This is a genomic window from Brevibacillus brevis (assembly GCF_022026395.1).
Classification (GTDB): Bacteria; Bacillota; Bacilli; order Brevibacillales; family Brevibacillaceae; genus Brevibacillus.
Map to the genome: position 1 here is coordinate 1,127,501 of NZ_CP041767.1, position 55,115 is coordinate 1,182,615.

General features: G+C 47.0%; 57 protein-coding genes, 13 tRNA genes, 1 rRNA gene, 2 riboswitches and 1 other annotated feature (2 of these 74 running past the window's edge). Of the genes, 46 read left to right on the top strand and 25 right to left on the bottom strand.

Annotated features, from left to right (window positions below):
* The 15 genes from FO446_RS05735 to FO446_RS05805 form a co-directional block, all read left to right on the top strand.
* A 23S ribosomal RNA gene (locus tag FO446_RS05735) occupies positions 1-98 on the top strand (it extends 2,831 nt beyond the left edge of the window).
* A 53-nt stretch (positions 99-151) separates the two neighbouring features.
* Positions 152-227 (top strand) — tRNA-Asn (locus FO446_RS05740).
* A 3-nt stretch (positions 228-230) separates the two neighbouring features.
* A tRNA-Ser gene (locus FO446_RS05745) sits at positions 231-323 on the top strand.
* Positions 324-327: 4 nt separating this feature from the next.
* Positions 328-401: transfer RNA gene (locus tag FO446_RS05750), tRNA-Glu, on the top strand.
* Between the two features lie 34 nt (positions 402-435).
* Positions 436-511, top strand: a tRNA-Val gene (locus tag FO446_RS05755).
* A 78-nt stretch (positions 512-589) separates the two neighbouring features.
* Positions 590-666: transfer RNA gene (locus FO446_RS05760), tRNA-Met, on the top strand.
* A gap of 76 nt (positions 667-742) precedes the next feature.
* A tRNA-Asp gene (locus FO446_RS05765) sits at positions 743-819 on the top strand.
* 41 nt (positions 820-860) lie between these two features.
* Positions 861-933, top strand: a tRNA-Phe gene (locus tag FO446_RS05770).
* 7 nt (positions 934-940) lie between these two features.
* Positions 941-1,014 (top strand) — tRNA-Trp (locus FO446_RS05775).
* Positions 1,015-1,041: 27 nt separating this feature from the next.
* Positions 1,042-1,117 (top strand) — tRNA-His (locus tag FO446_RS05780).
* A gap of 26 nt (positions 1,118-1,143) precedes the next feature.
* A tRNA-Gln gene (locus FO446_RS05785) sits at positions 1,144-1,218 on the top strand.
* Positions 1,219-1,225: 7 nt separating this feature from the next.
* Positions 1,226-1,301 (top strand) — tRNA-Gly (locus FO446_RS05790).
* Positions 1,302-1,329: 28 nt separating this feature from the next.
* A tRNA-Cys gene (locus FO446_RS05795) sits at positions 1,330-1,403 on the top strand.
* Between the two features lie 8 nt (positions 1,404-1,411).
* A tRNA-Leu gene (locus FO446_RS05800) sits at positions 1,412-1,493 on the top strand.
* A gap of 126 nt (positions 1,494-1,619) precedes the next feature.
* A complete protein-coding gene (locus FO446_RS05805; RefSeq protein ID WP_237900078.1) occupies positions 1,620-2,951 on the top strand; it encodes a purine/pyrimidine permease in 1,332 nt (443 codons plus the stop codon).
* A 17-nt stretch (positions 2,952-2,968) separates the two neighbouring features.
* Here the strand turns inward: FO446_RS05805 and FO446_RS05810 are convergent, their stop codons facing one another.
* Positions 2,969-3,640 carry a B3/B4 domain-containing protein gene (locus FO446_RS05810; RefSeq protein WP_173609113.1) on the bottom strand — a complete coding sequence of 224 codons (672 nt, stop codon included), beginning with the start codon at positions 3,638-3,640 and terminating at the stop codon, positions 2,969-2,971.
* 115 nt (positions 3,641-3,755) lie between these two features.
* Here FO446_RS05810 and rnhA point away from each other — a divergent pair, with 115 nt between their 5' ends.
* From rnhA to FO446_RS05830, 4 genes are all read left to right on the top strand, one after another.
* A complete protein-coding gene (rnhA, locus tag FO446_RS05815; protein WP_173609152.1) occupies positions 3,756-4,190 on the top strand; it encodes a ribonuclease HI in 435 nt (144 codons plus the stop codon).
* Complete coding sequence (gene queG, locus FO446_RS05820) at positions 4,187-5,338, top strand: tRNA epoxyqueuosine(34) reductase QueG (protein ID WP_173609112.1); 1,152 nt, start codon at positions 4,187-4,189, stop codon at positions 5,336-5,338. The genes rnhA and queG overlap by 4 nt, the downstream gene beginning before the upstream one ends.
* A 26-nt stretch (positions 5,339-5,364) precedes the next feature.
* Positions 5,365-5,898, top strand: coding sequence for a methylated-DNA--[protein]-cysteine S-methyltransferase (locus FO446_RS05825; RefSeq protein WP_237900079.1), 534 nt, complete (start codon positions 5,365-5,367; stop codon positions 5,896-5,898).
* A gap of 127 nt (positions 5,899-6,025) precedes the next feature.
* Positions 6,026-6,994 (top strand): amidase domain-containing protein, encoded by a 969-nt coding sequence (locus tag FO446_RS05830; RefSeq protein ID WP_237900080.1) that lies wholly within the window; start codon positions 6,026-6,028, stop codon positions 6,992-6,994.
* Here the strand turns inward: FO446_RS05830 and FO446_RS05835 are convergent, their stop codons facing one another.
* Entirely contained in the window at positions 6,995-7,702 is a 708-nt protein-coding gene (locus tag FO446_RS05835; RefSeq protein ID WP_173609109.1) for a ferric reductase-like transmembrane domain-containing protein, read from the bottom strand. It lies immediately after the preceding gene.
* A 138-nt stretch (positions 7,703-7,840) separates the two neighbouring features.
* On the opposite strand from FO446_RS05835, the gene trmL reads away from it, so the two are divergent.
* The 3 genes from trmL to FO446_RS05850 all read left to right on the top strand — a co-directional run bounded on the left by trmL (position 7,841) and on the right by FO446_RS05850 (position 9,780).
* Complete coding sequence (gene trmL / locus FO446_RS05840) at positions 7,841-8,311, top strand: tRNA (uridine(34)/cytosine(34)/5-carboxymethylaminomethyluridine(34)-2'-O)-methyltransferase TrmL (protein WP_173609108.1); 471 nt, start codon at positions 7,841-7,843, stop codon at positions 8,309-8,311.
* Between the two features lie 25 nt (positions 8,312-8,336).
* On the top strand, positions 8,337-9,062 hold the full coding sequence (locus FO446_RS05845) for an HAD family hydrolase (protein WP_173609107.1): 726 nt from the start codon (positions 8,337-8,339) through the stop codon (positions 9,060-9,062).
* A 145-nt stretch (positions 9,063-9,207) separates the two neighbouring features.
* Positions 9,208-9,780 carry a hypothetical protein gene (locus tag FO446_RS05850; protein WP_221867438.1) on the top strand — a complete coding sequence of 191 codons (573 nt, stop codon included), beginning with the start codon at positions 9,208-9,210 and terminating at the stop codon, positions 9,778-9,780.
* Positions 9,781-10,018: 238 nt separating this feature from the next.
* Here the strand turns inward: FO446_RS05850 and FO446_RS05855 are convergent, their stop codons facing one another.
* Entirely contained in the window at positions 10,019-10,219 is a 201-nt protein-coding gene (locus tag FO446_RS05855; RefSeq protein WP_173609105.1) for a hypothetical protein, read from the bottom strand.
* A 360-nt stretch (positions 10,220-10,579) separates the two neighbouring features.
* On the opposite strand from FO446_RS05855, the gene FO446_RS05860 reads away from it, so the two are divergent.
* The 3 genes from FO446_RS05860 to FO446_RS05870 all read left to right on the top strand — a co-directional run bounded on the left by FO446_RS05860 (position 10,580) and on the right by FO446_RS05870 (position 14,087).
* Positions 10,580-12,478 (top strand): PrkA family serine protein kinase, encoded by a 1,899-nt coding sequence (locus FO446_RS05860; RefSeq protein ID WP_173609104.1) that lies wholly within the window; start codon positions 10,580-10,582, stop codon positions 12,476-12,478.
* Between the two features lie 70 nt (positions 12,479-12,548).
* The gene (gene yhbH / locus FO446_RS05865) at positions 12,549-13,706 is read left to right on the top strand and encodes a sporulation protein YhbH (protein ID WP_017251936.1); all 1,158 of its coding nucleotides are present in this window, start codon (positions 12,549-12,551) and stop codon (positions 13,704-13,706) included.
* A gap of 93 nt (positions 13,707-13,799) precedes the next feature.
* A complete protein-coding gene (locus FO446_RS05870; protein ID WP_173609103.1) occupies positions 13,800-14,087 on the top strand; it encodes a YiaA/YiaB family inner membrane protein in 288 nt (95 codons plus the stop codon).
* A 171-nt stretch (positions 14,088-14,258) separates the two neighbouring features.
* Here FO446_RS05870 and FO446_RS05875 read toward each other — a convergent pair whose 3' ends face one another.
* From FO446_RS05875 to FO446_RS05905, 7 genes are all read right to left on the bottom strand, one after another.
* Positions 14,259-15,983: a GMC family oxidoreductase gene (locus FO446_RS05875; protein ID WP_237900082.1), complete on the bottom strand. Its 1,725-nt coding sequence runs from the start codon at positions 15,981-15,983 to the stop codon at positions 14,259-14,261.
* A gap of 293 nt (positions 15,984-16,276) precedes the next feature.
* Positions 16,277-17,326, bottom strand: a complete 1,050-nt coding sequence (locus FO446_RS05880) for an alpha/beta hydrolase (RefSeq protein ID WP_237900084.1) — start codon at positions 17,324-17,326, stop codon at positions 16,277-16,279.
* Positions 17,327-17,439: 113 nt separating this feature from the next.
* Entirely contained in the window at positions 17,440-18,930 is a 1,491-nt protein-coding gene (locus FO446_RS05885) for a methyl-accepting chemotaxis protein (protein ID WP_173609100.1), read from the bottom strand.
* Complete coding sequence (locus tag FO446_RS05890; protein ID WP_173609099.1) at positions 18,923-19,477, bottom strand: GNAT family N-acetyltransferase; 555 nt, start codon at positions 19,475-19,477, stop codon at positions 18,923-18,925. The genes FO446_RS05885 and FO446_RS05890 overlap by 8 nt, the downstream gene beginning before the upstream one ends.
* Before the next feature lie 189 nt (positions 19,478-19,666).
* Positions 19,667-19,750: riboswitch (cyclic di-GMP riboswitch) on the bottom strand.
* A 182-nt stretch (positions 19,751-19,932) separates the two neighbouring features.
* Complete coding sequence (locus FO446_RS05895) at positions 19,933-20,595, bottom strand: peroxiredoxin-like family protein (protein WP_237900086.1); 663 nt, start codon at positions 20,593-20,595, stop codon at positions 19,933-19,935.
* A gap of 84 nt (positions 20,596-20,679) precedes the next feature.
* Positions 20,680-21,357 (bottom strand): Crp/Fnr family transcriptional regulator, encoded by a 678-nt coding sequence (locus FO446_RS05900; RefSeq protein WP_237901046.1) that lies wholly within the window; start codon positions 21,355-21,357, stop codon positions 20,680-20,682.
* Positions 21,357-22,196 carry a DNA alkylation repair protein gene (locus FO446_RS05905; RefSeq protein WP_237900088.1) on the bottom strand — a complete coding sequence of 280 codons (840 nt, stop codon included), beginning with the start codon at positions 22,194-22,196 and terminating at the stop codon, positions 21,357-21,359. The genes FO446_RS05900 and FO446_RS05905 overlap by 1 nt, the downstream gene beginning before the upstream one ends.
* Positions 22,197-22,301: 105 nt before the next feature.
* On the opposite strand from FO446_RS05905, the gene FO446_RS05910 reads away from it, so the two are divergent.
* The 5 genes from FO446_RS05910 (at position 22,302) to FO446_RS05930 (ending at position 25,748) form a co-directional block, all read left to right on the top strand.
* Positions 22,302-22,487 (top strand): hypothetical protein, encoded by a 186-nt coding sequence (locus FO446_RS05910; RefSeq protein ID WP_173609096.1) that lies wholly within the window; start codon positions 22,302-22,304, stop codon positions 22,485-22,487.
* Positions 22,488-22,609: 122 nt separating this feature from the next.
* Entirely contained in the window at positions 22,610-23,317 is a 708-nt protein-coding gene (locus tag FO446_RS05915; RefSeq protein ID WP_237900090.1) for a DNA alkylation repair protein, read from the top strand.
* Between the two features lie 160 nt (positions 23,318-23,477).
* Positions 23,478-24,254 (top strand): amino acid ABC transporter substrate-binding protein, encoded by a 777-nt coding sequence (locus FO446_RS05920; protein WP_173609094.1) that lies wholly within the window; start codon positions 23,478-23,480, stop codon positions 24,252-24,254.
* Positions 24,255-24,327: 73 nt separating this feature from the next.
* A complete protein-coding gene (locus FO446_RS05925) occupies positions 24,328-24,987 on the top strand; it encodes an amino acid ABC transporter permease (RefSeq protein WP_173609093.1) in 660 nt (219 codons plus the stop codon).
* 14 nt (positions 24,988-25,001) lie between these two features.
* Positions 25,002-25,748: an amino acid ABC transporter ATP-binding protein gene (locus FO446_RS05930; protein ID WP_217366951.1), complete on the top strand. Its 747-nt coding sequence runs from the start codon at positions 25,002-25,004 to the stop codon at positions 25,746-25,748.
* 64 nt (positions 25,749-25,812) lie between these two features.
* Here FO446_RS05930 and FO446_RS05935 read toward each other — a convergent pair whose 3' ends face one another.
* Positions 25,813-26,076 carry a KTSC domain-containing protein gene (locus FO446_RS05935; RefSeq protein ID WP_173609092.1) on the bottom strand — a complete coding sequence of 88 codons (264 nt, stop codon included), beginning with the start codon at positions 26,074-26,076 and terminating at the stop codon, positions 25,813-25,815.
* 465 nt (positions 26,077-26,541) lie between these two features.
* Between FO446_RS05935 and FO446_RS05940 the strand changes: the two genes are divergently transcribed.
* From FO446_RS05940 to FO446_RS05950, 3 genes are all read left to right on the top strand, one after another.
* Positions 26,542-26,868 (top strand): PadR family transcriptional regulator, encoded by a 327-nt coding sequence (locus FO446_RS05940; RefSeq protein WP_088906130.1) that lies wholly within the window; start codon positions 26,542-26,544, stop codon positions 26,866-26,868.
* Between the two features lie 4 nt (positions 26,869-26,872).
* Positions 26,873-27,625: a VanZ family protein gene (locus FO446_RS05945; protein ID WP_237900092.1), complete on the top strand. Its 753-nt coding sequence runs from the start codon at positions 26,873-26,875 to the stop codon at positions 27,623-27,625.
* Between the two features lie 139 nt (positions 27,626-27,764).
* Positions 27,765-30,059 (top strand): glycoside hydrolase, encoded by a 2,295-nt coding sequence (locus FO446_RS05950; protein WP_237900093.1) that lies wholly within the window; start codon positions 27,765-27,767, stop codon positions 30,057-30,059.
* A 52-nt stretch (positions 30,060-30,111) separates the two neighbouring features.
* On the opposite strand, the gene FO446_RS05955 is transcribed toward FO446_RS05950, so the two are convergent.
* Positions 30,112-31,038, bottom strand: coding sequence for a LysR family transcriptional regulator (locus FO446_RS05955; RefSeq protein WP_237900094.1), 927 nt, complete (start codon positions 31,036-31,038; stop codon positions 30,112-30,114).
* 136 nt (positions 31,039-31,174) lie between these two features.
* Here FO446_RS05955 and FO446_RS05960 point away from each other — a divergent pair, with 136 nt between their 5' ends.
* The 6 genes from FO446_RS05960 to FO446_RS05985 all read left to right on the top strand — a co-directional run bounded on the left by FO446_RS05960 (position 31,175) and on the right by FO446_RS05985 (position 37,765).
* Entirely contained in the window at positions 31,175-31,930 is a 756-nt protein-coding gene (locus FO446_RS05960) for an SDR family NAD(P)-dependent oxidoreductase (protein WP_237900095.1), read from the top strand.
* 41 nt (positions 31,931-31,971) lie between these two features.
* Positions 31,972-32,715 (top strand): SDR family NAD(P)-dependent oxidoreductase, encoded by a 744-nt coding sequence (locus tag FO446_RS05965; protein ID WP_221867447.1) that lies wholly within the window; start codon positions 31,972-31,974, stop codon positions 32,713-32,715.
* 152 nt (positions 32,716-32,867) lie between these two features.
* Positions 32,868-33,137 carry a spore germination protein gene (locus FO446_RS05970; protein ID WP_232773575.1) on the top strand — a complete coding sequence of 90 codons (270 nt, stop codon included), beginning with the start codon at positions 32,868-32,870 and terminating at the stop codon, positions 33,135-33,137.
* Positions 33,138-33,262: 125 nt separating this feature from the next.
* On the top strand, positions 33,263-34,408 hold the full coding sequence (locus FO446_RS05975) for an alpha-hydroxy-acid oxidizing protein (protein ID WP_237900096.1): 1,146 nt from the start codon (positions 33,263-33,265) through the stop codon (positions 34,406-34,408).
* A 212-nt stretch (positions 34,409-34,620) separates the two neighbouring features.
* Complete coding sequence (locus tag FO446_RS05980; RefSeq protein WP_173609084.1) at positions 34,621-36,747, top strand: bifunctional diguanylate cyclase/phosphodiesterase; 2,127 nt, start codon at positions 34,621-34,623, stop codon at positions 36,745-36,747.
* A gap of 112 nt (positions 36,748-36,859) precedes the next feature.
* A complete protein-coding gene (locus FO446_RS05985; protein WP_173609083.1) occupies positions 36,860-37,765 on the top strand; it encodes a DMT family transporter in 906 nt (301 codons plus the stop codon).
* A 59-nt stretch (positions 37,766-37,824) separates the two neighbouring features.
* On the opposite strand, the gene nadD is transcribed toward FO446_RS05985, so the two are convergent.
* The 4 genes from nadD to FO446_RS06005 form a co-directional block, all read right to left on the bottom strand.
* On the bottom strand, positions 37,825-38,463 hold the full coding sequence (gene nadD, locus FO446_RS05990) for a nicotinate-nucleotide adenylyltransferase (protein WP_173609082.1): 639 nt from the start codon (positions 38,461-38,463) through the stop codon (positions 37,825-37,827).
* Positions 38,464-38,492: 29 nt separating this feature from the next.
* Positions 38,493-39,038, bottom strand: a complete 546-nt coding sequence (locus FO446_RS05995; protein WP_173609081.1) for a cysteine hydrolase family protein — start codon at positions 39,036-39,038, stop codon at positions 38,493-38,495.
* Positions 39,039-39,066: 28 nt separating this feature from the next.
* Complete coding sequence (locus tag FO446_RS06000) at positions 39,067-39,855, bottom strand: NUDIX hydrolase (RefSeq protein WP_173609080.1); 789 nt, start codon at positions 39,853-39,855, stop codon at positions 39,067-39,069.
* A 149-nt stretch (positions 39,856-40,004) separates the two neighbouring features.
* Entirely contained in the window at positions 40,005-40,691 is a 687-nt protein-coding gene (locus FO446_RS06005) for a YceI family protein (protein ID WP_221867449.1), read from the bottom strand.
* Between the two features lie 278 nt (positions 40,692-40,969).
* Here FO446_RS06005 and FO446_RS06010 point away from each other — a divergent pair, with 278 nt between their 5' ends.
* From FO446_RS06010 to FO446_RS06030, 5 genes are all read left to right on the top strand, one after another.
* On the top strand, positions 40,970-41,653 hold the full coding sequence (locus FO446_RS06010; protein WP_221867450.1) for a response regulator transcription factor: 684 nt from the start codon (positions 40,970-40,972) through the stop codon (positions 41,651-41,653).
* Positions 41,650-43,146, top strand: coding sequence for a sensor histidine kinase (locus FO446_RS06015; protein WP_237900097.1), 1,497 nt, complete (start codon positions 41,650-41,652; stop codon positions 43,144-43,146). The genes FO446_RS06010 and FO446_RS06015 overlap by 4 nt, the downstream gene beginning before the upstream one ends.
* Before the next feature lie 49 nt (positions 43,147-43,195).
* Positions 43,196-43,437, top strand: a binding site (T-box leader).
* 125 nt (positions 43,438-43,562) lie between these two features.
* A complete protein-coding gene (locus FO446_RS06020; RefSeq protein ID WP_237900098.1) occupies positions 43,563-44,063 on the top strand; it encodes an Lrp/AsnC family transcriptional regulator in 501 nt (166 codons plus the stop codon).
* The gene (locus tag FO446_RS06025) at positions 44,060-45,238 is read left to right on the top strand and encodes an aminotransferase (RefSeq protein ID WP_173609075.1); all 1,179 of its coding nucleotides are present in this window, start codon (positions 44,060-44,062) and stop codon (positions 45,236-45,238) included. Before FO446_RS06020 ends, FO446_RS06025 begins: the two co-directional genes overlap by 4 nt.
* A 348-nt stretch (positions 45,239-45,586) precedes the next feature.
* Positions 45,587-46,498, top strand: coding sequence for an aminoglycoside phosphotransferase family protein (locus FO446_RS06030; protein WP_237900099.1), 912 nt, complete (start codon positions 45,587-45,589; stop codon positions 46,496-46,498).
* 71 nt (positions 46,499-46,569) lie between these two features.
* Here the strand turns inward: FO446_RS06030 and FO446_RS06035 are convergent, their stop codons facing one another.
* The 6 genes from FO446_RS06035 to FO446_RS06060 all read right to left on the bottom strand — a co-directional run bounded on the left by FO446_RS06035 (position 46,570) and on the right by FO446_RS06060 (position 51,724).
* The gene (locus tag FO446_RS06035; RefSeq protein WP_237900100.1) at positions 46,570-47,625 is read right to left on the bottom strand and encodes a TolC family protein; all 1,056 of its coding nucleotides are present in this window, start codon (positions 47,623-47,625) and stop codon (positions 46,570-46,572) included.
* A 213-nt stretch (positions 47,626-47,838) separates the two neighbouring features.
* Positions 47,839-47,985 carry a hypothetical protein gene (locus FO446_RS06040; RefSeq protein WP_173609072.1) on the bottom strand — a complete coding sequence of 49 codons (147 nt, stop codon included), beginning with the start codon at positions 47,983-47,985 and terminating at the stop codon, positions 47,839-47,841.
* The gene (locus FO446_RS06045) at positions 47,978-48,169 is read right to left on the bottom strand and encodes a hypothetical protein (protein WP_173609071.1); all 192 of its coding nucleotides are present in this window, start codon (positions 48,167-48,169) and stop codon (positions 47,978-47,980) included. The genes FO446_RS06040 and FO446_RS06045 overlap by 8 nt, the downstream gene beginning before the upstream one ends.
* Before the next feature lie 138 nt (positions 48,170-48,307).
* Positions 48,308-49,180 carry a hypothetical protein gene (locus FO446_RS06050; RefSeq protein ID WP_237900101.1) on the bottom strand — a complete coding sequence of 291 codons (873 nt, stop codon included), beginning with the start codon at positions 49,178-49,180 and terminating at the stop codon, positions 48,308-48,310.
* Positions 49,181-49,398: 218 nt separating this feature from the next.
* Entirely contained in the window at positions 49,399-50,847 is a 1,449-nt protein-coding gene (locus FO446_RS06055; protein WP_237900102.1) for an amino acid permease, read from the bottom strand.
* 112 nt (positions 50,848-50,959) lie between these two features.
* A riboswitch (Lysine riboswitch) is annotated at positions 50,960-51,145 on the bottom strand.
* Positions 51,146-51,229: 84 nt separating this feature from the next.
* A complete protein-coding gene (locus FO446_RS06060; RefSeq protein WP_237900103.1) occupies positions 51,230-51,724 on the bottom strand; it encodes a DinB family protein in 495 nt (164 codons plus the stop codon).
* A 168-nt stretch (positions 51,725-51,892) separates the two neighbouring features.
* Here FO446_RS06060 and FO446_RS06065 point away from each other — a divergent pair, with 168 nt between their 5' ends.
* The gene (locus FO446_RS06065) at positions 51,893-52,450 is read left to right on the top strand and encodes a CGNR zinc finger domain-containing protein (protein ID WP_173609067.1); all 558 of its coding nucleotides are present in this window, start codon (positions 51,893-51,895) and stop codon (positions 52,448-52,450) included.
* A 32-nt stretch (positions 52,451-52,482) separates the two neighbouring features.
* On the opposite strand, the gene FO446_RS06070 is transcribed toward FO446_RS06065, so the two are convergent.
* Complete coding sequence (locus FO446_RS06070) at positions 52,483-53,283, bottom strand: inositol monophosphatase family protein (RefSeq protein ID WP_237900105.1); 801 nt, start codon at positions 53,281-53,283, stop codon at positions 52,483-52,485.
* Between the two features lie 264 nt (positions 53,284-53,547).
* Between FO446_RS06070 and FO446_RS06075 the strand changes: the two genes are divergently transcribed.
* Positions 53,548-54,300 (top strand): alpha/beta fold hydrolase, encoded by a 753-nt coding sequence (locus FO446_RS06075; RefSeq protein ID WP_173609065.1) that lies wholly within the window; start codon positions 53,548-53,550, stop codon positions 54,298-54,300.
* Here the strand turns inward: FO446_RS06075 and FO446_RS06080 are convergent.
* Positions 54,278-54,676, bottom strand: coding sequence for a hypothetical protein (locus tag FO446_RS06080; RefSeq protein ID WP_106841359.1), 399 nt, complete (start codon positions 54,674-54,676; stop codon positions 54,278-54,280). The genes FO446_RS06075 and FO446_RS06080 overlap by 23 nt on opposite strands.
* A gap of 34 nt (positions 54,677-54,710) precedes the next feature.
* Positions 54,711-55,115, bottom strand: the 3' portion of a protein-coding gene (locus FO446_RS06085; RefSeq protein ID WP_173609064.1) for an ImmA/IrrE family metallo-endopeptidase. 120 nt of this gene lie beyond the right edge of the window; 405 of the gene's 525 nt are visible here — the last part of the coding sequence; the start codon falls outside the window, past its right edge — the gene reads right to left on this strand; it ends in the stop codon at positions 54,711-54,713.

Genomic DNA, 55,115 nt, shown 5'->3' on the forward strand with positions numbered 1-55,115 from the left:
GGTAAGACCCCTCATAGACGATGAGGTTGATAGGTTCGGTGTGGAAGCGCGGTAACGCGTGGAGCTAACGAATACTAATCGGTCGAGGACTTATCCACACACTCTTAGCAATCATGCGTATTCAGTTTTGAAGGAATAAATCCTTCAACGTTCCTCGGTAGCTCAGTTGGTAGAGCAATCGGCTGTTAACCGATCGGTCGGCGGTTCGAGTCCGTCCCGAGGAGCCATATGGATGGATGTCCGAGCGGCCGAAGGAGCACGATTGGAAATCGTGTAGGCGGTGTCGAACCGTCTCGTGGGTTCAAATCCCACTCCATCCGCCATCTTGGCCCGTTGGTGAAGCGGTTTAACACAGCAGCCTTTCACGCTGTCATACAGGGGTTCGAATCCCCTACGGGTCACCTAGAAAAATCCCTACATACTTGTAGGTGATTTGGAGGCTTAGCTCAGCTGGGAGAGCATCTGCCTTACAAGCAGAGGGTCGGCGGTTCGATCCCGTCAGCCTCCACCACTAATATCAAAGGGCAAGGAAGGTCAGCTAAAAGTGCCATGTCCTGTGGTAACACTGACACTCAGTCGTCCTGACTATCGCGGGATGGAGCAGCTCGGTAGCTCGTCGGGCTCATAACCCGAAGGTCGCAGGTTCAAATCCTGCTCCCGCAACCAAATTTTCTACTTGCTCACGTCGAGTAATTTTCTTGATCAAGTAGGATCGGAGTACCCAGTGGGTGCAACCAAATATGGAGCTGTGGTGAAGTTGGAGTTCACGCCGGTCTGTCACACCGGAGGTCGCGGGTTCGAGTCCCGTCAGCTCCGCCATTTCTAATCAAATGAAATTGGCGCGTAAAGCATGGATATAAGGCTCGGTAGCTCAGTCGGTAGAGCAGAGGACTGAAAATCCTCGTGTCGGCGGTTCGATTCCGTCCCGAGCCACCTTTATAGGGGCATAGTTTAACGGTAGAACGAAGGTCTCCAAAACCTTTGGTGTGGGTTCGATTCCTACTGCCCCTGCCATTTTTCAAGAAAATAGTAGTAATCATGGCGGTCGTGGCGAAGGGGTTAACGCACCGGATTGTGGCTCCGGCACTCGTGGGTTCAAGTCCCATCGATCGCCCCATAAATTCATAGTTGGGGATTACTTATTGGGGTATAGCCAAGCGGTAAGGCAACGGACTTTGACTCCGTCATTCCTAGGTTCAAATCCTAGTACCCCAGCCATTAAAATGCGGACGTAGCTCAATTGGTAGAGCGTCGCCTTGCCAAGGCGAAGGTCGAGGGTTCGAGACCCTTCGTCCGCTCCATTTCTCAAATTGTTTTACCTTATATCATGGAGGCATAGCCAAGTGGTAAGGCACGGGTCTGCAAAACCCTCACCCCCGGTTCAAATCCGGGTGCCTCCTCCAAAATATTTGCCGGTGTGGCGGAATGGCAGACGCGCGCGACTCAAAATCGTGAGGGAAACCGTGGGGGTTCAAGTCCCTTCACCGGCACCATACATTTACAAGCTAACCCTGAATGTCAAGATTTCTTGATGATTGGGGTTTTTTTCTGCTTTGATATGAGCATAGTTTAGAGGGGAAATAGACAACTTGTGTAAGTAACAGGTCGAGGTGGTTGAGGTGTTTTATAAGCTACAAGACAAGCCGCCAATGGGGATTACGACGTTATCCGTATTACAATGGATGATCGTAACTGTTTCCAGCAGTGTGGCGGTACCATTAATGATTGGAGATATGTACGGCTTGCAGGCTGATGAAATTGGAAAGCTGATGCAGCAGACCATGTTTTACATCGGACTCGCGTCACTACTGCAAGTATGGATTGGACACCGCTATCCGATGATTGAAGGTCCGGCTGGACTATGGTGGGGGATCTTTATCATTTTGGCTCAGCTCGGAACGAGCATGGGTCTTCATCCACAAGAAATTGGTCAATCCTTTCAAGTAGGTATGATATTAGCTGGTCTACTCTTTTTCATTTTTGGCTTATTAGGCTGGATTGGCAAATTACAGAAGTGGTTTACGCCGTTGGTTTCAGGTACGTATATGATTTTGCTTGCTGTTTCTTTGTGTAGTAACATTCTCACGGGCATGCTTGGTATTGGTTTTCAGCATTCAAAAGAGGTACAGCCGGGAGTAGCACTTGTGTCCATAGGGATTGTAGCCCTTGTTGTCTTCATTATGCGGACGAAGCGATTCTCCAGTTTTGCCGTTTTGTTTGGCATGGTTGGAGGCTGGATCGTGTACGCGCTTCTTGGATGGACAGAACCAGTTCGACCTACTGAACAATTGCTTTCATGGCCTTCTATTTTCTTTTGGGGACCTCCACGTTGGGATTGGGGCGTTGTATTAACGAGTATGCTGACAGGATTCGTTCTGTTGACAAACCTCATGACGAGTTTGTCGGTCATGGGAAAAGCGACAGATACAGTGCCTACTGAAAAGCAGTACAATCGCGGTGGTATTTTTACAGGGGTATCCCATTTTCTGTCAGGCTTGAGCGGTGTGGTAGGTATGATTCCACTTTCCTTGGCCGCAGCGGTTATTCAAACCACAAAAATGGCTTCGCGCCTGCCATTTGTGATAGCAATGCTAGGGATGATGCTGATTGGGCTGATTCCCACTGTTGCCCATTTTTTGGCGGCTTTGCCTACTCCAGTGGCATATGCGGCGATGTTCATTTCCTATACGCAACTGCTGGGCTTCGGGTTGAAGGATTACGTGAATGTGAAGATGGACGAACGTACGATTATTATTGGGGGTAGCTCGCTATTGGTTGGGATCGGAGTTATGTTCGTACCGGCTGTAGCTTGGCAGAAACTTCCTGCATTAGCAAGCTTCTTATTCGGCAATGGCTTATTGCTCGGAGTTATTGTGTGTCTGGTCCTGGAACATATCGTTTTTAGAAAAAAGGAAGAAGATAGCGTAAAAAAAGACGGCCAGGCTGCATGACGGGCCGTCTTTTTTTCTTAGGCAGTAACAATAGAGGAGTGAGTCAGCTCGCCGCCGTTGATTTCCGTAAACATGCGACCAACTGAACCTACAATTTCTTCTTTTTTAGATTGTTCCATTTTTTCATGGAAAAAGATGACTTGGAGGAGCGTGCTGCTTTGTTCCGTTACACATGAGCGCTTGGAGTCGACAATGGGACTCCCAAATGCGCCGTTACCATCAGCGAGCAGCAATTTCCCTTCCATGTTGACTTCTCGTCCATTTAATCCTTCATAGACATCATCGGCGTGGCCAAGACGACAAGTGATATCACCCGTTAGATGATTAACGTCATAAATCCCAAAAGGAAGTGCGTGCAAAACAGAGAAAAAATTATTAACATCAACAGCGCTATTAATCCAGAAAAAAGGATTTCCCTGCAGCAGTCGACGCAGCAATGCTTCGGAGGAAGGGCGGTACCTAGACGGATCAATGCCAACTTGCTTAAAGCAAGCTCTCCACTCGCGGACGCCTTCGATTTCTGTCAGCTTTGCGGTGTCATGATCGAGCCGCAAGCTCTCCACATAATAATTGATACGTCCCTGCAGCATTTTGGGGGAGTCACTGACGGAAGCATTGCTGTATTGTAAAATGCCGAGAGAAAATTGCGGCAAACGCTCGGACACGGAAGAATCTAGCTGAACTTTCATCAATAGACACTCCTTATTAATTCTATTTTTGGTAGTATAACAAAAAAATTTTGTGGAAGCGACTAAGCTTCGATACAATAGAAGAGAACAGAGGAGGGAACCCCTGACGATGACAATGCGTGAGGTTGATATTTATACAGACGGAGCATGTTCCGGCAATCCAGGACCAGGTGGTTGGGGAGCTGTACTGATGTATGGCCAACACATCAAGGAAATGTCCGGTGCCGAACCACATACAACGAATAACAGAATGGAGCTGTTGGCGGCCATCAAGGCGCTCTCTACATTGAAGGAGCCTTGTAAGGTGACGCTGTACAGTGATAGTGCATACTTGGTCAACTGTTTCAAGCAAGGCTGGTATAAAGGCTGGCTGAAAAACGGCTGGAAAAACAGCAAAGGCCAGCAGGTGGAAAATCAGGACTTATGGAAAGAACTGTTGCAATTGATGGACACCCACAAGGTAGAGTATGTAAAAGTCAAAGGACACGCCGACAACAAATGGAACAACCGCTGCGACGAATTGGCGACAGGAGCGATTAGACAACTGTGAACGACTTGCTGTACTGGGAGCAGACAAAGCAGTCCATCATTGACTATGCCAAGGAAATCGGAATCGATAAGATCGGGTTTGCCAGTGCCGATCCATTCACGACCTTAAAGGAACGACTACTTGTACATCGGGAAAAGGGCTACGAATCTGGATTTGAAGAGCCAGATTTAGAAAAGAGGACGAACCCGGAACTGTTGTTGGACGGGGCACGCTCGCTGATTTCGATAGCATTGGCTTATCCATCCAAGCTCAAAAATCCACCAAAGTCAGAGCCTGGTGCGTATCGGGGAATCTTATGCCGTGCAGCATGGGGAACCGATTATCATCACGTTCTGCGCGACAAGCTGGACAAGCTGACGCGATTCATTATGGAGCTCGAGCCAGGGGCTCGGATCGAATCCATGGTAGACACGGGAGCATTGTCCGATCGTGCGGTAGCGGAGCGGGCCGGGATTGGGTTTGTAGGTAAAAACTGCGCCATCATAACGCCGGAGTTCGGATCATGGGTGTACTTGGGGGAGCTGGTAACGAATCTTCCGTTGCCAAGCGACCAACCAATCGAAGAAGGCTGTGGCGACTGCAATATATGTGTAGACGCTTGTCCGACCGGAGCCTTGATTCAGGGGGGGCAGCTTGACGCACAGCGATGTGTAGCTTATTTGACACAGGTGAAAGACTTTATTCCAGATGAATTCCGCGGAAAAATCGGGAATCGGCTGTACGGTTGCGACACTTGTCAGACGGTATGTCCTAAGAATCGGCGCATTGACAACGACCATCATGCTGAATTTCAGCCTGATCCGGAGATTGCCAAGCCTTTGTTGATTCCTCTGCTTCAGATGAGCAATAAGGAGTTCAAGGAGAAGTTTGGGCTATCCTCTTCATCTTGGAGAGGCAAAAAACCAATTCAACGTAATGCAATACTAGCGCTTGCACATTTCAAGGATCGGACAGCTATTCCTCATTTGGAGCGTCTATTGTTCGAAGACCCTCGTCCAGTCATCCGGGGAACTGCTGCATGGGCGCTTGGAAAAATCGGGGGAGAGCAGGCACAAGAAGCACTCATTACCGCAAAAGCAAAAGAGGCGTCACCAGAAGTGGTGGAAGAGATAGAAAAAGGCATAAGCATGCTTCGTGCACAGGGTTAGTTTGAACAAGAGAGGGAGGACGTTAAATGGCAAAGGAATTAGGCTATACCATGATGGATTCACCGATTGGACCATTGCTCTTGGCTTCAACAGAAGAAGGGCTGTGCTACATTCAGTTTGCCAATGAACAAGACGGATTGGCGCCGCTTGTGCGCTGGTGCAAAAAAACGTTCTTAGGGACTACCCCAACGCGTAACGATTCGATCAATGAGTCTGCAAAAATTCAGCTAGAAGAGTATTTTGCAGGCAAGCGCAAGTCGTTTGATGTTCCAACCGTATTGTACGGAACTCCCTTTCAAAAGGCTGTATGGAATGAGCTATCGAACATTCCCTATGGAGAAACTCGTTCTTACAAAGATATTGCCTTGGCAATTGGAGCGGCGAAAGCTGTTCGGGCCATTGGCGGTGCGAACAATCGCAATCCGATTCCTGTCATTATACCGTGCCATCGTGTCATTGGCTCGAATGGTGCCTTGGTCGGGTACGGCGGTGGCTTATCCATTAAAGAATATTTGCTGTCACTAGAAGAAGGACCACTTTTTGCTCACGCTTCTTCCTAATAAGCTGTCTGCTTGCTCGGACAGCTTTTCTTTTTCTTCTGAATGCTCCACGAGCGACATATTCTTCATTGAGATGAACAGTTCATGGGCTTTGTCGCAGTCTGGAGGCGGAAAGGAGGAGGGGAAAGTGGAGTGGCGTGAATTTCTTCAGCAATACTTTCAAGCAGTTCACCAGTCATCTATGGACGGAAAGTATGAGCGGCTGCTGTGTTTTTATTGCGCAGGAGAGGCAGGTGTGCAGGAAGAATGGGATCGACTGAAACGGGAGAAGCGGAGAGCTGAGGAGCGGGGAGCCAAATTATTGGCTGTCCAGGGACAAGTAATGCCCTTGTGTTGGATAGATACCGATGCCACCATGGAAATAACGGTTCAATGGCAAGAAAATAAAACGCTGGGGATCAAGCAAACCAAGTATACAGAGGTAAGCAAAAGGCTGTTCCAGCTCCAGTTGCTCAAAACGAATGAAAAGTGGTCGATCATCGGGGCAAGGGAGTCGAACGGTGATCAAAAATTGGTGGTCGAAGAAGAGGAGGAGCCTGTCATCGTTGTGTCAGGCGTCGAGGATGCCATTGACCAACTTATGCTGGTTGTGCATGGAGCGGGAGGCTACAAAGCTGCAAATGCAGTCGCGTATGCGGAACGTTACTGGAATACGACCAATCCGATATATCCTCGTTTTACGGATGACTGCACGAATTTTATCTCGCAATGTTTACATGCTGGCGGAATCCCTATGCTGATGTCGAAAGAGATGGGCAAGGGCTGGTGGATTCGCACGGGAAAAGGCGCCTCTTGGAGCTATAGCTGGACGGTGGCCCATAGCTTGTATTTACTCTTGAAATCGGGTGGACCACCTATGCGGGCGGTTACGAAAAGCTCCGCGGCGGAATTGGTACCAGGTGATATCATTTGTTATGATTTTAACGGGGATGGGCGTTTTCAGCACAATACGATTGTGGTCGCAAAAGACGCGAATCAAATGCCGCTAGTGAATGCCCATACGACAGATAGCAGCATGCGTTATTGGGCATATGAGGATTCCACAGCCTATACGCCCAAAATGCGCTATGCCTTCTTTCATATAAGAGGAGTCTAATTACCGCTTGCGATAAAGAGCTCTTCGCATAAAAGAGATGCTGCGAATCACCCAAATCATTGCTGCGAAAACGAGCATGTCTGAAAAGGTATGCGGTTCTCCTTTGATGGATTGGGTGTAAATCAAGCCATGGAACAAGACGATGACAAAAAGCCATGGATTGGCGAGATGAAGCCTTTTCCAACTGGAGCCACCCAGCCATTTTTCTGCGCGTGCAGAAGATGTCAGCAACAGGGCTAGTAGAATGAAAAAGGCAAGCAACCCAAGGTAGTTCGCAACGCCTGTAAGGGTCCAGTTGGGAGATGGCCACATGGTTGGATCAGAAGAAGCGAAAAAGAACAGACCCAGCCAGCCATCAGCCTTTTCGGAACGGTTTTCTTGAATGATCATTAGGCGAGGCTCATTTTCAAAAAGGACGAGCACAAGAATGACGTGCAGAAGTCCAGTTAGCCCAGCCCATATCCCGATATCTCGACGGATGGACGAGCTGATAGTCAACCAGCCAGCAGGGAGCAAGGACTGGAGTGAGCCAATCAATAAGGTGCAGCCAATCAAAATAAATGAGAGATAGCCGAGAAGCATGCTCCATGTTTCTAGGACGGGAAACGAAGAAAAATCAACCCACATCCAACTGGCACCTAACAGGATCAAACTCAGGATGCTCACATGTGCGATAAGGCGTCGCCAAAATGAAATGGGTGTCCCCATCTAATCATCACTCCTTTGATAGCTAAAGTTTTCTGATTAGATGCAGCAGGCACTCCATTTGTTACAGAAGCTGGGCACGGTGGTATAATAGGTCGTGTACAGGTACCAAGTTCGCAAATTACAAGGAGATTTTCAGATATGCCGTTACATATTGTTTTGCATGAGCCGCTCATCCCTGCTAATACGGGAAATATCGCCCGATCATGTGCAGCGACAGGAGCGCATCTGCATTTGATTCACCCACTCGGATTTTCAACGGACGATCGTTACCTGAAGCGGGCTGGTCTCGATTATTGGCATGCGGTTAACGTTCACCATCATGAGAGCTTTGAGCACTTTGCTGCGGCTCAAGGAGAAGGTGCGGGCACTTTTTACTTTGTGGAGACCTGGGGGGAAAAGCTGTATACGGACGTTTCTTTCCGGGATGGCGACTACATTATCTTGGGCAAGGAGACGACGGGTTTACCGGAAGAGCTGACAGAAAAATATCGGGAGCAGACTATTCGTATCCCGATGAGTGGTGCGACCCGTTCTGTGAACCTGTCCAATTGTGCAGCTATTGTCTTGTTTGAGGGACTTCGCCAGTTAGGTTTTCCAGCGTTATCGTAAGGCATTTGGGAGGGAGAGATCCATTATGACTGTGAATACCATCCTGTTTGATTTGGACGGTACATTATTAGAGATGCAGACAGAACCCTTTGTCAAAAGTTACTTGGTTGAAGTAGGTCGTCATGTCGGAGATAAGTACGATACCGAAAAGCTGTTGGCGCTGGTTTGGGATGCGACCAAAGCAATGATCATGAACCAAGAGCCTGACAAGACGAATGAGCAAGTTTTTATCGAACATTTTACGGAACATAGTGAGTGGGATCGGGAGGAAATATGGCCACTGTTTGATTCGTTTTATCGGGATGTGTTTCCGACACTTTCTCACCTGACGTATCCTTCGCCATGGGCAAAGCAGATTGTTGCTGCCGCCAAAGAGCAAGGGTTTCGGGTTGCAGTAGCGACGAATCCGGTTTTCCCGCGGGATGCCATTCACCATCGCCTCGCTTGGATCGGGATGTCCCCGGATGATTTCGAGCTGGTCACTGTCTACGAGGAATCGCATTTCACGAAGCCGAATCCTGGTTATTACAAGGAGATTTGCCAAAAGCTTGGGGTTGAGCCGACAGACTGTATCATGGTCGGGAATCACATGCAGGAGGACATGGTCGCATCCAAGTTGGGAATGAAAACGTTTCTGGTAACCAATTGGATGGAAGACCGTGGTGAGCCTCAGTATCAGGTCGATCAGCGGGGATCATTAGAAGAGCTGTTTACGGCGATTTCTGAAAAAAGCGGTGTGTTTGCAGGTTAAGAAATGACTATGAAAGTATAAGCGAGAAGCAGGTTGTCCGTCTGAAAAAATGGCCAAGCCTGCTTTTTCACATACTTATCCCAAAATCATCAGGTAGGCTAGGTGTGTACGACTACGGTTTACATCATAAAGGAGGAAATCTTGCATGAAAAAACTTGTTTCGTCTCTGGTAATGGCTACCTTGCTGTTTAGTGGTATCTCTGTTGTGGCTGCTGCGGATACAGCAGCGGATTCTACAGTTACGCACTCGAAAGCGGAGAAAAAGGAAGAAAACAGAGCAAAGCTGAACGCGAAGGCTGCCAAGTGGGGCGTCGAAACCACGGATCAAACAAATAAGGAAGTAAAAGCAGCGATTCAAGAAGCAAAAGCAGCAAAGAAGGCAGAAAACGCTGAGAAAAAAGCAGCAAAAAAAGCGGCAAAAGAAGCGAAGAAGCAAGAACGACTCGCCAAGCTAAACGATAAGGCTGTAAAGCTGGGCGTTGACACAGCAGGTAAAACAGCGAAAGAAGTAAAAGCGGCTATAAAAGAAGCAAAAGTAGCAAAAAAAGCAGAAAACGCTGAGAAAAAGGCAGCAAAACAAGTGAAGAAGCAAGAACAGCTCGCGAACCTGAAAGAAAAGGCTGCCAAGTGGGGCGTCGACACAGCAGGCAAGAGTGCAAAAGAAATCAAGGCAGAAATCGAAGCGAAGAAAGCAGAAAAGAAAGAGAATAAAAAATAACAAGAAAACAAAAAAAGCAGGTTGCCACAGTAGGCGGCCTGCTTTTTTCCCTGGATGATTCTTACATGTTCCAGGTTTTGTCCTCGTTGTAGCCAGCTGTCAGAATGAAAAACAGAAAAGCTCCGAAGACCAATGCCACGATAAATGTACCCACGTTTGACAGCTCCTTTCGTAAACAAACTACTCCCATTATAGCGTAGCCTGCCCACTTTGCAAACGAATTAAAGCTGTTGCGCCCTTACGTAAGTGACAATTTTCGATGATCATTCACGAGTTTCAAGAAGGCACTAATCGCAATGGGCACACTCAGTATTTCTCCTGTATCAAGTTCCATTCCTGTCACTGCTTGGTAAATAAATACCGAAAGAATCACCAAGGTTGCGATGCCGGTCAAATAAAGTCCTTTTTTCACTTGAATGCGTTCTGTTTGGATGTCCATATTCGTTCCTCCCGCTATTTTTAAGCCAATCCGTATTGGCTTTCCGTGTATGTTGCTTATGATTGTATTTTACAGGGGAGTAGGGATTACAAACCATCGAATCAGCTTACAGCTACGCTCGTTAAACCTTACAATTCCGTAATCTTCCAAGCCATAAAAAAGCAGTCTGCCTTAATTTTTATGGGAAGATTGCTGAAACTTGTGCTGATGTCGCGCATACACATATGTAAAGGCTGTAAGAGCCTGTTGGCAACCGGAGAAAACGGCTTGCACGTGAATGCGTGACCGCAGGCGGACATATACATGAGAGTACATTGTCGTTGGGAAGAGAGAGGGGCTTAAGAGGGAGGAGTGTCGAACATGGACATTTTAAAACGGATCGCTGAGCACCGGGCCCGCGAAGAAAACTTGATGTGGAGAGGAACATTCGCCGAATATTTGGAATTGGTACGTAAAAATCCGCAAATTGCCCAGACTGCGCACTCACGCGTCTACAACATGATTAAAAGTGCGGGGGTTGAAGAGAACGAGGACGGTTCACGTTCGTATCAATTTTTTAGTCGCGAAATTTTCGGATTGGACCGTTCAGTAGAGCGCCTAGTGGAGGAATATTTCCACTCGGCTGCACGGCGTCTGGATGTCCGCAAGCGCATCTTGCTCTTGATGGGACCTGTCAGTGGCGGTAAGTCTACGCTCGTGACGATGCTCAAGCGAGGACTGGAAGAGTATTCACGGACGGAAGCCGGAGCGATCTATGCACTTGATGGTTGCCCCATGCACGAAGAACCACTTCATCTCATCCCGCACGAGCTGCGTCCAGAGGTAGAAGAAGAGCTGGGAATCAAGATTGAAGGAGAACTGACGCCCTATAACCGGATGAGGTTGGAGACCGAATATGGAGGGTGCATTGAGGATTTCCCTGTTCGTCGGATTTTGTTTTCCGAAGCCAATCGGGTGGGGATCGGTACATTTAGCCCTTCCGATCCAAAGTCACAGGATATTGCTGATTTGACGGGGAGCATCGACTTCTCGACGATTACGAAGTACGGCTCTGAGTCCGATCCCCGTGCTTATCGATTTGATGGTGAGCTGAACAAAGCCAATCGTGGATTGATGGAGTTTCAGGAAATGTTGAAATGCGACGAGAAATTTTTGTGGCATCTCCTGTCGCTGACACAGGAAGGAAACTTCAAGGCAGGTCGTTTTGCCCTCATTTCTGCAGATGAGCTGATTGTTGCGCATACGAACGAATCGGAGTACAAGGCTTTTATTTCAAATAAGAAAAATGAGGCACTGCAATCTCGGATTATCGTCATGCCGATGCCGTATAATCTGCGTGTCAGTGACGAAGAAAAAATATACGCGAAATTAATCAAGCAATCCGACTTGGGGCATGTGCATATTTCACCGCATGCGCTCCGGTCAGCAGCAGTCTTTTCCATTATGACCCGCCTGAAGGAATCGAAAAAGCAAGGGGCCGATCTGCTGAAAAAGATGCGGTTATATGATGGTGAATCGGTGGAAGGCTTCAAGGGAGCCGATCTGGAAGAGCTGCGTAACGAGCATGCCGATGAAGGAATGTCCGGTATTGATCCGCGGTATGTCATCAACCGTATCTCCAGTGCACTGATCCGACGCGACACGGAGTGCATCAATGCGCTTGATATTCTTCGGGCGCTAAAAGAAGGCTTTGACCAGCATCCGTCCATCACCAAGGAGCAGCGGGAGAGGTATATGAACTTTATCTCTATCGCGCGTAAGGAATACGACGAGCTGGCGAAAAAAGAGGTGCAGAAGGCGTTTGTCTACAGCTACGAAGAGTCGGCAAAAACGCTCATGGATAACTATTTGGACAATGTGGAAGCTTATTGCAACATGAACAAAATCCGTGACCCCGTTACAGGTGAGGAGATGGATCCAGATGAGCGCCTGATGCGTTCCATCGAGGAGCAAATCGGCATCTCGGAAAATGCCAAGCGGGCCTTCCGTGAAGAAATTCTCATCCGTATCTCGGCCTACGCGCGTAAAGGGAAGCGTTTTGACTACAGCACGCATGACCGTCTGCGGGAAGCTATCGAGAAGAAGCTGTTTGCTGATCTGAAGGATGTCGTCAAGATTACGACCTCGAATAAAACACCGGATGAGCATCAGCTCAAGAAAATTAATGAGGTTACCAAGCGTCTTATCGAAGAGCATCAATATTGCCCGGTTTGCGCAAATGAGCTGCTGCGCTACGTGGGAAGCCTGTTGAACAGATGACAGAACGTTGGCGACATAAGGGGCACGTCATATTCGGCGCAGATTGCGCCAGTTGCTAGGAGGAGACGGCATGAAAGATGAATCATCGTTCATTGTCTCCCGGGAAGACTGGTCGCTGCACCGCAAAGGGTACCAGGACCAAAATCGACACCAGGAAAAAGTGAAAGAAGCGATCAAAAAAAATCTGCCCGATCTCGTCAGCGAAGAAAACATCATCATGTCGAATGGTCGGGAAGTCATTAAGATCCCTATTCGCTCCCTGGATGAATACCGATTGCGTTTTAACTTCCAAAAGGGAAAACATGGCGGTCAAGGTAAAGGAAACAGTAAAGTAGGCGATGTCGTAGCCCGTGACGGCGATCCGGCGCAAGGGCCAGGAAAAGGTCAGGGAGCGGGTGATCAGCCAGGTGTAGACTACTACGAGGCTGAAATCAGCGTAGAAGAATTGCAGGAGATGCTTTTCGCCGAGCTGGAGCTGCCGAACCTTCAACAAAAAGACGAGGAACAAATCGTCGTGGAAGAGACGCGGTTCAATGATGTCAGGAAAAAAGGCTTGATGGGCAACATTGACAAAAAACGCACGCTGATCGCGGCCATCCGCCGAAATGCGCTGGCAGGCTACAGTGATATGGAGCTGGGGATCACCGATGATGACCTGCGCTTCAAGACGTGGGAAGAGATCATCAAGCCTCATTCCAATGCTGTCATTATTGCGATGATGGATACATCTGGATCGATGGGTGTGTTTGAAAAGTATATCGCCCGCAGCTTTTTCTTCTGGATGGTACGTTTTCTGCGTACCAAGTACGAAAAAGTCGAGATCGTCTTCATTGCCCATCATACGGATGCGAAGGAGGTAACGGAGGACACCTTTTTCTCGAAAGGGGAAAGCGGGGGGACGATCTGCTCCTCTGCTTACAAAAAAGCGTTGGAGATCATCGATAGCCGTTACCCAACTTCGCAGTACAATATTTACCCGTTCCATTTTTCCGATGGCGACAATCTCACATCTGACAATGAGCGTTGCGTAAAGCTGGTGAAAGAGCTCATGGAGAGATGCAATATGTTTGGCTATGGTGAGGTCAATCAGTATAATAGGCACAGCACCCTTATGTCAGCGTATCGCCACATCAAAGAGCCGAAATTCATGCATTGTGTCATTCGGGAAAAGGGCGAGGTATACAAGGCGTTGCGTACTTTCTTTGGCAAGAAAGAGGCTGTGAAGTAATCTTTAAAAGCAACCGGGCGAGAAATCGTCCGGTTGACTTATATTTGTTAGTGTTTGCATGAGCCACATGAACATAATGTGAGGGGTGTTACTATGTATCCACAAAAGCATCGGATGCGCAACACGGGAGCCTTCACTTTCTTGGCGTACTTTACATTGGGCGCAGGTGTGCTGCTATTTTCCATCGGTTTATACAATGCATCAGGTCTTCAGCTGCACGAAAAGGGGTATTATATCGCGTGCATGCTTCTGGTAGCAGTTGGATCGATTTTGACGCAAAAAGTAGTGAGAGATAATGCAGAGGATCGAGCGATTATTGAGGAGCAGGAAAGAGAATTTAACTTGAAGGTATCAAAAGCGGAGAAAGACACGCCGAAATAGCCTGGTTACATATGGACGAATGGTAGATAAAGGAAACCCATGATTGATTCTTTGTCAAATGAATTCACAACGGTTCATTGAGCAAGGGATCAATCATGGGTTATTTGTAAGGAAGCGGTAGAACCTCGGGAATTGTAACGGTCAGACTACTACAACATAGGATGGAGTAAATTAATCATCATCGTCGTCACAATCATCGCCTCGATGTTTTTCCGCTTCTTCGCGAATAATCCGGGCCGCATTCAAACCGATCATCTGTGCCGCCGTGGAAGTGTTGCCGTCAGGTAAAATAGGGGAGATGGATAGATCAGCGACTTTGAGATTTTTCGTGTCAAATACATTCAGGTACCCATCCACAACACCTTCGGAAATGCTTTTCCCCATTTTACATTGCCCACCATAGTGAGCGAAAATGCTGCAAGATGCTCTCACATAATCAGCGAGCAAGCTTCGTTTTTCTGCTTCATCCGGTACTTGGAATAGGGGCTCGGGAGGATATACTACTTTGTAAATGCCCTCTGGATCGAGTTCACGAGCCTTCGTAATCACTTTGAACATTTCGATATATTGGTCTACCAAAAAGTTTAGGTCATCAGGATTTTCAAAGACATTGAATCTAATCGATGGATAGGCTTCCGGATCACTATGTGCAACCGTAATCGAACCTTTACTTTTGGGGTTCAAGTCTGCTAGGCCAATACTCATGATATTGCTTTCCTTTGTGGGAACAAATTGCCAACCATTGATAAGGACGTCTTGAACAGGGATAAAGAACGGTACGGGAAGACCTAATATTTGCAGGCGGCGACTCGGTCCGTTTTCTTTTTTAAATGCACCAAGTGCCACAGGCTGATCAGGGTCAGCAGCAAATACTGGAAGGAGTCGGTCTGTTTTTACCTCGATGCCCATGCCAATACTGTATTGCGACTGAAGATTGTGACCGACATTTGGACTCTCTACCAATGTTGCTATCCCTGCTTGAGCTAAATCCGTCGTTCTGCCAATCCCTGATCGTTGCAGGATAACCGAGGAGTAGGTACCGGCAGAGACAATAATTCCTTTTTTCGCATAAGCGATTTGTGTCACGCCGTTTCGAACGAATTCGACCCCAACGGCAGTCTGCACGTTCTTTTTTGATGCAAAGAGAATTTTATTTACGGTTGTTTTTCCGAAAATGACTAACTTTCTGCCTCCAATCCCGAACTCATCTGGCTGGAATTCATTGCCCTGTGTCACGATTTGGTTATTTAAATACCCGGCTCTCGTGGAGGAACGAATAAACTTCCCATCTACTTCTTGTTGAATATACTGTGATTGATAGAAGGTACAGTCTCGGATACCTGTATTGTAATCTTCCACGATGGGGATACCCAAAACCTGAGAGGTTGCTTCAGCCAAAGTTTGGATAAGCCCACTATTCGGAATCAGTTGCTGCCTGACAAAAATAGGGCCTTTTTTACCGCGTTCTTTTGGGCTTTGTGTATCTCCCGTATAGGTTTCGTTTTTTTTGAATAGGGAGCGGAGATGATCGTAGCCCCACTGATCTCCGACGAGTTTTGCCCACTGATCATATAGCTGGCGGCTTCCGCGGACAGCATACATAAAATTATGTTCGGAGCTTCCACCAATTACTCTCCCACTCCATAGCGGAAGCTGGCGTCCAATTGCTTGTTCGATTTTCGAGACAGCAATGAAGGATAGTTTGTTATCATCTGCCATATTCACTGCTGCCTCTAGAGAAGCGCTTGGGTTCGGCATATTTGTACCTGCTTCCAGAACAAGTACAGAAGTCTTCTTGTCATCTGTCAATTCCTTGGCGATTACTCCTCCGGCAGTTCCGGCGCCAATCACGATATAATCGTACTTTTCACTTGCTGGGCTTGAACTTTGTCCCAATTGTTGCACTTCCTTTTTTCATAATTTCCTAGCATTTTCAATCTATTCATGCCGGAATGCGGGGGTTCCAGCAGCAAATCAGGCAAAATCATTATTTGCAATCTTTTGTGTGAATGGCATAGGAAGATAGGAAGTAGAATGGGGTTAGCCGATTTGCATAATATTCACGTTTGCGGCGACAAACTTGATCTCTTTCAAAATTCTCACTTTCACTCCGCTAAAATTCGCCCCAGATGCGCCTAAAGGAGGTAAGGCTGGGGAAACCAATGTATCATAAAATAAAACCGTCACGGTCATGCCCTGACGGTTTTTCGAATGAGCTCGATAAACTCCTCTGCTTTCTCGATGTGTGGAGCGTGCCCCACATTTTCCATGACAATCTCCTGATAAGAACCACCAGCGCTCTGATATTGTTCAAGCACGTCACGAATTTGGGAGACCATCGGCTGCGGGGGATATTCGTCTTCCCCCGGCCATCCGGGGACATAGCCAAGCTTGCCCAGCGTACCGAAATCAGCCAGCGACTGATCCGAGACAATGGCATCATCCGCACCGCGAATCCATAAAATCGGACACTTCGGCTCCATCTGGACAATACCGGACAAATTTACGTATTTGGGAGAAATCGCATTCGTAATCCCTGTCGTTCCGGGAGCAACACCGGGCCAATCGTTTACGTATTCAAAGGCACCGGGGTAAAAGTCCTCTCCTATTCTCGTAGAGAGTATTGAGTTCACATAACGGTCTTCCTGCTCTGGGCCAACTTGGAATGGGGGCTTGAAATAAAGCTGATTCATGACATTGCGAGGACTGGAGGGAGATTCATTGCCTATATCTTTGGCTGCAATCCTTTTGACCAGCTCAGAGTTGGCGGCTCCCCCACCCGAGCCTGAGAAACTGCTGTAGCAAGGGGTACCAGCTATATCTTTGGTTCCACCAAAGCCGTAAGGGGACATGGGGGCGATGAGAATCAGAGAGCGGACTTCCTGCGGGTGATCGATGGCAAACTGCATCGCGATCCCGCCACCCAACGACCAGCCGGCAAGATGGATGGGCGTTGGCAAGTCCAATGCCCGAATAAACGAATGAAGGTCATCCGACCAGTCTCGCAAACCGCGTGTCGCATCAATGGGCAATGCTTCACTTGCTCCATAGCCACGCATATCAGGTGCATACAGACGGTACTCGTCACATAGAGCCGCGATGGTATCATCCCAGAACAGGTTGGCTGATGCATTGCCGTGAATGAGGAGAAGCGGTTCTCCTTCCGGTACGCCTGCTGTCAGGTAGGAAACGAGCAATCGATCGGTCTGAATCGTTTTGGTTTCGATTCTTGCATCCATCAATGATGTGCCTCCTTTCAAAGTAAAAATATCAGAATATTTCTATTATATGCCTGTTCGGTTACAAAATGAGAAAAGAAAACAACCGCCAGTGAAAGGCGGTTGCAGGAAGATTACATATGGAGACCACGCATCTGCTGTTCAATTTTCTCAAAGCCGCCAGAAACCTTAACGACTTCGTCTTTTTGCTCAGAAACGAGCACAAGCACTTCTTCCAGGCTCTCTTTGTTCTTGTCGGTAATATCTGCGTTGACTTCTACTTTTGCGCCGACTTCCTGAATCATGCTGTGAACATGGACGATGAACTCTTGCAGGTTTTTCGTTTTATCTGCGAAGTTTTGCATGTAGTTGTCTACATTGGTGAACATTTCTTGTACTTCGAGAATGCCCTCGCTATTTTTCTCAAAAGAAGTTTGCGACTCGGAAATCATATCCGATACAAGCTTCATTTTTTCGCGGATGGTCATGAGCAGGCTCGAGATCGACTCGGACGATAGCTTGGAGGATTCCGCCAGCTTGCGTACTTCATCTGCGACGACAGCAAATCCTCGGCCGTGTTCGCCTGCGCGAGACGCTTCAATCGTGGCATTGAGTGCCAACAGATTGGTTTGTGCAGAAATCTCGGAAATGGTTTGGATGATTTTTCCAATCGATTCGGTTTCTTTATTGAGCTCTTGGATTAGCTGGTTCGTACCTTGGATGTCCTTGATGAATCGTTCAAAGTCATTACCGATGTTGCCAATGCGTTTTCCACTCTCGCTAGTGGCTTCCTTGGTCGATTCTACGTACTCATGCATCTCTGTAACAGAGCGGGTCATGTCCTCAACTTGCAAATTCGTCGAGCTCATTTCCCGACGCAGCTCGTCTGTATTGCTGGTCTGGACAGTAAAGGACTCCATGATGTCTTGCAGGGAAGCGACGGTTTCGACAGCGCGAACATTGACACCGTCCGTTACCTTGTTCAAATTCTCTTGATAGTCTTGCATAGAGGTGAGTGATTCATTGATCTTATCCAGAACACGTTGCAACGATTCCTTCGAGGCAATCGCTTCTTGCTTCTGTTGCTCACTTTCCTCTTGCAACTTGTTATTGAATACAGCATGCATCATGCTCGTGATAGAGACAAAGCAGAAGGTGAGCAGGAAGTACATCAGATCGAGATTGCTTGTCGAATGGAAAATCGTTTCTCTTTGTGTCAGGAAGTAGTAAGAGACAATGCCCAATGTCGATACAATCGTCAAAATATTGATGAGTCGGTCTTGATAAATCCCCATAACTGCTACGAAGAACATAATGGTCATGATATTGATCATATGCGGGTCCAGTCCGACTACGATGAACATGAAGATCCCGATTACGGCGAAGTTAAAGAACTTCATGAAGGGCGCTGCTTTTTCACGGAAGCTCGGGCGATTAGAGATGTAAGCAAAAGGTGCCAGTACGCCATACAAAATACCCAGAATTGTGAAAACGAATGTGTACGAAACGCCTAGAAAGAGGTTTAAGACCTGAACAACCGTAATAATACTTGCGAATACGATTACGACCCAATTGTTTCTTCTTCTCAATAAATCAATTTTATCCATGTTATCCATGTTACCCACCTACCTCGACTTTTACTTGGTTGGATGACGACGTATTGTACCAGGAATATTTCGGATCGTGCTTATTGTCATAGACATCTTTTAGATGGAAAAGGGTCGGAATCGCATCGGCCCCTTTGTAAAAGACGATATCTTTGGTCTGAGTTGCTTTTACTTGATACTTCGTGTTAATAAATTTAAAAAAGGTCGGATCTGCTACCCCGATTGCGTGGGTATAACCATGCTTTTCAGCGTAATCTATCATCAGGCAAATTCCTTTTTGCCCCAGTTGTCCGCGGTATTTCGGCAGAACAGCGAGACTGTCTACCTCCATTACTTTCATATCTTCTGTAACAACATCCTGAAAAAGTGATTTCATATAAGCACTTGATTTGGAAAAGGGCGTCATTTCAAATGTTCCACCTGCTTCACCATCTTCGGCGATTAAGAGGAACTGAGCCGAGCCTTCTTTCGCGTACTCCATCTCGAAGCCCATGCTTGTCCATACTGTTTCTTTGATTTCATGAAATTTGGCTAACTCTTGTACGGTTTCTACTTGTTTGTACATAACTTCTCCACTCCATCATTTTCTGATTACCGTGTTGTGTATGTTTGACGTCTCAAAAGTTATGTTTTTCCATCTGTTACAAAAATGAAAGTGCTTTCATCCTCCTTTCAAAAAACGAAACACAAAAAAAGGCCGTTCCATCGAAATGGAACAACCGAAGCTACCAACATCGAAAAATAGTCTCAAGATGATGGCAACCCGGCTATCATGGTCAAAGACTGTAGACCCGTGGTTTTGCGTCGCCACCTTTCGATGACTTTGCCTTTTTCATTTTTTAGCAAAAATTGTAAAACTGTGTCGAATTTTGCTAGACATAATCATGCAAAATATAAGCCATTTGTATTAGCTTTGTCAAGTTTTGGTAGGAAGAAGTAACTAATTGTTCATAATATATGAACGTACGAAAAAACCAGTTGCCGTATCAACTGGTTCTTCATTAAATAGGGAGTAGGGCGTTAGGTTAGGGTGCGCAGAATGTCTATAACTTCAGTAGGCTCCATTCGCTTTTTGTAGTCAGGATCTAAGAATACTGACCGGATTACGCCCTGTTCATCGAGGATATAAGTAGCCGGTATGGGGAGTGTCCAGGAATCGTCGCTATTAAAATGATTGAGATCGATATCCAATGATCGGTAGGTATCATGTAAATACTCAGGCAGTCTGAATATGAGTCTATATTTTTCTGCTACCTGATTATTGGTATCGCATAACACGGGGAAGCTCAGACGATTGTTCTCTTGCATAGTAAGAGAGTGTGCAGGAGATTGTGGACTAATGGCAAACAATTGAGCACCCAGAGAGGTTATCGTATCGAGCTGTTTTTGGTACGCTTGCATCTCCAAATTGCAGTAGGGGCACCATGATCCACGGAAAAATGTGAGGACGACAGGACCTTTTATGATTTCTTCCGACAAGGTAATGCTCTTGCCAGTGTGATCGTTCAACGTGAAATCAGGCGCAATCGAACCAATCGGCAAGCCCTTTGCCAGTTCAGAGGTCCGCAGCTCCTCAATTGATCTTGTAAATGCATCTGTTACTTCACGGGTGAGGAAGTCTGCTATTTGAATGGTTGTAAAATCTAGCTCTTCGCGCAGGCTCTGAAAATGTGGTTTATCCATATGTCGTTCCCCTCTTTTTCGAAAGAATAGTAGAAGCCATGGCTTTACGATATCTTTCTTTTTGAGCGAAAGATGTAAACTGGATTACATTTTCTTCAAAATCCTGTCCCGCTGAATAGAAATAGATTTAAAGCCTGTTTGAATCAGTTCTTCTCTTGCTAAAGCACGTAATGCTACCGTCACAGCTTCCCTGGATGCCCCAACAAAATTGGCGATTTCTTGATGGGAAAGAGGTAAGTCAATTTGTTGAAACGCCGAACTGTTAGGATTGCCAAATTGATCGGCAAGCTTTACCAACGTGGAAATAATGCGATCTTGTAAAGGGAGAAGGGCAAGATTTTCGGCTGCTTGGCTGATCGAAATCATTCTATCGCTAATGACTTTCATGATCTTCATCATCAGTTGCGGATGTTCGATGATGTAGCTTTCAAATTTTGCTTTGCTCATTTTACAAATGAGGCAGTCTTCGATGGCTTCTATATACATCTCCCTTGTACCTAATGAGAGGAGATCCACTTCTCCAAACACATTGCCTTCCCCGAGGATATCGAATGTGAACTGCCGACCATCCCGATTTACTTTATATAAACCTACCTTTCCCTGTTTGATGAAGTAGAAGCCTTCTGAAAAAGTTTCTGGTGTTTGAATGCACGTATTTTTGGGGAAAGGGGTTAGAGAGGTTAATTGATCAATTAAGCGCAAACTTTCCTCGGATAATGAATTCAACAAATAAAATTGGGATAAATGTGTGATTCGGTTCATCATTTCTGTTCAGTGTGACTTTTCAGGATCGTTCTTTTCGCTTTGGTGATAATTCTTTTTGTTTCCTTTGTATCAGAGGTTTTTAGCCACTCGTCACAAAGCTGTGTCACCCAGTCTGGTTGTGATTTACTCGCATCGTTCAACCAATTCCCTACAGAATCTTGAACATATTTGGCTGGATCTGACTTCACTGGTGTGAGCAAAGGCAGGCAGCGAGCGGGCTCATTTTTCAATGCGTCAATATGCTTACACCAGACACCACGCGGGCGTGTGGCTTCTACCGCAAAACGGCGAATATTTTGGTCGGTATCAAGTACCCATTCACTCAGGAGTTGAATGGAATGGTTCAGATCATGCAAGAGAGAATCTCGAATCGCCATCCATGCGATCTCTCTCACCCCAAAATGATGATCAGCCGCGAATTTTCTTATTTGGGCTAGTTTTTCTTCTAAAGATAAGGTGTTGTCCAGGCCGATAATATAGGCACTCCAGCAACGGACACTGTCTGACTTGTGGTTGGCCAACGATAGGAAAACAGAAGACGTAGCTGTGGGTTCACCCGATTTGTGTAAGATCGCAAGCAGTTCTTGTCCAATCAGACGGATAGCTTTCATTCCGCTCGTTGATCCGGTCTCTTCTAATTGACCAACAAGTTGAGGGACATACGCACCTAACGTAACATGAGGCAGAACGATTCGTAACAAATGCATATGATCAACAGCCTGCCATTCAGTCAAATTGACGCTTTCTAATTCTCCAGCATGAAGGAGTGCTAATACATTGTCAGGGATGAGTGAGGCTTTACTTGCTCCTTTTCTCGTGTGTACCGAATCTGGCATTTCAACAAACTCCTTTTCGCAGTAATGGTAAAAGTATACATAAAAATCACCCATAACAAAAATTTTCCAACCATCCGATAACTAGAAGGAATAGGAGGGGATTTTATGAAGGAAGTAAAGGTGATTCAATTTTACTTTTCCGGAGGCGGTGAAACGATTAGCATCGAATCGACGGAACCGGAAGAGATCATTCAAATGGTCGCTAATCAAAACAACGGATGGCTCCAGTATGATGATGTTGTCATCAACGTAAGAAATGTTTCGTATATCAAAGTTCGCAATCAGGCGTAGGATAAGAAAAGAGCGTCAAGCTCCAACACGAAAAAGCTCTCCTTTGAATGAGGAGGGCTTTTTCGTGTTGGGGGTAGGGCTGCTGGTTATCCTATTAATAGAAGAAAAGGGAGGGCGGCAAGATGACGCTGGAAGAAGTCATGCAGAAGCTCGAAGCGATGGGGACAGAACAGACGAAAAAAACGTTATTGCGGCATGGGGCAAAAGAGCCTTTATTTGGCGTGCGAGTCGGCGATATGAAAAAGCTGGTCAAGGAGGTAAAGCATGATCAGCAGCTCGTCCAGGCGCTGTACGATACGGGAAACTACGACGCCATGTACTTGGCCGGATTGACAGTTGACCCAAAGAGCATAACAAAAGAGCGGCTGCAGGCTTGGATTCAGGAAGCGTCTTGGTACGCGCCCGCCGAATATACGGTTGCGAGTGTAGCCGCTGAGAGCCATTTTGCCATGGAGTTGGCTCGAGAATGGATCGAGTCAAAAGAAGAAATGGTAGCCACATGTGGGTGGAACACGTATTCGAACTATTTGTCGATTACTCCTGATGAACAACTAGATAAGGAAGAAATCAAACGGCTCCTCATGAGAGTGAAGGAGACAATTCATCAGGAACAGAACCGCGTACGGTACACCATGAATCAATTCGTTATTTCAGTAGGCGCATATGTACGGGAACTTCATCAGGAAGCGCTGGAAGTGGCAGCAGCGATTGGCAAAGTACATGTGGACGTCGGACAGACAGCGTGCAAGGTTCCGTTGGCTACGGAGTATATCAAAAAGATAGAGGAACGAGGGAGTGTCGGAAAAAAGAAAAAGACGTGCATTTGCTAGTCGGGCATTTTTCTCAATCATTTGGCGTATATTTCTAGGGTGCTTTTGTTTACTAAAGTATCGACTATTCTTTGCTAATGTGCTATCATGATACCTTGTTAACGTATTACCACTTTATCAGAGTAAAACATAGAGTAGGGAAACGAGGGGGATCATCACGATGAAGAAAATAGCATGGATGTCATTGTTGTTGAGTGCGATGGTTTCATTGGTAGTGGGCTGTTCCAGCGCAAACACTGGCGCTGACGCGAACAAGCTGATTATCGGAATTGATGATAAGTTCGCACCAATGGGATTCCGGGATGAGAAAAATGAACTTGTTGGTTTTGATATTGATTATGCGCGTGCAGCCGGCGAAAAAATGGGAAAACAAGTCGAGTTTCAACCAATCGATTGGAGTGCAAAAGAGTCTGAACTAAACAGCGGTCGTATTGATTTAATCTGGAATGGATATACGATTACAGATGAGCGAAAAGGGAAGGTTCTCTTTACCAAGCCTTATCTGAAAAACGCACAAGTAGTGGTCACCATGGCAAATAGCAACTTGACCAAGCTGTCAGACTTGGCCGGTAAAGCAATTGGTTTGCAAAAGCTGTCTTCCGCAGCTGACGCGATTAATGCGAGTGATATCAAAAATCAGGTCACATCGATTACCGAGTTCCCTGATAACGTGCTGGCACTGAGTGATTTGAAAATTGGTCGTGTAGAAGCAGTCGTCATCGACCAGGTTGTGGCCGATTACTATATGACAAAAGAGCCGGGAACATTTAAAGAGTTGGAAGAATCGCTGTCCCCTGAGGAATATGGAATAGGCGTCAAAAAAGGCAACGAGGCATTGCTGAATGAGCTGCAAAAGGCACTGGATGCGTTGAATCAGGATGGTACAGCTGCAAAAATATCGGAAAAATGGTTTGGCGAAAATCGTGTATTGAAATAAGAAGAACAGCGATGGCTTCGCCGCTTGATTGGCGAAGCCACGCTTTTATTTTCAGGATTAGGAGCATACCAAGATGAGCGTAGACTACATTCTCTCCATTACGAAGCCCATGCTAGAAGGGGCACAGATGACGGTGCTGTTGTTTATCATCGCCATTCTGCTTTCCATTCCATTAGGTTTTTTGATCACTTTACTGGCAAAGAGCAGTAATAAGGCGCTGTCCTGGTGCGCGCATACGTATGTGTATGTGATGCGTGGGACGCCTCTTCTATTGCAGCTGTTGTTTATTTGCTTCGGGCTGCCTCTCTTGCCCGTAGTGGGAGAGTATTTGGTGATGGATCGGTTCGTCGCTGCATGTGTCGGTTTCGTGCTGAACTACGCAGCGTATTTCGCGGAGATTTTCCGTGGAGGACTGCTGTCAATCGACAAAGGACAGTACGAGGCGGCGCAGGTCCTCGGCTTTAGCAAATGGCAGACAACCAGCAAGATTATTTTGCCGCAAATGTTTCGCGTGGCTTTGCCTGCCGTCGCAAATGAATCAATCACCCTTGTAAAAGACACAGCGCTGCTCTATGCGGTTGCTGTCCCAGAATTGCTTCACTTTGCACAGACGGCCGTGAATCGCGACTTTACCATCGTTCCGTTTTTTATTGCCGGAATCATTTATTTGTTAATGACGCTATTGTTGACATTGTTCTTTAAGTGGCTGGAAAAAAGATTTAAATTCGAATAAAGGGCTGGCGCATTATGGATATCATTCAAGTATCGAATCTAAAGAAATCGTTTGGCAATCAAGAAGTTTTGCGAGATGTCTCGTTTTCGGTGAAAAAGAACGAAGTCGTGGCAGTAATCGGGCCTTCTGGCTCCGGCAAAAGCACGATGCTACGCAGCTTGGTCAATCTGGAGCAGGTGAATGGTGGCAGCATTCGTGTGCAGGATGATTATTTGGTGAAGGACGGCGTTTATGCCAGCAACCAGGAAATCAAGCAGATCACAGCGAGAATGGGCATGGTCTTTCAGCATTTTAATCTGTTCCCTCATCTAACGGTGAAGGAAAATCTGGAGATCGCGCCACGCGTAGTCAAAGGTGAGGCGGCACAGGACATCCAAAGAAAGAGTGCAGAGCTCTTGGAAAAGGTCGGCCTGTCTGATAAGGCTGACGCGTATCCGGCGAAGCTCTCAGGCGGACAGAAGCAGCGTGTGGCGATCGCCAGAGCACTGATGATGAACCCGCAAATTTTGTTGTTTGACGAGCCTACGTCTGCTCTCGACCCCGAACTGACGGGTGAGGTCCTGCAAGTCATCAAGCAGCTTGCCCAGGAGCATATGACGATGATGGTTGTGACGCATGAGATGGGATTCGCACGCGAGGTGGCAAACCAAATCATGTTTATGGACAAAGGGGAATTCGTAGAGTCGGGGACACCTGAGCAATTGTTTACAAACGCTAAATTTGAGCGGACCAAATCCTTTTTGCATCGCGCATTAAAATAGTATGATCAACAATAAATGCCCTCAGTGTCGAGAAGACAGACTGAGGGCATTTTGTATAGACAGGCTACATCACCTGGTAGTTCAAGTACCGTTGGCTGATGAACGAATGAAAATGATCGCTGAACGAGTCAGCATTTAAAAACGCATTGTAGGCGTAAGGAGTGACCCGACAGTAAACGAGCTCGCGTCCATCGTGAAAACGGATGTAGAGGTGGCTTGCAGCCAGATCGTACCGAGCAGCTTTGATCAATTTCGAATCCAGTTCCTTGTAGGTAATTTCTTGGGGGTGATTCTGACGTGGCAGAAATTGGCGGAAAAAAGATCTCAATGTATCTGCAAACTCCTTTATCTAAAAATCGGCTTATCTATTTCTACGAGTCTTCATTTTACGCAAAAATTTGGATTCGGAATACAAAAATAGCACACCGATTGCAAAATAGGCTAAGAGAACCGTATTCAGAACGATCATCGAAAAGTCGGCAAGCATGTAAGTGCCTCCTGTTAGAGAGAATGAAGTCACGAATTGAAAGTAACCCGCTCCAAAAAAGTGAAAATCTTCTTTTTGCTTCGTTCTATGGGCCTATCATCTGGATGCGTATAGAAAAAACGATCATCCGAAAGTATGTAATTTCATGAAAAATGTTGTCGAATATAGTCTATATTACCTATTTTATTATTGTCAATAATTACATAGAACCAAAATGACATTCCGCGAATTTCTTTTTTAAATTACCTTGTATCACGAGGTATAGTGTGATAATCTCTAGGCATGTCACGGGAAGGAGATGCTTTTATGAACAAGGAGTTGTTGAAAGGAAGCATTGATCTATTGCTTCTTTCGCTGATCGCACAGAAAGATCAGTACGGCTATGAGTTGGCCAAGAAGATTCGCGATAAAAGCGATGAGCTGTATGAAATCGGTGAAGGCACACTATACCCTGCCCTAAAGCGACTGGAGACGCAAAAGGCAGTGGAGTCTTACTGGGGGGAAGCCAATGAAGGCGGACGCCGCAAATATTATCGGATTACCAAGACCGGCCAGGGCCTTCTTCAAGACAAGATGAAGGATTGGCAGAGCTTAAGCCGACTCATTATGCTGTGTAATAAGGGAAGTGAGTAAACGAATGAAGCTCGAAGAATATGCAGAGCAGGTTGTCAGTCGCTTGCCGTGCTCGAAATGGGAAAAGCGGGATGTCAAAGATGAGCTGATGGATCATTTGAACAGCATGAAAAGTGAGCTCGTTGAAGAAGGCTATGAAGAAAAGGAAGCAGTATCTTTGACCCTTCAACGATTCGGGCCTATGGGAGCAATCAGTCGGCAACTGTCTGAATCCATGCCGCTCATTGATAAATATTTCCGCAAATGGGTCATGAGCTTATTCTGTATGTATGTAGCCGTCCTCAGCTATTACTTGTTGTTGTCGCCTGAGCGATGGGAAAGCAGAGCTTTTATGGTTGAATGGAAGGAAAGGATGCTTGCATATGGCGCTCCGCAGTACAGTCAGCCGTTTCTAAACACGAACCTATTTCATACATTGGTGGATTACGTATACCGTTATGACAAATACAACGTTGATATATTGGTGTTCAATCTGGCTGGAAATGTCATCTTGTTCGTGCCGCTTGGGTTGCTGGTACCACTGCTTTTCCTTAGATTCCAAAACATTCATCGCGTATTTTTTCTCACGCTCTTTGTCAGTCTCATCATTGAAACTCTGCAACTATTGTTATCGTTAGGCAGTTTTGATGTCGATGATCTGCTGCTAAACGTACTCGGGGGACTCATTGGCTACGGAATGTTCCGATTAGGAGCGGCTCTCATCTACAGGCGACGGAAAAGCATCTCATACGATGATGATTTGTCTGCAACGTCGTAACAACAGAATCAGAGTCGAAAAAGCCTTCTGATTTAGCGAGGTCGCACAGATGTGAGGCGGCCTTGGCAAAGGCTTTGGCTTTTTTTACACAAGAACATCGTGATACGATATACATAGTGATTCGATTTAGGGGGATTTCATGAAACAAACAGGGATTTTACTACTGGTATTTGTACTGATGCTCCAAGTAGTCGTTGGTTGTGAGAACAACCTTGCTATCGAGCAGGTGCAGCCAAAGCAGCATGCAGATTTTACTTTTGATGTGAAGCTGGAGACCTTCGAAGTATTTGTCGAGAGAGACGGTGTGAAGGAAAGTGCTTCGGAGCCGATGCCTGCGCGCAAGGTAATGAATGTACGGAAAGGTGAACAAGAGATTGCCTGGAGCTATCCGGACGATCAGCTGGATGTCTCGATCACAAAGAAAGAGGATCATTTGCAAATCACCCTGACTTCCACAGGAACAGAGAGCTTTTCCTGGCCGACAGTAAAAGGAGCAAGCTACATGGTGCCCTTGGGAGAAGGAAAATGGATTCCTGCGGATGACAGCAAGTGGCAGTCCTTTTTAAAAGAAGAGAGTCTTAGCTTTGCGGAGTCTTTTTCCATGCGTTTTTTTGCTGTGAACAAGAGCAAGTATGCGCTGATGTACGTGGTGGACAATTTGTTTAACAACACTGTCGATTTTGCCGTTGATCCAACGATTACGTTTACGTTTTCGCACGAGTTCCCGACGATTAATCCGGACAAGACCTACGGGTTCCGCTTGTACGTCACAGACAACGATCCGGTTAGCGTAGCAGATGTTTACAAGCAATATGTCAAGGAGCAGGGAGAACTGCTAACCCTGGCTGAAAAAGCCAAAGCCAATCCGAATATCGAAAAGCTTTACGGTGCTCCTCATTTTTACTTGTGGAATAAGAGCTTCTTATCGGTCAACGATGTGAAATGGAATGCGCTGAAAACGAAACTGAACGAGAACTTCATCGGGGCACTTGAGAAAATCTTGGCTTCCAATGGAGTGGACGGAAAAGAGAGCATCCAGCAATTCCGCGAGATTCAGAAGCAGGATTACGTCGCAGATTATCAAAAGAAAGCGATACTCAGCGGGTTGAATGACGCTTTGCGTTCCCGTGAGTTTTACAATCCGCAGCGATTTCCACATGTCGATGAAGAGGTAAAAAAATCGTTTGGAAAAGGGATCGACTCGTTGACGGAATCACAGCTGTACGACTTGAATAAAAAGCTGCTGAAAAGTGTGCTGCAGGATGTTGTTCCACCTGTGGAACAATGGGGGAATGTCGACTCTACTGATCTCTTGAAAGAAATGAAAGCGGCTGGGATTGATCAGGCATGGATCGGTTTGCCGGATTGGACGGCTGCCTACATGAAGCCAGCATTCATTCAAGAGGCGAATGAGACAGGCTATTTGATCGCCAGCTACGATTCCTACCACTCGATTCATCAGGAGGAAAATCCGGATTGGAATACGGCTATTTTCAAGGATAAGGGCTTGTATGAGAACGCGACGATCTCGAAGAAAAATGGAGAGAAAAAAGCTGGTTTTCTCCAGCAGGGGAGATTGCTGAATCCAACGCTATCACTGCCAAGTGTCAAACAGCGCATGGATGACATTATGAGTAACGATGTCGCTTTTAATTCGTGGTTTATTGACGTGGATGCAGCAGGGGATTTCAGCGATGATTATTCGCCGAAGCACACGACGACTGAGGCAGAGGATATGAAGGCGAAGCTTGCGCGTATGGACTACATTCGCGATGAAAAGAAATTGGTCATCGGGTCTGAGACTGGAAATGACTTTGCCAGCCGAAGTATCGCCTTTGCCCATGGCATTGAAACGCCTGTCATCAAGTGGGCAGATTCGGACATGCGAAAAAACAAGCAAAGCCCGTATTATGTAGGAGGCTACTGGTCCCCGGCGGGAGAGATCCCAGAACGATATGCCAAACAGGTTCCGATCAAGGAAGAGTATCGTCATGTATACATTGATCCTGCCTATTCGTTGCCACTGTACAAGCTGGTGTACAATAACGCGGTAATCACGAGCCATCATTGGGAGTGGAGCAGCCTGAAGATCAAGGGGGAAGTCGGCACTCGTATGCTCAAGGAGCTGCTTTACAATGTACCGCCGCTCTATCATTTGGATAAAAAGATGTGGGATGCAAACCAATCATTGATCACGAACTATTTGAAGGTATGGTCTCCTTTCCATAAAAAAGCTGTGGAACAGGAAATGACCGATTATCGCGTGTTGTCCGAAGACAGGCTCGTGCAGAAGTCGGTTTACGGGGATGATCTGCAAGTGATCGTCAATTTCTCTGAGCAAGATTTCACGTACGAGGGGCAAGTGGTGAAGGCCAGATCAGCGCTGATTAAGAACGGGAACGATAAACAAACCTTCTTTGCTCCAGCGCAGTAAGAACGATTTGAAAAAGGCTGTCCGCGAAAATGAAGCGGCAGCCTTTTTTCTGCTAAGGAGTGAGTGGGTATTTCTTGCTTTTCAAATCGTATTGAAGTCGATTGATGAAATTCATGGAAATACGGGAATAATGCCGTTCCTCCGCGCGAACCCACCCATAATAGACGGGTTGTTGATAAGGAATATCCAAATCAAGCGTAATTGAATCGGAGTCCTGCAAATGAGGTTCATGAACAAAAGAGTAGTCCAGTCCGATGGTTACCGCGAGATTTTGCCGGATTGCATTGCGGAGCGCTTCTGTGTTGTTCGACGTAAACAAAATGTCGACGGGACCATAAGTCGCGGCAAAATCCTCTACGAACCATTTGACGTAGTCGTCGTTGTACAGGACGAAGGATTGCTTGCGAAGCTCTTCAGGTGTGACGGAATCCTGATAGGCAAGTGGCGAGTTTTTGCCTACACCTACAACCATTTTTCCCTCTAGTAACGGTTCGAACACTAATCCGAGGCCTTCGCTCTTTTTGAGCAGATTCTCATGGATAATGACCAGACCAATGTCCAGCTTGTCCTGAAGAATGTCCTCTAATATTTCCTGTGTGCCTTTTTCTGCAATTTCGGTACGGATGTAAGGATAATCTTTTTTAAAGCTCGCGACGGCATCGACCAGAAGATTCATGGGACCGGGAATGGTCGCCAGTCGCAGCTCTCCACTCAACGTGTTCGTATAGTTTTGTGCTTCCTCCCAAATTTCCTGGATCTTTCCCAAGGCTTCAAACGCTTTTTTGATGATAATGCGCCCTTCAGGGGTCGGTACTGCACCAAGACGCGAACGTGTAAACAGAGTAACGCCCAGCTCTGCTTCCAGACTCGAGAGCGACTGGCTGATCGCGGAGAGTGTGACATGCTTGTTCTGAGCGGCTTTGGTCAAGGAGCCTGCCTTTGCTATTTCTACGATATATTCCAGTTGTTCCAGATGCATTTGGTAACAGCACATCCTTTAGTCGTGCTTAAGGAAGGGTAAGTATGTTTACATATTTTTAAATATAAAAGAGTCCTATAATGAAAGCAAGGCAAGAGATCAGGTACAAGAGACATCATCAATGGAGGCGTTTACCGTGGCGAGACTCGAAGGGAAAGTAGCGATCATTTCCGGTGGCGGAACAGGAATCGGGAAAACAACGGCGATTCGTTTCGCCAAGGAAGGTGCCAAGGTAGTCGTTACGGATATCAATCTGGAAAGTGCCTCCCAGACGGTAGCCGAAATCAAGGATGCCGGTGGAGAAGCCATCGCGATTGCGCATGATGTAAGCCGTGAAGAGCAATGGCAGCAAGTAGTGACAACCACCGTAGAACAATACGAGAAAGTAGATATCCTGTTCAACAACGCAGGCATTTATATCATTAAACCGTTGGCGGAGATTACCATTGAAGAATGGAATCGTCTCATGGCGATTAACGTAACGGGTGTCTTTTTGGGAATGAAGCATGTAATGCCACTCATGGCAAAACAACAAGGTGGTTCTGTTATCAATGCTTCTTCCATCGCCGGGCTTTTTGGTGCGCCGGGTCACGTCTTGTACGGAGCGAGCAAGGGAGCGGTTCGCATCATGACCAAGGATGCAGCTATGGAGTACGCGGCACAAGGTGTGCGCGTGAACTCGATTCACCCTGGCTATATCGATACAAACATGGTGTCCTATGCTTCGGAAACGACAAAGCATTCTAAAGCAGAGTTGGCACAGGCGACTCCAACAGGTCGACTTGGAACTGTCGAGGATGTAGCCAATATGGTGCTGTTCCTTGCTTCTGACGAATCTTCCCATGTCACAGGGGCGGAATTCGTCATCGATGGCGGCGCAACAGCGCGATAAAACGGTACAAATACCATTTTCGAAAACAGGAGGAGTTATCCATGAGATTGGAAAATAAAGTAGCGATCGTAACAGGTGGAGCAAGCGGAATCGGTGAAACGACTGTCCGTCTCTTCGCAAAAGAAGGGGCGAAAGTCGTGATTGCTGACTTCTCCCCACGTGGAAATGAATTGGCGGAAGAGCTGAATCAAGCGGGCTTCGACGCGTTGTTCGTGAAAACGGACGTAACGAAAGAAGACGAAGTGAAAAACATGGTGAGCACCACTGTAGAAAAGTATGGAAAGGTAGACATTCTGTTTGCCAATGCAGGTATTGCGAAAGACGCACCTGGTCATCTGTTGAGCGTGGATGACTGGCAAAGAACGATTGATATCAATCTGACCGGAGTGTTCTTGTGTGATAAATACGTCATCGAGCAAATGCTGGCACAAGGGACTGGCGGCGCGATTGTCAACTGCGGCTCGATTCATAGCCATGCTGGAAAAGCGGGCGTGACGGCATACTCTTCCGCCAAAGGTGGCGTGAAGCTCCTGACCCAGACACTGGGACTGACGTATGCCAAGCAAGGGATACGTGTCAATGCGGTCTGCCCGGGCTACATCGATACACCCTTGATTGCTGGGCGCAATGAAGCTTTGAATGAGCACCTGATTGGGTTGCATCCAATGGGACGCTTGGGTAAACCAGAAGAAGTCGCCAAGGCTGTTCTGTTCCTTGCCAGCGACGATGCTTCCTTCGTCACAGGGACAAGCTTGCTGGTCGATGGCGGTTATACCGCGCAATAAAATGTCTTTCTCCTCGCGTAGATTTGTCTACACGGGGAGATTTTTTTTGGCAAGACCACATCGGACAAATGCCCTACACCATCGTCCAAGCGGGCGCAAAACCGTTCGAATAGGATGGGAATAAGTGACTACGCAACGGGGAGGGAGGAGTTTTGCCGACTTTTGTGGGCAAGGTGACCATTACCAATAATGTCGGGAATATCAACTTTGGCGATACGGCAAACAACTCTCCGAAAAGCGTAACCAAAGCGTTTTCCGGTTCGGGTGGAAACAATAGCGGCAACGTAGTGAAGGTCATCAATGAAAATAGCCAAACCAATACATGGGTGGGTTCAGGAGCCGCTGGAATGAAGACGATGAAGACAGTAAAGGCAAAGAAACGGGTCCGTCGTGCAGCCCGAAAAGGCAAAAAGAAAAAGTAGCCTTGAAAAAGGCCATGTGTGAAAGTGGACAAGCTCGATAATAGAGTTGAGATTAAGACTATTGCGAATTTATGTGAATTGAGATAAAAAAGATGAAAGACGTTCGCAGAAAGGAAGCAAACCAAATGACGAAAACTAATCAGGAATCACTCTTATTTACTCGTGTGAACAAGGATACGCAGGCACTGCCGATTTCCATTGAAGACTGGGAGAAAAAGGCGCGAGAGGTTTTGCCTGATGGGCCATTTGATTACGTTGCCGGGGGATCAGGGGCAGAGGAAACGCTCGTAGAAAACCGGACAGCTTTTTCCCGTTGGGCAATCATTCCGCGGATGATGCGGGATGTGACGAATCGCACGCTCGGTATTTCGATGTACAATCAAACGTTGCGCACACCGATTTTCTTGGCTCCTGTAGGCATGCAGACGATTTCACATCCCGATGGAGAGCTGGCGTCTGCCAAGGCGGCAGCAGCAGCCGGAGTGCCTTTCGTAGCCAGTACGGTATCTGCTCATTCACTCGAACAGATTGCCGAAGTGATGGGCGATGCCTATCGCTGGTTCCAGCTCTATTGGTCGAATGATCGAGAGGTTTCTGCGAGCATGGTCAGACGAGCGGAAAAGTCTGGTTATTCTGCCATTGTCCTCACGGTAGATACCGTCATGCTAGGGTGGAAGCGCAGAGACTTTCGCAACGGGTATTCGCCACTGCGCGAAGGAAGAGGACTGGCGAATTACTTGACAGACCCTGTTTTTTGTTCGCGACTCCCTGAGGTAACGCCGGAGAATGCAGTGGAGGAAGTGTTGAAAAACATTTATCATCCAGCGCTGAATTGGAACGACATCGCCTATTTGCGTGAGCATACTCGTCTGCCGATTTTAGTAAAAGGCATTTTGCATCCGGATGATGCGCGCCTTGCTTTAGAGCATGGTGTAGATGGAATCATCGTCTCCAATCACGGTGGGCGGCAGATGGATGGCGCTATTTCTACGCTGGATGCATTGCCGGCGATTGCCGAGGTAGTAGCTGGCAAAATACCTGTATTGCTCGATAGCGGCGTGCGTACAGGAGCAGATGTCGTTAAAGCGATTGCTTTAGGGGCCAATGCCATTTTGATTGGTCGCCCATTTCTGTATGGACTGGCTGTTGCCGGAGAGCAAGGCGTAGCGAGTGTGTTAGATACACTCATCCATGAATTTGACGTCGCTATGGCGCTGTCTGGCAGCAATTCTGTCGCAGACCTCAATCGCAGCATTCTTGCCCGGTTGTAAGCAAAGCAGCCCGTTCATACCCATTGTTGAAAAAAGTGAGCCAGGCTACATGCACTGGTTCATTTTTTTCGCAAAAATGTTGTATCTATCGCAGTTGTTCTCGTTGATCTTTCGGTAAAACATGGTAAAATGGAACGAACTTGTATTCAGAACGTTACGATCCTTCTGTAAGGATCATTTTTTTTGACTGTATTCAAAGCAGGTGATGGAAAATGAAAAACCAAATGATATCTTCACTGACACCCCAAGATTGGGCTGGTCTACTACGCGAAAAAGATGGTGAGCTGAACATGGTTGTGAATGAGCTGGCAGATGTCAAATACGCTTTGGACCAATCCACGATCTTGGCAATTACGGACCATAAGGGGATTATTTTGCGGGCAAATGAACAATTTTGCCGCATATCGAAATACGAACGAAGCGAATTGATTGGAAAGGACCATCGTATTCTTAATTCGGGTTACCATCCGAAAGGCTTTTTTAAAGAAATGTGGTCCTGTATTCGATCTGGCCAGGTCTGGCGGGGGGAAATTCGCAATCGCGCAAAAGATGGCAGCTATTATTGGGTTGATACGACCATTGTGCCATTTAAGAACCAAGCGGGCGAAATCTATCAATACCTTTCCATTCGCAGTGATATCACAGCTCGCAAGCAGATGGAAGATGAGCTAAAGCGGAGTGAAGAAAAGTATCGTATCATCGCGGAAAACACGTCGGATATCATCAGCATCATCAACCTGGATGGGGAATTTCTTTACTTGTCTCCGTCTCACAAGCGTGTATGGGAGCATACCGTTCCGGATGAGGAAATCCATAACCTGTTCGAGTGGATTGTGGAGGATGACCGGGATATTTTTGCTTATGCGATTCAGCATGCCTTCTCTACGCGCAAAGAGTACATGGTAGAATGCCGGATTAATACCCAAAGAAACGATGTGATCTGGACTGAGAGCAAAATCAATCCGATTGTGGATGAAGAAGGAAATGTGACCAAGCTCCTCCTCGTTACCCGTGACGTCACAGACCGGAAACAGTCCGAAGAGACGATTCACCATTTGGCTTATCACGATGCGTTGACAGATCTGCCGAACCGACGGATGTATGTCCAACAGCTCAGCAAGGAAATGATGCAGGCCAAGCGTTTCCAATCGAATCTGGCAGTGCTGTTTTTGGATTTGGATCGTTTTAAGGATGTGAACGATTCGTTCGGTCATGATGTAGGGGATATGTTGCTGATCGAAGCAGCAAAGCGTCTACAGGCATGCCTGAAGCCAGGAGATGTCGTGGCCAGGTTGGGTGGAGACGAATTTACAATTATGCAGAACCAGCTGCAAGATCGCAATGAAGCAACTGCGCTGGCAGAGCAGATCATGTATCAGCTGCAGCGGCCGTTTGAATTGGATGGACATGTGTTCAACGTGTCGTGCAGCATCGGCATCGCCTTGTATCCACAGGATGGGGACAATCCAGAAGATTTGTTGAAACGGGCCGATACAGCGTTGTATACCGTGAAATCACGCGGGAAGAATGGCTATGACTTTTTCGATCCTACGATGGAGGCGAAGTCGCTGGAGCGTATCTTGATGGAAAATGAGATGCGGAAAGCCATTGAACAAGAGCAGTTCCAAATTTACTACCAGCCCAAAATTGATATCGCGACAAGCGAGATGACAGGCATGGAGGCGCTCGTCAGATGGGTGCATCCAGAACTGGGTATCATTCCGCCGAATCGCTTTATTCCAATCGCAGAAGAGACAGGGATGATCCTGGCGCTTGGGGAATGGATTTTGAAACAGGCGTGCAAACAAAATAAAATCTGGCACGATGAAGGATATACGCTGAAGGTCTCTGTGAATTTGTCAGCGAGACAGATCTATCAAAAAGATCTGGTCGAGATGATCAAGGATATTCTTCAGGAAACAAAGCTATCTCCTAATTGGCTGGAGCTCGAGATTACGGAGAGCATATTTGTCAAAATGGAAGAGGCGACGGCAGTCCTGCAACAGATTCGGGAAATCGGCATCCAAATTTCGATTGATGATTTTGGGACAGGCTATAGCTCGTTTAGTTATATTAAAAGCTTGCCAGTCGATACAATCAAAATTGACGCCTCATTTATTCGCGACATTCATCACAATCAGGAGAGTCAAGCGATTGTAAAAGCGATTGTCACGATCGCACAAAGTCTCAATATGAATGTCATCGCTGAGGGAATTGAACTCCATGATCAAGTAGCGGCATTGAAGGAAAATGGCTGTGACCACGGTCAAGGCTATTTGTTCAGCAAACCGCTTCCGACAGATGATTTCGATCAGTTCCTGCGTCAAGAACAGCAATAAAATGGCAGGAAGCAAAGCCGGGTGAGAACATCCGGCTGTTTCTTTTGTGTGGTACTATAGGAGGCGGACAAAAACATAAGTGCAAGTGTGCAGCTAGAAAGGGAGGCCCCTCGTGGGAAAGTTTTCGGGTAAGACTGTAGTCGCTATTGCAAGTTTGGTGTTGATGTGGGGATTAAGCTGGTCGATTTACAAAATGTCACTCGCTTATACTCCACCGATTTTATTCGCAGGAATGCGTTCGCTGATTGGCGGACTTCTGCTAGCTTTATTCATTTTACCGAAATGGAAAAAGATCAACTGGCGTGAAAACTGGTTGAGCTATTGTATATCTGCCTTTCTGAATACATTGTGCTTTTACGGCATTCAGACGGTTGGACTCGTGTATTTGCCAGGTGGATTATTCTCTGTGTTGGTGTACTTCCAGCCAATCCTGATTGGACTCTTTGCCTGGTTGTGGCTGGGTGAGAGCATGACAGTGCTCAAAATCATTGGGCTGATCATGGGATTCTTCGGGATACTTGCGGTCAGTGCAGATGGTCTGACTGGACAGGTTTCCATCGTGGGCGTCATTTTAGGCTTGTTGACGGCTCTGACGTGGGCGATGGGCGTGATCTATGTGAAAAAAGTCAGTGCCAAGGTAGATTCGCTTTGGATGGTTGCCATGCAATGCATCATTGGTGGCGCGGCCTTAACTCTTTTGGGGACAGGCGTAGAAAGCTGGTCCGACATTGTCTGGAATGTACCTTATTTGATCGGCCTCAGCTACGGTGCTACATTTGGTGTGCCGATTGCCATTGTCATTTACTTTGGGCTTGTGAATGCAGGCGAAGCAAGCAAGGTGGCCGCCTTTACGTTTCTCGTGCCGCTCATCGCAGTCGTCACTGGCACTATTTTTATGGACGAGCCGGTTACGTATTCGCTCATCGCCGGACTGGTATTGATCGTGTGCAGTATTTGCTTGGTGAACTATCAGAAAAAGATACGACAGCCTGCAATTGCCAATCATCTCAATCGCTGATGGAAACGACAAAGAAAACAGCCGACACTTCACAGTTGCGGCTGTTTTCCTTTTTGGGATTATAGGTAAGGCTCTTTGTAGATTCCATTTTCATAAATGTACTGAAGGCAAGCATCAGGCAACAGGAAGCTGGGGTCGCCACCTTTGCGGATTTCGTCTCGGATGTAGGTAGAGCTGATTCCCATGTTGATGCCCTTGCTCATGATGAGGAAATGCTCGTCATGATTGCGCAGCAGCGCGTCCTCTGCAATCAGGTCAGCGGTCGGATAGCCTTCGCGCGACATCACGATGAAGTTGAAGCCTGCGACCAGCTTTTCAGCGTTGCCCCAGTTCGAGAGTCCCTCTAACAAATCCGATCCCATGATGAAAAAGAGCTCATCGTTCGGGTACTTCCTTTTCATGTGCATCATCGTATCGTACGTATAGGTTTCACCTGGCAAGGCATCCATTTCAACTGTTGAAATCTCGAAAAGAGGTTCGCCATCTTTGTTTGTTTTGTGTGTACTGCCAGCCAAAGCCAGTTTGAGCATATGCAAGCGATGGACGTCCTCTGTCTGCAATTTTTTGTCATGACGCTTTGAAGAGCATGGTACGAAAATGACTTTGTCCAGTCGTCTTCGGTGAGCGACGGTCGCAGCCGTGAACAAATGGCTGTACGTGATGGGATCAAAGCTGCTGCCATAAATGCCGATTCGCATAAAAATTGCCTCCTATCGTCATGAACCTGTTATTTCTTTTGAACAGTCATGCCAAGCTGGTTTTGAAAATGACCGAGAGCCCATTTGTGACCTTCGGGAAGAAAGCTCGCTACAGCATCCTCGTGGATGACGACAGAAAAGCCGTTATAGAAGCCTTCAATTGCTGTGTGCAGCACACAAATGTCTGTGCAGACACCTACCAGATGAATCTCGGTAATACCTCTTGTGCGCAACAATAGGGCAAGGTCGGTGCCTTGGAAAGCGCTGTAGCGCGTCTTATCCATCCAGTGAATCGTATCTTCGAATTCCTCGTAAATCTCCTGAATGCTGCCATACAAATTCCGGCCAGCCGTACCGATAATGTTGTGTGGTGGGTAGAGTCCAGTCTCAGGATGGTACGGGTCCTGCTCGCGATGAGCGTCGACTGCCATGACGACAAAGTCGCCTTCTGCAAGGAAGTCGCGGATTAACTCTCCAATGCGTCCCTCAATAGCCTGACCAGGCTCTCCACAAGTCAATGCACCATCTGTCGCGACAAAATCATTCGTGTAGTCGATCACAATCAAAGCTTTCATGGCATAAACCTCCTGAATGTGGATTTCATCAGTAAATCATGGCAGTTGGCGTAAAGCCGGTAAAGCGATAGAGCTTGGCTGGCGAATTCGAAAACTCGGTCGAGTAGACAGGCTGTCCGTCAGCAGATAGAACTGGCTCGAGAAGTCCTTGCCGTCTGGTTGTCGCAAGCAGGCGCCGCTCAAAATTACCGCGATCCTTTGCTGAAAAGGATGGAACGACGGTCTCGATCACTTGCAGCAGTTCACTCAAGGTAAACTCATCTGGTAAAAACGCTTTGGCGATTGTCGTTTGCAGCATTTGCTCCCGAACGCGCTGTAAGGCGTCAGTCAAAATTTCACGATGATCAAAAGCAAGGTTGAGGGCAAAAGCTTCCTCGATTGGAAACAGCTGCGCGTCTGATGCATCGTCATTTGCCTGTGCGTGCTTCAATAAATCTTCATGAACGAGGGAGACATAGGCAACACTCGGGATCCAACCACGAGGGTCTCTTCCCGGCTTGTAGTAGGTCTTCAGCTGTTCGATGTGTACGTCACGGTCAATATTCGTCTCTTCTTTCAACTCACGATAGGCACATTCATCCAGTGTCTCCGATTCATGGGAAAAACCGCCAGGCAATGCCCATTGCTCTGCAAATGTATCGCTTTTTCGCTTGATCAGAAGAACGGCCAATTGCTTGAGTGGGAGCGATTTGGTTTTCGTTTGGCGCGGGATGGAAAGGATCGTAAAGAGGCAAATATCTGTAGGAAGTCCATCCGGCGAGCGGTACTTTTTGGTCCGAAAGTGGATACGTTTGGCTCGAAGGGGAGACGTACTCACAAAATCATCCTTTCCGTTTGCTCGAGTCTGTTCTCATACTTTTATATTATGGTATCGTTTTAACAATGTCAATATTACAATGTAAAAATCTGTGAAAAAAGACGTCTTTGAGTATCAGACGTCTCTCGAAGCAGCTCGCGCGAAAAGGATTAAACAGCATCCAGCGCAAGTCGCAATGTAATGTTAATGTTTTCTTCCGTTTTGGCCACGATCGTATGAGGGCTAGTCAAACCGAAGTCACCAAACGTAACTACAGATGTTCCTTCCAATTGCAGCTTGCCTTGGGAATAAATCGCATCAGCATCAATTTTCACGTCTTTGGCAATTCCTTTTACGGTCAGGACGCCATTGATGGTGAACGAAGCTTTTTGTCCTTCTGTCCATGTGGATGGCCAGTTTTCAAAGGATTTCGCTTCAAAGGTAGCAGCTGGATGGACGGCTGTATCAAAGTAATCAGGAGATTTGATATGGGTGTCGCGCTTTGCATTACCGGAGTTCAGCTTATTCAAGTCAGCGGAAGCCGTTGCTTTCATTTGGTCGGGTACAGAGAGGTTCACATCCCAACTGCCAGTAATACCGTCCATTTCAAAGTTAACCGTTTCTTTTGACGTGGTTACGGAGAAATAGACTTTGGACTGGTCATTGATCGTCCATTTTTTATTCAGTTGATCTGCTGTCAGAGGCGTTGAGGAAGCGGTAGATGAGGCTGTGGTTGCCGCAGCTGCAGGCTGGATCTCCACATGGTTTCCCACAAAATAGTCATAGAGCATGTAACCTCCGATACCAACCACGAGTGTGGCAACTGAGGCAGTCAGGATAACCGAATTTTTTTTCATTTTTGGATAACCTCCATGTTTTTGAAGTGTTCAGACTTGGTCGTATGTATTTGGCTTCGCAGGATCATTATGAGCGAGGAAGCTGAGTGGGCCTTGAAAGCTGGCTGAAAGTTTGTTGAAAGCGCAATGGTAAGAGAATTATCAACGTTTTATATATTGGATTTACATTTTTTGGTTTATTATTTTGCAAAAAGCTTTCAGCTCGTACTCAGGGCATATTCAGCAAACATTCAGCTACGTTTGGCCTGTTCAGGTAAAATAGAGGTGAGGTGAAAGAAATGAGCCTAAATAAAGGCATTAAAATATTGCTTGTCGATGATGAGCCGACCATCCTGCAGTTTTTGGAGATGGGTCTTGAAAATGAAGGCTTCCAAGTAATGACGGCACAAGATGGGATGACTGCGGTGACCATGGTAAAGGAGCATCAGCCGCATGTCGTCATTCTCGATGTGATGATGCCTGGCATGGATGGCTTCGAGGTATGCCGGATGCTGAAAAAGATTCAGAATGTAGCAACGATCATGCTGACAGCCAGGGAAGACGTGGAGGATCGGGTAAAAGGGCTGACGCTCGGTGCCGATGATTATATGATCAAGCCGTTTAGCTTTGAAGAGCTGCTTGCCCGTATCCAGGCGCGCATTCGCAATCATTACCCACATCTGCTCTCCAAGGTACACCTCGGCCCATTCCAGATCGATGACAGGCGAAAGGAAATTACCTATGAGGACACGCTTCTGGAGCTATCGCCAACGGAATACTCGTTGCTGAAATATTTGGTGACGAATCACGGCTTGGTGCTGAGTAAACCAATGATTTTGGATAACGTGTGGGGCTATGATTTCGGTGGGGAGGAGAACATTGTCGAGGTGTATATTCGCTCCCTGCGTGATAAATTGAATGATCGTCAGCATCGGATTATTCGCACATTGCGCGGTGCGGGCTATCGGGTTGATTTTGTATGAAGATGAATCGAAACAATCAATGGGCTCCTTTCCTAGAACCGAACTCTTTGCGTTATCAACTGTTGTCTCGTTCGTTATTTATCTTATCCGGGTTGCTACTTCTAATCGGCATGATTCAATACTTATTGATGGAGCAGTTCTTGTATCGCAGCAAAGCGGAAAGCTTGTTAAATCTGGCTGTCACTGTTCCTTATCAAGTCTTGGAGGAGACGGAAACACTGCCGAAATACGATCAGTATGTCAGCGCGTTGCTCTCCTTACGCACACCCGATATCAAGTATGCCTTTATTGACAACGACGCGAACGTGACGGAGCTGTTTGCGAATCCGAGCGAAGGGTATTCCCCACGCTTTCCGGAGAGTCTATACCGCGAGATCTTGGCTAGTGGCGTATGTACTTTTAAATACAAAATTTTGGAAGGCAGTACTGGTACGGATTATTTGGTCGTACTGGCACCCATTCGTTCTCCTGATCAGCTGCAAGGAATTGTACAGCTGAGCACCCCTGTCGGCCCGATGCGAGAAGTGCTGTTTCCACAGTTGATCATTTTCTTTTCTGCATCTGCACTCGCCTTGCTTATCGGTTTGTTAACGTATGTGCCTGTGCTCCGCCGTACGCTGAACCCACTTTCGCGTATTGAGGTTACAATTGAGCGGATTAATGCGGGTAACTTGGATGAGCGACTGCCGATGGATCAAGGCCAAATGGAGATTGATCAATTATCGGCGGTCTTTAACGGAATGCTGGAGCGGTTGGAAACCTCCTTTAAAACTGAGCAGGAAGCAGGGGAGCGGATGAGGCGCTTTGTAGCGGACGCTTCGCACGAGTTGCGAACACCGTTGACATCCATCCATGGCTTTTTGGAGGTGTTGTTGCGCGGTGCGGCGGCAAATCCCGAACATTTGCAAAAAGCATTGAAAAGCATGCACGGCGAGACAGAGCGACTGAACAAACTCGTCAACGATTTGCTGTACCTGGCTCGGATGGATCGGGAACCGGCTTTCCTTCTGCAAGAGGGGGAGCTGGACGCAGTCGTGCACAGTATGGAATCGCAGCTCATGGTGCTGGCCGGTGACCGAAACGTTCATTTCCGCGTAGAACCGAATGTTACGGTTGCTTTCGACTGTGACGGAATGAAGCAAGTTATTCTCAATCTGTTTCAAAATGCGGTGCAGCATACTGACCCTGTGAACGGTGAAATCGAGCTTACATTGAGCAAGATTGCCAATGGGATTGAACTGACGATCAGAGATAATGGGGCCGGAATCGCACCGGAGCATGTCCTGCATGTATTCGACCGTTTCTACCGAATTGAATCCTCTCGCGCACGCAAAAGCGGAGGTGCTGGACTGGGGCTGTCGATCACCCAATCCATTGTAGAAAATCATCGGGGTAAAATTGACGTCCAAAGCAGCTTGGGAGTAGGGACGGTGTTTCGCGTCTGGTTGCCTAACGGTTTGAAAGAGGTTCAGAAGACAGAAGTTGTTGGTTGACAATGAGAGAAAACGTCATTTATAATCTGAGACATTCAATAAAACAACCAACACAGCCGTGAAAAGGAAAGTAAAAAAGGGATTTTGACGTCCAGAGAGTTGCCTGTTAGCTGAGAGGGCAGCCGCGAACTCTTTTTGAAAGCCACCTTGGAGCTCTGCTTTTGAAAATGCCAAGTAGAAAGCAGCGGATGGCCCACGTTATGGGGCGCATGTCTACGTAGACAGCACGAGTTTGCCTTTTGTGAGAGAGGCAAAAAAGCTGAGTGGTACCGCGATACCTTCGCCTCAGCAACCGGATTCATGGAAATCATGAGTCTGGTTGCTGGGGCTTTTTGCTTTATGACGTTGTTCAAAAAGTCGACTACTTGAACACGCACTTATGTACAAAAATAAAGAGAAAACTGGAGTGGTGGGGCATGGATCGCTTGAAGCAAAGAGAGCTGTTGCACCTGTTGGAAGAAGACAGTCGCATGAGCGCTGAGCAAATCGGAAAAATGATCGGAGAGCCAACCGAGATCGTTGAGCAGACGATTGCAGCATTGGAAGCCGAAAAGGTCATTGTCAAATATCCAGCGCTGGTGAACTGGGAGCGTGTGGACGATCATCCGTACGTAAACGCCATGATTGATGTAAAAGTGACGCCGAAGCGTGACGTCGGCTTTGATGAAGTGGCGGAGCGAATTTGCCGTTTCCCAGAAGTGAAGGCTGTTTACTTGATGTCTGGTGCAAGCTATGACTTGTCGATTATTTTGGAAGGCAAAACGATGAAAGAGGTAGCTACTTTTGTTTCGCAAAAGCTGTCCACTCTTGATTCGGTTGTCTCAACAGCTACACATTTTATTTTGAAACGTTACAAGCACGATGGCATTGAGCTGGAAGATCGTGACGAAGATCACAGGATGGTGGTTACGCCGTGAGTACACAAGTCAAAGTCAAAAACCGTTTATCCAGTACAGTTCAATCGTTGAAGCCATCGGGCATTCGCCGCTTTTTCGATTTGGCAGCATCGATGGAGGGAGTCATTTCTTTAGGGGTTGGGGAGCCTGATTTCGTTACTCCTTGGCGCATGAGAGAAGCTTCGATTTCTTCGCTGGAGCGTGGGCATACAGCTTATACATCCAATGCAGGTATGCTGCCATTGCGTGTGGAAATTCAGAAATACTTGGAAGAACGTTTTTCTGTCAGCTATCATCCAGAGACAGAAATTCTCGTGACGGTCGGTGCCAGCGAAGCGATTGATATCGCACTGCGTGCCATTCTCGATCCGGGTGATGAAGTATTGGTCGTGGAGCCTTGCTATGTCTCCTATGAACCAGTTATTCGCTTGGCTGGTGGTGTGCCGGTTTTCCTGAAAACGACGATGGAAAACCAGTTTAAACTGACACCGCAAGAGCTGGAGACGCACATTACCGCACGTACAAAAGCAATTATTTTCTGCTATCCAAATAACCCGACCGGGGGGACTATGACGGCTGAAGAGTGGAAAACACTTTTGCCGATCATCGAAAAGCACGACCTCATGGTGATCTCCGATGAGATTTATGCCGAGCTTACCTACGGTCGTATGCACGATAGTATCGCAGCTCTGCCAGGGATGAAAGATCGGACGATCCTGATCTCCGGTTTTTCCAAAGCATTCGCGATGACCGGCTGGCGTTTGGGATATGTCTGCGCGTCACCTGATTTGCTCGCAGGCATGCTGAAAATCCATCAGTACACCATGCTGTGTGCTCCGACAATGGCTCAGATGGCTGCATTGGAAGCTCTGCGTCATGGACGGTCGGATATGGAACGAATGATTGAGAGCTACCGTCAGCGCCGCAATTATGTAGTAGATGGATTCCGTCATATCGGATTGACTTGCCATGAACCGGATGGAGCATTCTACGCATTTCCGTCTGTTGTTTCTACAGGTCTCAGCTCTTCTGAGTTTGCGGAGAAGCTGCTGATGGAGGAAAAGGTAGCTGTTGTACCTGGAGATGTGTTCGGCGAAAGCGGAAAGGGACATATCCGTTGCTCTTATGCGACATCGATGGAGCAGTTGAAGAAGGCGCTGGAACGTATGGAGCGCTTGATGGGACGACTGTCCTAACATTTTCCGGGAAATAAAGGGGGGGCGGCTTTCAAGCTGCTCCTTTTTTTACGAGTGGCTGTGGTGGGGGAAGAAGCCCATTTCCAGTCTACGCTTCGGCCTACGCCCCGCAAGGGGGGATTCACTGGCCGCTTCGGAAAAAATGGCGGGAGCGCTTCAAACGTAGAAGTCTCGGTGAAGTATTCCATAAGTGAAGCTGAAATTCCCCGCCATTTTTTCCGAAGCTGGGATGGGCTCCAGAGGCGCTTGACTGGAAATGCGCTTCTTCTTACGCAGCTGTGGTAAGGGAACACCTTGAAAGCTAATGCAAGAGGATGTTCTGCAAGTAGTTCGAGGAGGAGATTCCTAATGATTTCACTGCCAACCCAATTTACCGAAACAATTATGGGGGTACATAAAGAAGCGGGGCGTCTCTGGCTGGATTCCTTTGATGAACTACTTGCCGATTGCGAAGCACGGTGGTCTCTAAAGGTGCTTGCGCCATTTCCACTCTCCTATAACTTTGTCGCACCAGTTGTGTTGAAGGATGGAACAAACGCAGTACTGAAGCTGGGAGTGCCTGGCGTGGAATGGCAAAGAGAGCTGGCAGCGATTCGGGGTTTTGCAGGGCGGGGAATGGTGCAGCTTCTCGATGCTGACGAGGAAAAAGGGATGATGCTTTTGGAGCGCATCATGCCAGGCGAGACACTGGACAAGCTGAGTAGCGAAGACGAGCGAATTCAATGCTTGGCGGACGTAATCAAAAGAATGCATACACCCATTTCGAGGGTTGGCAAGCTTGCGTCGAGATTCCCGACGATAGCAGACTGGGCTGTGGGACTGGAACAGATTCGCCCCCATTTCCAAGGGGGGACAGGACTGATTCCTGAGCAAATGGTGGAGCAGGCCATGCAATGGTACAAAAAGCTTCTCCCCACACAAAAAGAACCGTGCTTGCTGCATGGTGATCTTCATCATGAAAATATTTTGCGTGCAGAAAGAGAGCCGTGGTTGGCAATTGATCCGAAAGGACTGATTGGGGAGACGGAATACGAGGTGATTCCGTTTTTGCTGAACCATTTGCCAGAGGATGGGCTAGAAGAGGTAATGAAACAGCGGGTCGATGGGCTGACGAAGGCGCTGTCCTTGCAAAAAGAGAGTGTGTTAGCATGGGCGTATTGCCACAGTGTGCTGTCAGCTTGGTGGTTCATAGAGGATTTTGGTGCAGACGGTGGTCGTTTAGTGATGCCGAGAGTTTTTGAGAGGCTGTTAAATGAGTAAAGGCTTCACCCTGTGGGATGAAGCCTTCTTTATTTTAAATGAATAAATGAGGTCTTTCGTGATACGAAATATTAATAGCCAGTTGACTGATTCAAGGTGGCAGCAGCGAGATTGTATTGATAAACCGATTCGATTGCTTTTGTTTCAGAGTCAAACAGGTTTGCTTCGTCTTCCATCAATTCTTTCATCGATGCTTTCCCTAATCTATATTGATCGATTGTTGCCTGATAGCGCTCCAATGCGGTTTCTTTCTTTGTTGTACTTTCCTCTAATGCCTTTTTCGCTGCGAGTAGCTTCGTATAGTTGTCACTTACCTCTTGACCGATTTTCTTCTGTGTTTTTTGTTTTTGCAGTTCTGCTTTTTTGTGCTCATTTTTTGCGATTGTACCTTTATGTGTGCTGAGAGCGGAATACTCTGCCGTGTAATCAATTCTTACTTGGGCAAAGTCTATTTCTGCTTGTGCCTTGATCATCTCAGGACGTTTTTCAAAAGCTTTTGCTTGCCATTGCTCCAGGGAAAGCAGCTCGTCCTGAGTCAGATCAGTGGAGATCATTTTCCATTGTCTGTCTGCTTTTTCGTTCAATAAATCGTTGAGCTTGGCCAATGTTTGTTTGTAGCTGGCTTCAAGGGCAGCGAGATTTTTGTGAGCTTCTGTTTCTTGGGAGTCCAACCAGTACTGTCTTTGCAAGCTTTTCTTTTGCGCTTTGATTTTGGCGTCTAATGATTGGACTTCGAAGAATGCTTTTTGCACTTGCAATTGAACGGTGTTTTTTTGCGTATTCAGGGCGACTTCATCGACAACCACTTCTTTGACCGCTTTGGCAGCGTCTTCGAATTTCTTTTTGGCATCAGCCAGAGTCATGATGTCAGCTTTTTTGATTTCTTCTTTTTCTCTCAGTGTAATGGAGGTTTCGTACTTCGTAATATCTAATTCAAGCCGAAGCAGCTCCAGATCGACGCTGTTCTTTATTGCCTGTTCGACTGCGAAATCTAGCGACAAAGGGGAAACATCCGTCAGTTCAGCAGTGGCCACAAGTGGAGCAGCCAGAGCCAAATGGGCGCCACCTGTGAGGAGAGAAGTGACTAATGTTGTGCTGTAAATGTGTTTGAAGAGCCTGGATTTCATGGGGCAACCTCCTGATCATATATAAAAGAATTTGATAACGATTCTCATTATCAAATCCATGAAAAGTATATATTTCCAACTGAATTTCGTCAATAAAAAAATGTTTTTCACTATGTTCTTGGTCGAAATCAAAAGGAATCCCCTTCCGGAAAAGGCAAAAGGAGCATCTGCCTGTTTCCCAGAAGGGGACTTGCTTTTCTAATGGGAAAAGAACTATTCTTTGTCCCTGTTTTCTTTGTTTTCCGCAGCCGACTTGGCAGTTTGGTTCAATGTCCCTTCCTTTGGTGTAAGGGAATAACCATGCATATTGCTTCCGTTATAACCCATGTCAGGCTTTTCTTTTGAGATACGATCAGTCATTTGCTTCCCCCTTATTTTGTCCAGTGGGTGTAGAGTCTTGTTGCACATACGGATTGTCGATGTCATTTGGTTCCTTGTCCAGATTGGTACGGATTGCGAGGATTGGACTAGTTGGAGGTTGAGCGATCAGTCTGTCATCCAGTTGTTTGAAATCAGGCAGGTCGTTTTCGCGATTGTCATCCATGTTCGTCTCCTCCTTTACGGGTTAGTATGTCCACCATCTGCCTGTCAATTTCCTTAAATGGAAAAGGAAACGGCACACAAAAAAACAGCCCCAGTCCCAGAGAAGCTCGGGCAGAGGCTGTAGATCATCTTTGTGCAGTTAACTCGTTTTCTTGGACAGGATCTTCATAAAAGAGGCAAGATTCGTTTGAAGCAATGGTGTAAAGGAAGAAAAGGAAGCATTTTCAGCGAGCGTATTCATTTGACGAACAAATTCCGTGGTGTCCTTTGTATTTACATTCTCAAAACGGTTAGTGATTATAGTATTTTTTAAATCAGAGAGAAGTGTAGCTTGTTCGTTCCGGTATTGTGCGATCCAGTCTGGACGATGTTGCAGCTTTTTGACGAATTGAATCAGCATGCTTACTTTCTCTGTTTGATTGGTGGTAGCCGCTTGCATTTTTTTGTAGGCTTCCGGGTCATATCGTTCCATCAGTTTGGACGGATTGACATAGTCGTCCGGCGCCCCATGTGGTTTTTGCGGAAGCTCTACGTAGCTGACACTGCCAGTCGCAGGGTCAACTTTTCGTGTTTTGGCAACGCTAGCGAGCAGATGGAGGGTATCCAAAAATTCAGCAGCATTTTTTTCATCAGCCATGTATTGGTCTGCCAAATATTTGCCTTGGGTTAATCCGACCTCTACCAAAGCAGCTCTTTCTTCATCCGTGTAGGTGGATTGGGAGTTGAAAAAATTACGTTCGAGGATCTGATCAAAGGCCTTACGAGCTTCAGGTGGTTTATCTGCGAAAATTTTATCCAAGCGCTCGTTAATCTCTGTGCTAAAGAAAAATTGGACGCTGTGATGTTCGATGGCATCAGCAGGGAGCTCGCGTGCTTTGTGAGAACGAAGATCTACTGTATCGTACTCGGGCAATCTGGGCAATTCTAAACGAGTTCCTGTCACCATTTGGGGTGCAAGTTGGTTAGTGGATAGCTGGGGGGGTAGGTAGCGGTTATTCGATTGGATGTGCATGTTCTACTCTCCTCACATGGATTCATGTTCAGTCGTGAAGGCAGGAGATCATGGTTACCTTTTATCAGATGACTAGTATGAGTTGCGAGAACGGAAGGAAACGGATCTCTATTGCTTCTTTTCTATACTATCGGCTCTTTTCGGGCAATTATTAATATACTGTTTAGCATGAAAAAGGACTCCCGTTCAGATAACGGAAGTCCGTATTTTTTCTTCGATTATTTCGTGTGTTCATCCATGCTGAAGTCAACTTGTTCAAGAGGGACGAGCTTTGTCTTTTGCGTGACTTTATAAGCGAGCCAAATGATTAAGAACAGAGGCAAACCAATGTAAGAGACCGCGACGCCATACCAGTCGATCGTTCCACCCAAGAATGCGGAGTAATTTTGCCCCAAAATAACGATACAGCAAATGATGAAGGCAAAAATCGGTCCAAACGGGAACCACTTTGCCCGATAAGGCAATTCGCTTAAGTCACGGCCCTGAGCGATAAACGCTTTGCGGAAACGGTAGTGACTAATGGCAATTCCCAGCCAAGCGATGAAGCCTGACATACCAGACGCATTCAAAAGCCATACGTACACTTCGCCTTCCCCAAACAGAGAGGACAGAAAAGCAAGGGCGCCGATGAGCGCAGTCAAGATCAAGGCATTGATAGGTACGCCATTACTTGTTACTTTTGCGAACCATTTTGGTGCTTTTCCTTCCTTCGCCAAGTTCCACAGCATGCGTGTAGATGCGTACATGCCAGAGTTACCAGCAGACAATACAGACGTGAGAATAACGGCATTCATGACGGATGCTGCAAAAGCAAATCCGGCATTTTCAAATACAATCGTAAACGGACTGATCGCAATATCCGTCAGGTCGCCACTGATCAGATTTGGATTATCGTATGGAACCAACAACCCGATGATCAAAATAGCGAGGATGTAGAAGAGCAGGATGCGCCAAAAAATTTGACGGATGGCCTTGGGAATGTTGCGGGCAGGGTCTTCGCTCTCTCCAGCTGCGACACCAACCAGCTCCGTCCCTTGGAAAGAGAATCCGGCAATCATAAAGACACCGAGCAGGGCCATGAAGCCGCCATTGAATGGCGCGTCGCCTTTGGTGAAGTTTTGGAAGCCAACTGCTTGACCGCCCATAATGCCAAAAATCATCAACACACCGACAATAATAAAGATGATAACCGTTATTACTTTAATCAAGGCGAACCAATATTCAGATTCTCCATAGGCTTTCACAGACAGGAGATTCAAGGCGAACAGCAATCCGAGGAACAAAGCGCTCCACACTATCGCTGGGGTATCCGGGAACCAATATTTCATAATAAGTGCGGAAGCTGACAGCTCGACGGCAATGGTAATGGCCCAGTTGTACCAGTAGTTCCAACCGAGAGCAAAGCCGAGAGATGGATCGACGAACCGTGTGGCATACGTCGAAAATGAACCGGAAACAGGCATGAAGGCGGCCATTTCCCCCAAGCTAGTCATTAAAAAGTAAACCATGATACTAATGGCGAGATAGGCGACTAACGCTCCACCTGGCCCGGCGGAATGAATCGAGCCTCCGCTCGCGAGAAACAATCCCGTCCCAATCGACCCGCCAATGGCGATCATCGTCAGGTGTCGGGCTTTTAAACCACGTTGCAATTGATTTTGTGACATAAGCTGCTTGCACGACCTTTCTTGATTTTTGAGAAGGAAGGTCGGAAATTAAAAAACCGCCATAGCCAAAAAATGGCATAGGGCGGTATCATCCAATCCCCACCAAGCCTTCACTGAAGATAGCTCACCACGTTTGCTTGGCATGCAAACGTGACAGTTCTGCCCCTTTCGAGTACAGCCCCAACCCAATCGCACAGAGACGCGATATGAGTTTCGGCGGATTTTCCTTACCTGGAGTCATTGATTTTCTCTGAATCTCGTACAGGATGATATAAAAGCCGCGACCTCTATCCTCACCGTGAAAGATGAGGATAACATGTATGAAATTATGTGATTCATCAAATATAAAGGATTGTTCGGGATTAATCAATGTGAAATTTTGTTATTCAAATGAGCGTCTGGCAGGCCAAGAGCCTTGCAGCTTGCGAATTTGGACAATTTGTCCCGTATGAAACGCATCATGCAAGACAAGACTCATGACGTTTTGGTAAATCGGTGTATAGGTAGCCTTCTGGTTTAACTCTTCATCCGTCAGCAAGGAAAGCTGTTCATGAATGTTGCGATGGACGCTTTCCATTCGCAAAAGGGTAGCTAGCCAAGCGTCTTCGTCATCAGGACCGCCGGATGGGGTGAAGGTATCATCGTTCGTCTCGGCAGAGCCATGAAATTCGGTATCCAAAAGACGATGCAACAGACGTTCTTTGTAATACAGAAGATGACTGACGTTTTCCCAGATTGTGTTAGCTGCTTCTCCTACAGGGCGCCAGCTAGCCTCCGCTGCTGATACTCCGGAAAGCACTTCTTTTAAGGGGGGATACCAGTCTTCCTTGTCATACGCACATTCCCATCCGTGCAAAAGCAATTCCTTCCGATTCATACGCTTCCTCCTCGTCTGTGAAAAAGATTGATGAAACGCTATAATAACAGTAAGAAATGAGTGTGTAACCAGTTAATTTAATTACGGTGGTTACAAATAGAGATTACCATATCCTGTATGGTCATACAAGAGAGAAAAATGAAGGGTTTCGTCAGGAGAGATGATGCCATGGACTGGCTTTGTATCGATTTTTTAAATAGTGATTGGAGGGATTGGCGCGGTTCTGGTCGTTGGGAAAATCGTCTGGAGAACCAGGAATGGCTGTCATCCTTTTTGCAAACATACAAGCTAACCGCTCCGCTACCTATGGATGAGGAGTATGCCGCGTCTCTTTTGCAGTTGCGCGAACGTTTGAGACGTATGCTGGAAACCGTTGTGCATGGGGACCGATTCCAAGAGGAGGATCTTGTGGAATTGAACAAAGTATTGGCCCTCGCCCCATTTCATAGGCAGGTGTTGTTTGTAGAGGAGGAGGGCGGCTACAGGCAAAAGCAATCTAGCTCAACAGAGGGCTGGCCGCTCGTGATGGCACAAATTGCTGCTTCTTTCGCGGAGTTGCTTGCCCCACAGCATCTTGAGCGAATCAAAATATGTGACAACGAGGATTGCCGCTGGGTGTTTTATGATGAAAGCCGCAACCGGGTGCGCCGCTGGTGTGATGACAAAATGTGCGGAAACTTGATGAAGGTCCGCCGTTTTCGTGAACGGAAAAAGGAAAAAGGGTGAAGCGCTAAAGCTCACCCTTTTTATCTGTTCATTTATGAAGCTGGGGTCAATTGGACCAGCTTAGGGTAGATGGACGAACCTGCTGCTACGATGCCTGAGCTTTTCCAGCAAAAATCGTTTCCTTGTGTATCCGTAATTTTGCCTCCGGCTTCCTGAACCAAAAGTGCACCAGCCAGCCAATCATACACCCCTTCACCATATTCCCAGTAACCGTCGAGTCGCCCGCATGCCACATAGGCCAGATGGAGTGATACTGCGCCTTGCATGCGGATGGCAAAAGCCTCTGGCATGACTCTTGTCAAGGAATTTGCTGTATACTTACCGACCAAGTGGTTCATTGGCTCGGAGGAAGCAAAGAGTGTACCTAAAATGCACTCACTCAGCTGCGATTTGGCTGAGGTACTGATTTTTTGTCCGTTTAGAAAAGCTCCACCCCCGTCAATTGCTGTAAACAGTTCATCACGGCATGGATCATAGACAAAAGAAACAACCGTGCGTCCTCCGTCAATCAGGCAGAGGGAAGTAGCCCACATCGGCATATTTTGCAGAAAATGAACTGCTCCATCGATTGCATCCATCACCCAGTAAGGACTTGCGAATTCAGGCTGTTCCTGTGCAGCCAGATCGAATTCCGCGTCAGAGAATTCATAGGTGGGAAAACGCTCGGATAATGATTGCTTCAATCGAGCTTCAACCACGGCATTTACCTCTTCAAAGCGTTTAGCCATTGCTTCCTTGCTGTGGCAGGGCGCGCCTTTTTCAAATTCCACTAGCAGCTCCTTTCCAACACTTCTTACCAGTTTTTCGCAAAATTGCACATCTTGTAGATTCATAACAATTCTCATCCCTTCTCTTTTTGGTAAAAATCGAGTAGTTTCCATAATAGTTTCCATACTTTTCAGCAAGTTCAGGACCAAAATCAGTCTCAGTCTCGATATGCTGCACGAGAAATTAAGTAGTATGTTTGAATACTACTATGAAAGGATTAGTTCGTCAACACCACGAAAATGTCGAGATTCACAAGTTATGCACATGTGCAGAGTGTTTGAGACATAATAAGTAGCATCATACGTGGGAACGGAAATGAGGTGGGTAGGATGAGTCAAACACGCAAAAAATGGTTACAGGCACTGGTATTGGTGACACTAGGGGCGATTTGTCTGGCTATATGGTATTTGCAGCCATATCAGCCCGATCAGGCAGCGTTAACGGCCATGCAAGGCGGTGAAGGGATTACGGTCATGGATACGAATGACTGGATTATCTTCCAAGGCGGGGAATCACGCGAACCGGGACTCATCTTATATCCGGGAGCACTGGTCAAACCGGAGAGCTATGCTCCGATTGCCCGTGCCTTGGCAGGCTACGGCTACCATGTTTTTCTCGCGCGAATGCCGCTGAATTTGGCCGTAAGCGATATGACGCGAGCCACACAAGTATTGAAGGCCTACCCAAATAAAACGTTTGTCATCGGTGGACATTCGCTCGGTGGTACCATGGCGGCTGAATTCGCAGCTAACCATCCGGACCGAATCAACGGTGTGTTTTTACTGGGAGCGTATCCGAACAGTCAGGGGAACTTGAAGAAGGTGAATTTGCCGGTGCTGTCTTTACTCGGATCTCGCGATGGAGTGATTAATATGGAAAAGTTTTTGGAGAGCAAGCAATATTTGCCGGAGCGTACGGTGTACATGTCCATAGAAGGGGGAAACCACTCCCAGTTCGGAAGCTATGGATCGCAGGAGGGCGACAAGCCCGCTGCCATTACTCCTCAGGAGCAGTGGCAGCAAACGGTGGCAGCAATCAAGGATTGGCTGCTTAATGATGTCATGATGATGAACGTGGAATAATACCGGATACAACACCTGTAATGCGAATGTTTTCCGAGGGGAGCAGCATAGGCGTATCTTGCTCGCGTGTGGTTGTAAACAAACATTCCAATGGATTGACGTCTGCTGCGATGCGCACAAGGAACTGCCCCTCTTGTCGGATCAACACAGGTCTGTCTTTTACGGGCTCCATCGAAAAGTCTGAGATCAATAGGGCGTCTCCAGGAAAAATACCGAGACCACTAAGACCGTCATCTCGCATGATGAGGGCAAAGCGGGCCACGTGATAGCTGGCTACCTGCAAAGAGGGCAACAGCGACAGCTCCTCGTCTTGGTCCAAGGCGAGATCAAAAAAATGAGTCGTGTATGCATCACCGGCAATAAAGACTCGTTTCATCAGGTATCCCTCCTGCATAAAATAGCGTCGTAATTTACCCATAGACGGGAAAACCTTTGGCATACATACGGCTAAGTATGCGCTCAAAACGGGCACGGGCAAGAGGCATCGGCACCTGAAAGCGCTGAGCCAACATAGCTGGTGCGTTGTATCGCGAGCAATCGGCCAAAAGGGGGCTCATCATGTAAATGGGTAGCAGCAAATGCTCGGCAAAATGATTCGCCTGCGATTCTTGCCAGTCAATCATCCATTCGCTGCTCTGGGGCTGAATGCCTTCATGAAGGAGCAAATGTCCGAGTTCGTGCGCGATTTTTACCCGCTGGGTAGCCAGATCAAGTCGCTCGTCCACCGCAATGATATAACGTCCTGGCGAAAACGGATGCGCGTGTGCACGACTCCTGCCGCAAATACGATGGACCTCGATGCCGTACGTCTCGCA

What these genes read in the sequence shown, in the direction of transcription:
- FO446_RS05810 (WP_173609113.1), bottom strand. Translation starts at nt 3,640, where the DNA reads ATGAAAGTTCAGCTAGATTCTTCCGTGTCCGAGCGTTTGCCGCAATTT.
- rnhA (WP_173609152.1), top strand. Translation starts at nt 3,756, where the DNA reads ATGCGTGAGGTTGATATTTATACAGACGGAGCATGTTCCGGCAATCCA.
- FO446_RS05825 (WP_237900079.1), top strand. Translation starts at nt 5,365, where the DNA reads ATGGCAAAGGAATTAGGCTATACCATGATGGATTCACCGATTGGACCA.
- FO446_RS05835 (WP_173609109.1), bottom strand. Translation starts at nt 7,702, where the DNA reads ATGGGGACACCCATTTCATTTTGGCGACGCCTTATCGCACATGTGAGC.
- trmL (WP_173609108.1), top strand. Translation starts at nt 7,841, where the DNA reads ATGCCGTTACATATTGTTTTGCATGAGCCGCTCATCCCTGCTAATACG.
- FO446_RS05845 (WP_173609107.1), top strand. Translation starts at nt 8,337, where the DNA reads ATGACTGTGAATACCATCCTGTTTGATTTGGACGGTACATTATTAGAG.
- FO446_RS05850 (WP_221867438.1), top strand. Translation starts at nt 9,208, where the DNA reads ATGAAAAAACTTGTTTCGTCTCTGGTAATGGCTACCTTGCTGTTTAGT.
- FO446_RS05855 (WP_173609105.1), bottom strand. Translation starts at nt 10,219, where the DNA reads ATGGACATCCAAACAGAACGCATTCAAGTGAAAAAAGGACTTTATTTG.
- FO446_RS05860 (WP_173609104.1), top strand. Translation starts at nt 10,580, where the DNA reads ATGGACATTTTAAAACGGATCGCTGAGCACCGGGCCCGCGAAGAAAAC.
- yhbH (WP_017251936.1), top strand. Translation starts at nt 12,549, where the DNA reads ATGAAAGATGAATCATCGTTCATTGTCTCCCGGGAAGACTGGTCGCTG.
- FO446_RS05870 (WP_173609103.1), top strand. Translation starts at nt 13,800, where the DNA reads ATGTATCCACAAAAGCATCGGATGCGCAACACGGGAGCCTTCACTTTC.
- FO446_RS05880 (WP_237900084.1), bottom strand. Translation starts at nt 17,326, where the DNA reads ATGGATGCAAGAATCGAAACCAAAACGATTCAGACCGATCGATTGCTC.
- FO446_RS05890 (WP_173609099.1), bottom strand. Translation starts at nt 19,477, where the DNA reads ATGTACAAACAAGTAGAAACCGTACAAGAGTTAGCCAAATTTCATGAA.
- FO446_RS05895 (WP_237900086.1), bottom strand. Translation starts at nt 20,595, where the DNA reads ATGGATAAACCACATTTTCAGAGCCTGCGCGAAGAGCTAGATTTTACA.
- FO446_RS05900 (WP_237901046.1), bottom strand. Translation starts at nt 21,357, where the DNA reads ATGAACCGAATCACACATTTATCCCAATTTTATTTGTTGAATTCATTA.
- FO446_RS05905 (WP_237900088.1), bottom strand. Translation starts at nt 22,196, where the DNA reads ATGCCAGATTCGGTACACACGAGAAAAGGAGCAAGTAAAGCCTCACTC.
- FO446_RS05910 (WP_173609096.1), top strand. Translation starts at nt 22,302, where the DNA reads ATGAAGGAAGTAAAGGTGATTCAATTTTACTTTTCCGGAGGCGGTGAA.
- FO446_RS05915 (WP_237900090.1), top strand. Translation starts at nt 22,610, where the DNA reads ATGACGCTGGAAGAAGTCATGCAGAAGCTCGAAGCGATGGGGACAGAA.
- FO446_RS05920 (WP_173609094.1), top strand. Translation starts at nt 23,478, where the DNA reads ATGAAGAAAATAGCATGGATGTCATTGTTGTTGAGTGCGATGGTTTCA.
- FO446_RS05925 (WP_173609093.1), top strand. Translation starts at nt 24,328, where the DNA reads ATGAGCGTAGACTACATTCTCTCCATTACGAAGCCCATGCTAGAAGGG.
- FO446_RS05930 (WP_217366951.1), top strand. Translation starts at nt 25,002, where the DNA reads ATGGATATCATTCAAGTATCGAATCTAAAGAAATCGTTTGGCAATCAA.
- FO446_RS05940 (WP_088906130.1), top strand. Translation starts at nt 26,542, where the DNA reads ATGAACAAGGAGTTGTTGAAAGGAAGCATTGATCTATTGCTTCTTTCG.
- FO446_RS05945 (WP_237900092.1), top strand. Translation starts at nt 26,873, where the DNA reads ATGAAGCTCGAAGAATATGCAGAGCAGGTTGTCAGTCGCTTGCCGTGC.
- FO446_RS05950 (WP_237900093.1), top strand. Translation starts at nt 27,765, where the DNA reads ATGAAACAAACAGGGATTTTACTACTGGTATTTGTACTGATGCTCCAA.
- FO446_RS05955 (WP_237900094.1), bottom strand. Translation starts at nt 31,038, where the DNA reads ATGCATCTGGAACAACTGGAATATATCGTAGAAATAGCAAAGGCAGGC.
- FO446_RS05965 (WP_221867447.1), top strand. Translation starts at nt 31,972, where the DNA reads ATGAGATTGGAAAATAAAGTAGCGATCGTAACAGGTGGAGCAAGCGGA.
- FO446_RS05975 (WP_237900096.1), top strand. Translation starts at nt 33,263, where the DNA reads ATGACGAAAACTAATCAGGAATCACTCTTATTTACTCGTGTGAACAAG.
- FO446_RS05980 (WP_173609084.1), top strand. Translation starts at nt 34,621, where the DNA reads ATGAAAAACCAAATGATATCTTCACTGACACCCCAAGATTGGGCTGGT.
- nadD (WP_173609082.1), bottom strand. Translation starts at nt 38,463, where the DNA reads ATGCGAATCGGCATTTATGGCAGCAGCTTTGATCCCATCACGTACAGC.
- FO446_RS05995 (WP_173609081.1), bottom strand. Translation starts at nt 39,038, where the DNA reads ATGAAAGCTTTGATTGTGATCGACTACACGAATGATTTTGTCGCGACA.
- FO446_RS06005 (WP_221867449.1), bottom strand. Translation starts at nt 40,691, where the DNA reads ATGAAAAAAAATTCGGTTATCCTGACTGCCTCAGTTGCCACACTCGTG.
- FO446_RS06010 (WP_221867450.1), top strand. Translation starts at nt 40,970, where the DNA reads ATGAGCCTAAATAAAGGCATTAAAATATTGCTTGTCGATGATGAGCCG.
- FO446_RS06015 (WP_237900097.1), top strand. Translation starts at nt 41,650, where the DNA reads ATGAAGATGAATCGAAACAATCAATGGGCTCCTTTCCTAGAACCGAAC.
- FO446_RS06020 (WP_237900098.1), top strand. Translation starts at nt 43,563, where the DNA reads ATGGATCGCTTGAAGCAAAGAGAGCTGTTGCACCTGTTGGAAGAAGAC.
- FO446_RS06030 (WP_237900099.1), top strand. Translation starts at nt 45,587, where the DNA reads ATGATTTCACTGCCAACCCAATTTACCGAAACAATTATGGGGGTACAT.
- FO446_RS06035 (WP_237900100.1), bottom strand. Translation starts at nt 47,625, where the DNA reads ATGAAATCCAGGCTCTTCAAACACATTTACAGCACAACATTAGTCACT.
- FO446_RS06040 (WP_173609072.1), bottom strand. Translation starts at nt 47,985, where the DNA reads ATGACTGATCGTATCTCAAAAGAAAAGCCTGACATGGGTTATAACGGA.
- FO446_RS06045 (WP_173609071.1), bottom strand. Translation starts at nt 48,169, where the DNA reads ATGGATGACAATCGCGAAAACGACCTGCCTGATTTCAAACAACTGGAT.
- FO446_RS06050 (WP_237900101.1), bottom strand. Translation starts at nt 49,180, where the DNA reads ATGCACATCCAATCGAATAACCGCTACCTACCCCCCCAGCTATCCACT.
- FO446_RS06055 (WP_237900102.1), bottom strand. Translation starts at nt 50,847, where the DNA reads ATGTCACAAAATCAATTGCAACGTGGTTTAAAAGCCCGACACCTGACG.
- FO446_RS06060 (WP_237900103.1), bottom strand. Translation starts at nt 51,724, where the DNA reads ATGAATCGGAAGGAATTGCTTTTGCACGGATGGGAATGTGCGTATGAC.
- FO446_RS06065 (WP_173609067.1), top strand. Translation starts at nt 51,893, where the DNA reads ATGGACTGGCTTTGTATCGATTTTTTAAATAGTGATTGGAGGGATTGG.
- FO446_RS06070 (WP_237900105.1), bottom strand. Translation starts at nt 53,283, where the DNA reads ATGAATCTACAAGATGTGCAATTTTGCGAAAAACTGGTAAGAAGTGTT.
- FO446_RS06075 (WP_173609065.1), top strand. Translation starts at nt 53,548, where the DNA reads ATGAGTCAAACACGCAAAAAATGGTTACAGGCACTGGTATTGGTGACA.
- FO446_RS06080 (WP_106841359.1), bottom strand. Translation starts at nt 54,676, where the DNA reads ATGAAACGAGTCTTTATTGCCGGTGATGCATACACGACTCATTTTTTT.